We start from the raw sequence: 53951 nt of genomic DNA, 5'->3' as shown, positions 1-53951 counted from the left end.
GCTCGGACTCCGACGCGACGCTGCCCTCGGTGGAGACCCGATCGGCCCGTGCGGGCCTGCTGTCCTCGCTCATGCGCGCCCTCCTGTCGTGCGGAGACGAAGCGGTGCTGGGTCCGCGACGGTGGGGACGCCGATGGATTGTGCCCCCCGACGGGGGAGACGACACCTCGCGTTCAGATGCTCCCGGCCACCGCGGGGAGCAGGCCGAGCGCGGTCAGCAGGCCGTGGTGGTCCCAGAGGGTGCGGACCTCGGTGATCCGCTCGCGGCGGACGGCCACCACGCAGACCGTCAGGAGCTCGACGGGCCGCCCGGTCGGGGCGACGCCGGGCAGCAGCCACGGCACCTCGCGGTCGTGGGTGAAGGACACGACCTCCTCGTCCACGACGCGCCACCGGTCGCCCGTGCGCGACACCCGCCGCGTGGCGAGGTCGGCCGGGAGGTGCGGGATCACGTCCTCCGCGAGGTGGCGGCGCAGGGCGTCCGCGCCCCGGGCCCCCGTCCCGAGCGGCGCGTTCAGCACCGCGACGTCGGCGGCGACCACGGCCAGCGCGGCGTCGAGGTCCCCCGCGCGGACGGCGGTCGCGAACGCGTCACGGGTGCGCTCGACCGCCACCATGAGGTCCTGGACGGCCTTGGTCACCTCCCGATGCTCGCACCCGGGACGCCTCGCCCGCGAGCGATCGCTCCACCCCACCTCCACCCGCGGGGCGATGTCGGGACGCCGCCCCTCGACGAGCGTGGACGCGTCCGGGCCACGGGGGCCCGGCCGACGACGGGAGGCCCGCGATGGGCACGGTGACCGGGGGCGAGGTCGTCCTCGTCCTGGCGGGGGCATGGGTGGCCGGCGAGGTGGCGCTGCAGGTGCGGCAGTGGCGCCGCGGCCGCGGGGGCGGCCGGGCCGAGTGGGGCAGCCTGGTCGTGCTGGTCGCGGCCGGGGTGTTCTCCGGCGTCGCGTCGGCGCCGCTCCGGGACGTCCTCGTGGTGCCGCGGGAGGTGGCGCTCGGGGTCGGGCTCGCGATCGCGGTCGCGGGCGTCGCGCTCCGGTTCTGGTCGATCCTCGTGCTCGGGCGGTTCTTCCGCGGCGTCGTCACCGTCCAGGCCGACCACGAGGTCGTGCGGGCCGGCCCGTACCGCTACCTGCGGCACCCGTCGTACCTCGGAGCGCTCGGGGGTGTCCTGGGCTTCGGGCTGACCGGCGGCAGCGTGGCCGCGGCCGTGGTCGGGACCGCGGTCGTCGGGCTCGGCGTCGCCTACCGGATCGCGGTGGAGGAGCGGGCCCTGCGCGCCGGGCTGGGCGAGGCGTACGAGCGGTACGCGGCGACCACGGGCCGGCTGCTGCCCCGGTGGCGCGCCCGCGACGTCACCGGGGCCGGACGCGGTAGCGCAGGTGCGTGACGCGCCGGTGCCCGTCCTCGCCGGGCGGGGTCTCGAGACGCCGCACGAGCTCCAGCTCGACGTGGCGGGGCGGGAGGTGGTCGAACAGCCTCCGGCCCGGCCCGAGCAGCACCGGGACGACGTGCAGCTCCATCTCGTCGAGCTCGCCCGCGCGCAGCAGCGCCCGGGCCGTGGCGGCGCCGTGGACCATGACGTCGCCGTCCCCGGCGGCGGCCCGGGCCCGCGCGGCCGCGTCGGCGACGTCGGTGGCGTAGACGACGCTGCCCGGCGGCGGGTCGTCCGGGACGTCGTGGGTCAGCACCACGATCGGGACGCCGTCGTGGTGGTCACCGCCCCAACGGCCGGCGAGCTCGTAGGTCCGCCGGCCCGCGAGGACCGCGCGGGTGGCCATCGCCTCCGCGTACACCTCCCCGCTCGGGCCGGGGTCGTTCCGCCGGTCGAGCCAGTCGAACAGCCGGAAGCCGCCGCGGCCCAGGGGGTTCTCGCGGTCGTCGGCGGGACCGGCGACGCAGCCGTCGAGCGAGATCGTCATGTCGAGCCGGATCGCCATCACCGCTCACCGCCCCGGACGCGGTAGCGCAGGAGGACCGAGGCGGGGCCGTCCGCGCTGTCGGTCAGCTCGAGCTCCACGTGGTCACCGGGCAGGTCGTCGAACAGCCGGCGCCCCTGCCCGAGCAGGACGGGCACGATCACCAGGGCCATCTCGTCGAGCACCCCGGCGCGCAGGCAGGCCTGCGCCGCCGACGCGCCGTGCAGCAGGACGTCGCGGTCGCCCGCGGCGTCCCGGGCCGCCGCCGCGGCCTCGCGCACGTCGGTCACGTGGCGGACGTTGCCGGACGCGGGCCGCGGCGTGCGGGTCAGCACGACGATCGGGACGCCGTCGTGGTGGTCGCCGCCCCAGCCGCCGGCGTGGTCGAACGTCCGCCGGCCGGTGAGCACGGCGCCGGTCGTCAGGAGGTCGGCCATGACCGCGGCCGAGACCTCGTCGTCGCTGCGGGCGGTGCTCGGGTGATCGGGGCCCTCGAAGCCCAGGGAGTCGTGGAGCCGTTCCCCGCCGACGCCGAGCCCCCGCTCCGGCCCGTCGTCGGGCCCGGCGACGAACCCGTCGAGGGACATCCACATGCACAGCACGATCCTGCTCATCGGTCTCTCCTCTCCCCTTCCACCTCGGTCAGCGCCGACGCAGCACGGACACGACCGCACCGGTCGGGATGGTCTGGACGGCCTCGAGGGCCCAGGTCGAGCGCGGCAGCGGGCCGTCGAGGAACGGCAGGCCCTCGCCGAGCACGGCGGGCACGCGGGTGATCCGCAGCTCGTCGAGCAGGTCCGCGGCGAGCAGGGCCCGGATGACGCTGACGCTGGAGAGCACGGCGGCCGTGCCGCCCTCCCCGTCGCGGAGCTCCCGCACCGTCGCCCCGAGGTCGCGCACCACGCGCGCGTTCGTCCACGTCGCCTCGTCCAGCGTCCGGGACACGACCACCTTCTCCACCGCGTCGAACCAGCGGGAGAACGCGCGGCTGCGCTCGTCGGCAGCCGGGTCGTCGGCGACCGCGGGCCAGAACCCGTGGAAGCCCTCGTAGTTGGTGCGCCCGAGGATCGCCGTGTCGACGCCGCGGTACCAGCCCGCGAAGCCCGCCGCGCACTGCTCGTGCAGGGCGGTCTCGATCAGCCAGGACATGTCGCCGTCCGGGCCGGCGGCGAAGCCGTCGAGCGAGAGGGTGATGTTGGCGCTGACGGTGCGGCTCACGGCGTCTCCTCGGGTCCGTCCGGGCCGCGCGGCCCGGTCACCCCGACGTCGATCGACGTGGCGGGTCTTGCTCGGGCGGCCCGTCGTGCGGACGGGAGAGCAGGAGGGCGCGGCTCCTCGTGCCCGATCGTCCGTGCGACCCTCACGACAGGTGGTGGATCCCGGGGCGTCCGCGGGCAACCAGCAACGCGTGAGCACCCCCACCGACACCAGCGGCTCCTTCCGGCGCCGCGGTCCCCGCTTCACCGACCGGATCGTCGCCGAGCCCGCCGGCGACGGGCAGTGGCCCGCCGAGCCGGGCCGCTACCGCCTCGTGGTCTCGCTCGCCTGCCCGTGGGCGCACCGCTCGCTGATCGTGCGCCGGCTGATGGGGCTGGAGGACGCGATCTCGCTGGCGATCGTCTCGCCGATCCAGGACGAGCGGAGCTGGAACTTCTCCCTCGACGAGGACGGCCGCGACCCGGTGCTGGGCCACCGGTACCTCGAGGAGGCCTACCTCGCGCGCGACCCGGAGGAGGGCACCGAGAACGGCGTGAGCGTGCCGGCGATCGTCGAGGAGTCGACGGGACTGCTCGTCACCAACGACTACCCGTGGATCACGATCGACCTCGGGGCCGAGTGGGCGAAGTACCAGCGGGCGGGTGCCCCGGTGCTCTACCCCGAGGGGCTGCGCGAGGAGATCGACGCGGTCAACGAGGGCGTCTTCCACGACGTCAACAACGGCGTCTACAAGGCGGGGTTCGCCACGAAGCAGGCGCGCTACGAGGAGGCCTACACCGCGCTGTTCGCCCGCCTCGACGAGCTCGACGAGCGGCTGGCGGCCCGGCGCTACCTCGTGGGCGACCACATCACCGAGGCCGACATCCGGCTGTTCACCACGCTCGTGCGCTTCGACGCCGTCTACCACGGCCACTTCAAGTGCAACCGGCAGAAGCTCGCGGAGTTCGAGCACCTCTGGCCCTACGCCCGCGACCTCTACCAGACCCCCGGGTTCGGGGACACCGTGGACTTCGACCACATCAAGCGGCACTACTACCAGGTGCACGAGAGCATCAACCCGACGCGGATCGTGCCGCTCGGGCCGGAGCCGTCGGCGTGGCTGGAGCCCCACCACCGCGAGGAGCTCGGCGGCTCCCCGTTCGGCCCGGAGGGCACCCCGCCGGAGCCGCTGGACGGCCCGCTGCGCCCGCTGCCGCCGCTGGACATGTGAGGCCGCGTCGTCCCCGCTGGCGTCCCGACGCCGTCGGGGTCCTGCTCGCGACGGCGGCGGCGACGCTCGCCCTGACGCCCGGGCTGCTGCCGCGCGACGGGGTCACCCAGGGCGTCGTGTCCGGGGTGGCGGCGGCCGTCGGCTACGGGCTCGGCGCCGGGCTGTCGGCCCTGCTGTCCGCCGCCGCGTGGCGTCCGGGGCGCCGCCTGTCGGCGGCCGTCCCCGTCGCCGCGGCGGTGGCCTTCGTCCCGGCCGTGGCCGTCGCGGCCGGGTGGCAGCGGGAGGCCGCCGCCCTGACCGGCACGGCGCCGCCGTCGACGGCGTCGTTCCTGCTGGCGGTGCCGGTGACGGCCGTGGTCGCGGCGGTCCCGGTCCTCGCGGGCCGCGGCCTGCGGGGGCTCGCCCGCGGGCTGCGGCGGCGGGGTGTGCCGGCGCCGGGGCTCGCCGTCGCTCTGGTGGTGGTGCTGCTGGTCGGGGCGGCCGGGTGGGCCGCGGTCGGGGCGGCGGAGCGCGCGTCCCGGGCGCGCGACGACGAGCCCGGGCCGGTGGACGGGCCGCCGGCTGCGGCCACGCGCTCCGGGTCGGCGGCGTCGCTGGTCCCGTGGACGACGCTCGGCCGCGACGGGCGCCGCTTCGTCGCGGGCGGTCGCCCACCGGGGCAGCTCGCGGCCGCGAGCGGGCGGCCGGCGCGCGACCCGGTCCGGGTGTACGTGGGGCTCGCGAGCGCGCCGGACCCGCGGGCCCGCGCGGCGCTCGCGGTCGCCGAGCTCGACCGCGCCGGTGGGTTCGACCGCGGCGTGCTGGCCCTCGCCACGCCGACCGGCACAGGGGCCGTCGACCCGCAGGTCCCGGACACCCTGGAGCTGGTCCGCGGCGGCGACGCCGCGACGGTCGCCGTGCAGTACGCGACGCTGCCCAGCGACCTCGACTACGCCCTCGGCGGCACCGGCGGCGTCGAGTCCACGCGGGCGCTGCTCGACGCGGTGCGCGAGCGGCTGGCCACCCGCCCGCCCGAGCGCCGGCCCCGGCTGCTGGTCTACGGGCAGAGCCTGGGCGCGCTCGGGTCGCAGGCCGCGTTCGCCTCCCTCGACGACGTCACCGCCCAGGTCGACGGGGCGCTGTGGGCGGGGCCGCCGCACGCGAGCCCGCTGTGGGCCGGGCTCGTCGCCCGGCGCGACCCGGGGTCGCCGGAGGTCCTGCCGGTGGTCGACGGCGGCCGCACGGTCCGCTTCGCCGGGCGACCCGGGGACCTCGACGGGACCCGCGCCCGGGTGGTCTACCTCCAGCACCCCTCCGACCCCGTGGTGTGGGCCTCGCCCGACCTGTTCTGGCGCCGGCCCTCGTGGCTCGCCGAGCCGCGCGGCGCCGACGTCCCGCCGAGCGTGCGCTGGTGGCCGCTCGTGACCGGCTGGCAGACCGTGGTCGACCTGGCCCGGGCGCAGTCGGTGCCGCCCGACCACGGCCACCGCTACGACGCGCTGCTCGTCGACGGCTGGGCCGCCGTCGCCGCGCCACCGGGCTGGACCGCGGCCGACACCGCCCGGGCGCGCGAGGCCTTCGGCAGGTGAGCGATCCGGGTCGTCATGACGACCCGGACCACTCACATGGCCGGAGGCCATCGTGGGGAGCCTCAGGTGTGAGTGCTCCGAAGAACGTCGCCCAGCACGTGCTCGCCCGCCTCGCCGAGTGGGGCGTGCACCGGTTCTACGGCTATCCCGGCGACGGGATCGGCGGCCTCTTCACCGCCCTGCCCGAGCGCGAGGACGCCGAGTTCGTGCAGGTCCGCCACGAGGAGACCGCCGCGTTCGCCGCCTGCGCGGACGTCAAGTACGGCGGCTCGCCGATCGGCTGCTGCGCGGTGACCGGCGGGCCGGGCGCGGTCCACGCCCTCAACGGCCTCTACGACGCGAAGCTCGACCACCAGCCGGTGGTCGCCCTGCTCGGCCACACCGCCCAGACCGCCCAGGGCGGCGGTTACTACCAGGAGGTCGACCTCGGGGCGCTGTTCTCCGACGTCGCGGGCTACCTCGCCGAGGTCAAGGACGCAAGCCAGGTGCGGCACGTCGTCGACCGCGCCTGCCGCACCGCGCTGGCCGACCGCACGGTCACGGTGATCATCCTGCCCTCCGACGTGCTCGAGCAGGACGCCGTCGTCGAGCCGCCCGACGCCCACGGCTACTACCACACCTCCGCGGTGCCCTCCTCCCACGTCACGACGCCACCCGAGGCCGCGCTCGACGCCGCGGCGGAGGTGCTCAACGCGGGGGAGAAGGTCGCGATCCTCGCCGGTGCGGGCGCGCTGGGGTCGTCGGCGGTGCTCACCGAGGTCGCCAACACCCTCGGCGCCGGGATGGCGACCGCCCTGCTGGGCAAGGGCGTCGTCGACGAGCGCTCGCCGTGGGTCACCGGCGCGATCGGGCTGCTGGGGACGACGGCGTCGTGGCACCTCATGCGCGAGTGCGACACGCTGCTGATCGTCGGCTCGACCATGCCCTACACCGAGTACTACCCGGCGCCGGGGCAGGCCCGGGCGGTGCAGATCGACGTCGACGGCGCGCGCTGCGGTATCCGCTACGACACCGAGGTCAACCTCACCGGCGACGCCGGCGCGACGCTCGCCGCCCTGCTGCCCCGGCTGCGCGGGCACGACCCTTCGTGGCGCGCCCAGGTCGAGCGCTGGACCTCCGCCTGGGACGACTACTCCCGCCAGCGGGCCCACGCCCACACCAGCGCGCTGAACCCCGAGCTCGTGGTGCGCGAGCTGTCCGACCGGCTGCCCGACGACGCCCTGCTCGCCGTCGACTGCGGCACCGCGACGTCCTGGTACGCCCGCGACGTCACGCTGCACGGGTCCCAGTACGGGACGCTGTCGGGGACGCTGCTGTCGATGGGCGGCGGCATGCCCTACGCGATCGCGGCGAAGAACGCCCACCCCGACCGGCCCGTGGTCGCGCTGATCGGTGACGGGGCGATGCAGATGAACGGCGTCAACGAGCTCATCACCGTGGCGCGCTACCGGCACCGGTGGTCCGATCCCCGCTTCGTCGTGCTCGTGCTGAGCAACGACGACCTGTCCTACGTCTCCTGGGAGACCCGCGGGATGCTCGGCGAGGCGCCCGACCCGCAGTCCCAGGCGATCCCGGACGTGCCCTACGCGCAGTGGGCGATGCTGCTGGGCCTCGACGGGATCGAGCTGCGCGAGCGCGAGCACATCGGCGCCGTGTGGGACCGCGCGCTTGCGGCCGACCGGCCGTTCGTGGTCGACGCCAAGGTCGACAAGGACGTCCCCCTGGTGCCGCCGCACGTCACGATCCAGCAGGCCCTCAACACCGCCCGCTCGCAGCTCTCCGGGGACACCGACGTCCTCGACATCATCGCCAACGGCATCAAGGAGACCGTCGGCGCCAAGGCCCGCTCGGTGCTGGGGCTGCCGCCACAGGAGTGATCTGTCCCCGGACGGGGGAAACGTTCCGCCATGGCTGCGCGGGGCAAGGCGTTCATGGCGTCGCTCTCGGGGACGTCGCTGGAGTACTACGACTTCGCCGTCTACGGCACGGCGTCGGCGCTGGTGTTCCCCCAGCTGTTCTTCCCGGGCAACGACCCGCTGACCGGGCTGCTGCTGGCGTTCACGACCTTCGCGGTCGGGTACGTGTCGCGCCCGGTCGGCGGGTTCGTGTTCGGCCGGCTCGGGGACACGCTCGGGCGCAAGCGCGTCCTGGTGACGACGCTGCTGCTCATCGGGGCGGCCACCGTGCTCATCGGCCTGCTGCCCACCTACGCGACGATCGGCGTCACCGCGCCGATCGCGCTGGTGCTCCTGCGGTTCGCGCAGGGCGTCGGGGTCGGCGGCGAGTGGGGGAGCGCGGTGCTGCTCTCCGGCGAGTTCGGCGATCCCCGGCGTCGCGGGTTCTGGTCGTCGGCCGCCCAGATCGGCCCGCCGGCGGGCAACCTGCTCGCCAACGGCGTCTTCGCCGTCCTGGCCGCCGCCCTGACCACCGACCAGCTGCTGTCCTGGGGCTGGCGCGTCGCGTTCCTGCTCTCGGCGCTGCTCGTGGCCTTCGGCCTGTGGATCCGGCTGACGCTCGAGGACACCCCGGTGTTCCGGGCGCTGCAGGAGACGGGCTCGACGTCGGCGACCCCGATCCGCGAGGTGCTGCGCACCCAGCCGCGTGGCCTGGTCGCCGCGATCCTCTCCCGCCTCGGCCCGGACGTCGCCTACTCGCTGCTGACCGTCTTCGTGCTCTCGTACGCGACGCGCAGCGGTGGCTTCGGCCGGGCCGAGGTGCTCTCGGCGGTGCTCGTCGGCTCGGCGCTGCAGCTCGGTCTCGTGCCCGCGTTCGGGGCGCTGTCCGACCGGTGGAACCGGCGGCTGGTCTCGCTCGTCGCGGTCGTCGGCATCGGGGTCTGGGTGTTCGTGCTGTTCCCGGCGGCAGCGTCCGGCTCGTTCGGGCTGCTCCTGCTCGGTGTCGTCGTCGGGCTGGCGCTGCACGCGATGGCGTACGGGCCGCAGGCCGCGTTCATCACCGAGCAGTTCTCCCCGCGGCTGCGCTCCACCGGCTCCTCGCTGGGCTACACCGTCGCGGGCGTCCTCGGCGGCGCGCTGGCGCCGCTGCTGCTGACCTCGCTGCAGGCCGACCTCGGCTGGGCCGCCGCGGCCGTCTACGTCGCGGTCGCCTGCGTGCTCTCGGCCGTCGGGCTCGCCCTGGGCCGCGACCACGACCCCCGCGAGGACGAGGAGCTGGCCGCGGCGGCCCCGGCGGCCCGCACGCAGACCGGCCCGTAGGGTCGCCGCCATGGCGGTCACCGTGGACAACACCGACGACCTGACCCGCGCGCCCGGCGCGTCGGTCACCCCCGACACCAAGCCGAACGACCTCGACATCACCGACCTCGTCGTCGGCGGCGGCACCGAGGCGGGCCCCCGCGACACCGTGCAGGTGCAGTACGAGGGCCGGCTGGTCTCGAACTCCACCGAGTTCGACTCGTCGTGGAGCCGCGGCGGCACGCCGGTCGAGTTCCCGCTCGGCCAGGTCATCGACGGCTTCAAGCTCGGGATCTCGGGCATGCGCGAGGGCGGCCGGCGCGTGCTCGTCGTCCCGCCGCACCAGGGCTACGGCCCGCAGGGCGCGGGCGGCGTCATCCCGCCGAACGCCCACCTCGTCTTCGTCGTCGACCTCGTGAAGGTCAACTGACCCCTCTCCCGACCAGCTCGGCGAGCAGGGCCGCCGCCCGCCGCGCGCCGTCGTCCGCCACGGGGACGGGTCGTGCGGGCCGGGCGAGCAGCTCGGCCACGGCCTCCGCGAGCGCCTCGGGCGTCGCGTCGGCGTACTCCATCCGCCGGCCGGCTCCGAGGCGCGCGAGCCGGTGGGGGACGTGGACCTGCTGCTCGAAGTGGTGGGCCAGCGGCACGTAGACGAACGGCCGGCCCGCGCACGCGAGCTCCATGGTCGTCGTCAGCCCGCCCTGCACGACGGCGACGTCGCACGCGGCCACCTCGCGCTCGAGGTCGGGGACGTGCCCGCGCACCTCGACCCCCGCCGGCACGCGCAGCGACGCCGGGTCGATCCGCGGCCCGGCGACGGCCACCATCCGCAGCCCGGGCACCGCCCGGACGAGCAGGGGACGGGCCGCCGCGACGCGCTCGAGCAGCGCCCGCCCGACGCCCGAGCCGCCGACGGCGACCAGGCACACCCGCTCGTCCGGGCGCCACCCGAGCTCGGCACGCAGCTCCTCCCGGTCCCGCGGCGGGCCGCCCGTCGCGACCCAGCCGCTGAAGGCGAAGTGCTCGCGGGTCCAGTCCCGCACCGTCGGCAGCCCCGGCCCGAGGGGCTCGGTGGCGAGGTCCTCGGGGTCGCCGACGAACACCGACCGGTCGCGCAGCCGCGGGTACCGGGCGACGTGCTCGACCATCTCGGCGTTGTAGTCGGCGGTCAGGACCGCCTCCTCGGCGCCCCCGTCGGGCATCGGCAGCCAGCCCACGACGTCCGTGAGCCACGCGAAGGGCGCCCGCTTGAGCTCCGGGTTCTCGTGCAGGAAGTGGTCGATCTCCCAGCCCTCGTCGGCGACCACGAGGTCGTGCTGCCCGGCCTCCACGACGTCGGCGAACACGTGGAAATTGGCGACGAGGATCTCGTCCATCCGCCGGATCGCGTGGAAGGCGTGCAGGTCGTGCTCGCCGGCCTCGGCCTCGATGTGGGCACTCTCCGACGCCAGCAGCGCGCTCGCGGGGTGCACCCGTTCCCCCGCGCGCGCGAGCACCTCGGTGACCGGGTGCTGGGCGAGCCAGTCGATCTCCAGATCGGGCCGCAGCGCCCTGAGCTCCCGGGCGATCGCGACGTCGCGCCGGGCGTGGCCGAGACCGATCGGCGAGCTGACGAGCAGCACCCGGGGCGAGCGGTGCCACCCCGGTGTCCAGGTCGTGCGTCGGGGACGCCGCCCCGACAGCGAGCGCGCGAAGTCCCGCAGGAGCAGGTTGACCCGCACCGGCTCCCGCACGGGCGGGGCGTGGCCGCCGCCGGGGATCGTCACCAGCGACCCGCCCGTGCGGTCCGCGACGGCGACACCGGCGCCGTACGGGGTGATCCGGTCCTCGTCGCCGTGGACGACCAGGACGGGGCAGCGCACGGCCCGGCAGATCATCTCCGCGTCGGCGTCGGTGAGCTCGTCGACGCCGGGCACGGTGTCGGCCAGCGTCTCCGGGTCGGTCTCCATGCCCCAGCCGACGAGGTCCTCCCACTGCTTGGTCGAGTGGGGCTCGTGGACGACGTTGCTCATGAAGAACTCGACCCAGCCCCGGAAGTCGGCCTTCCAGTAGTGGCGGTTGGCCTTCTCCCAGCCCTCGTGGGTCTCGCGCACCTCGCCGAAGCCGGGCGGCAGCGGCCACGGGAGCGCGGTGCCGATCGCGACGACACCGAGGACGCGGTCGGGGTGCCAGGCGGCGAGCTGCAACGCCCGCCGCGCCCCCAGGGACAGCCCGACCGCGACGGCCCGGGCGGTGCCGGTGGCGTCGAGGACGTCCACGACGTCCGCGACCGCCTCCGGGTCCCGGTAGGCGTCCGCGCCGCGCGGGCGGTCGGACGCGCCGTTGCCGCGCCCCTCGACGGTGATCACCCGGAACTCCCGGGCGAGGAACGGCACCTGGGCCTTCCACTGGCGCATGTGCACGATCGCCCACGAGGTCAGCAGCACGATCGTCGGGGACGCCGGGGGCCCCTCGAACACCTCGTACCCGACGCGGACCCCGTCACGGGTGATCCTGCCGACCTCGTCGGGCTCCCGTGCGCGCATCTCAGGGCCGGATCTCGTACACGTCGTTGAGCGGCGTGCCGGCCACGCGGCGGAACCGGGTGAACCCGGCGTCGGTCGCCACCTGGCGCAGCGCGGCCGGGCCGGCCTGGGCGCCCAGGCTGTAGCCGCCCTCCTGCGACCGGGCCGCCGGGACGCAGCACAGCGTCGAGGCGCCGTAGAACAGGCGGCCGACGGGGTTGAGGTTCGCCGCGACCGAGTCGCCGGCCAGCGGCTCCACCATCAGCCACGTGCCGTCAGGACCGAGCGCCGCGCGGATGCGGCGGGCCGCCCCGAGCGGGTCGCCCATGTCGTGCACGCAGTCGAAGGTGGTGACCAGGTCGTAGCCGGTGCCCGTGAACGTCTGGGCGCTCGCGACCTCGAACGTCGTGCGCTCGGAGACGCCGGCGTCGGCGGCGCGCTTGCGGGCGATCTCGATCGACGGCTCGTGGTAGTCCGAGCCCGCGATGCTCGAGGCGGGGTAGGCCTCCGCCATCAGCACGGTCGTGGCGCCGTGCCCGCACCCGACGTCGGCGACGCGGGCGCCGCGCTCCAGCTTGGCGACGACCCCGTCGAGCGCCGGGAGCCACTCGGCGAGCAGGTGGGCGATGTAGCCCGCGCGGAAGAACGACTCGCACCCGAGGAAGACGTCCTCGTGGTGCTCGTGCCAGCCCACGCCGGCCCCGGACCGGAACGCCTCCGCGATCGTCGGCTCGGCGCGGAGGATCCCGGTGGCCAGGACGAAGGCGCCGGGGACGTAGAGCGGGCCGTCCGGGTCGGTGAGCGCGAAGGCCTGCTCCTCGGACAGCGAGTAGACGCCGTCGTCGTACTGCACGTACCCGCCGGCGGCCTGGCCGGCCAGCCACTCCGCGACGTAGCGCGGGGTGGTGTCGGTCCGTGCCGCGAGCTCCTCGGGCGTCGCCGGCCCCTCGGCCAGGGCCCGGTACAGGCCGAGCCGGTGCCCCAGCACGACGCTGCCGGCGGCGAACGTCGCCCCGACGTCGGCCACGGCCTTCCCGACGAACTCCATCACCTTGTCCATGTCCACCGCCATCGCGCGGCCCTCCTCGGTCACCGGGTTGCCCGGGCCGTCGGCCCGGTCCCGGTCACGGTCGACCCCGCCGTTGCGCGGCCGTTGCGCGCGCACTGCGGCGGCCCGAGCCGCGCGACCAGGTGCTCCCAGCCGTGGGCCTGGGCCGCGACGAGCAGCGGGTCGAGCACCTCCTGCGCCCGGTCGGCCCGCCCGTGGCGGCGCCACGCGTCGGCCACGGCCGTGTAGACGTCGGCGCCGAGCACCCACGCCCCGCCCGGGGGCGCGTCGACCCCGGCCAGCAGCCGGTCGGCCTCGGCCAGCGCCGGGCCGGGCTCCTCGCCGAGGGCGGCGCCCGCCGCCGCGGGCGGCGCGGGGCACCGCACCCGGCAGGCCGTCGCACCGGCGTCGCCGACCACCGCGAGCCCGCGCGCCGCGACCGCCCGGGCCTCGGTGACCTCGCCCCGCTCGAGCAGCGTCGACGCCAGGAGTGAGCACGCGGTCGGCGTCCACCACCGGTGCCCGGTGGCCCCGCTGCGCTCCACCGCGCGCCGGCCCAGCACCACCGCCTCGTCGAGGTCGCCCTCCAGGCGCGCGACCCAGCCGAGGTGGGCGTGGAACCAGACGTCGTGACCCCCGAACCCGCTCTGCGCGGTGGCGGCGATCGCCTCCGCGATGCGCGCGCGGGCCTCCGCCCACCGGCCCGCGGCCAGCGCGGGGAACGAGCCCTCGAACAGCGCCCACTGCAGCAACGTGCGCGACCGCAGCCGGCGGGCGAGCGCCTCCATCTCGTCGACGACCTCGGCGAGGTCGGCGACGGCCCCGAGGTAGGCGTGCGCGGTCTTGAGCCCGTCGAGCCCGGCGAGCAGGGCACGGTCGCCGGCGCCGCGGCCCGCCGCCACCGCCCGGTGGCCCTGGTCGAGCGCCTCGGCGAACCGCAGGTCGTTCGTTGCGAGGACGGCGAGGCGGGCCCGCAGGTCGGCCTCGGCGCCGCGGTCCCCGAGGGTGCTCGCGCGCCGCAGACCGGTGCGCAGGTGGGCGAGGCAGTCGGCGGGCGGGACACCGAGCGCAATGGCCACGTCGCCGCCGAGCTGGCGGCGGACCAGCATCTCCAGCCGCCGGTCACCGGCCTCGTGCGCGGCCTCGGCGGCCCGGCCCAGGTCGCTCCACGCCTCCCGGTGGCGCTCGAGGCCCTCGCGGGCACGGGCCCGCGCGAGCAGCACTCGGCCGGTGATCTCCAGGTCGTCGACGCGCTCGGCCGCGGCGAGGGCGCGGTCGTGCAGCGCGGCCGCGTCGCCCATGGCCCCGCGCTCGGCGGCCGCGTCCCCGGCGAGGAGCAGTGCCCGGGCGGCCCGCGGCCAGTCCTGCGCGGCCGCCGCGTGCTCGCCGGCGGCTTCCGGGGTGGCCGCGAGCAGGTCGGCCGCGCGCCGGTGGTGCCGGCGGCGCAGCGGCGCCGGGGTCGTCGCGTGCAGCACCTCGTGGACGAGGTCGTTGGCGAACTCGTAGCCCGCGTCGGTGGCGACGAGCAGCCGGGCCTCCACGGCCCGCCCGCAGCGCCGGCCCACCTCGGGCACGGGCAGCTCGAGCAGGCCCGCGGCGACCTCGAGATCGACCGTCGCGCCGAGCACGGCCCCGGCGCGCAACAGCTCCTCGACCTCGGGCCCGAGCCGGCGGACCCGGGCGAGCACGGCCGCCTGCAACGTCTCCGGGACCCCGGTCGCGCCCGCGGCCAGCCCGCGCAGCGTCTCGACGACGAACAGCGGGTGCCCGCGGGTGCGCCGGTGGATCGCCGCCCCGAGCTCGGCCCGCCCCGCCCGGTCCGCGAGCGTGGTCACCGCGGCGGCGTCGAGCGGCCCGAGGTCGAGCCGGGTGCCGGCGCCGTCGAGGTGCTCGAGCGCCGCCGCGCCCTCCTCGGCGCGCACGGTCGCCAGCACGAGGACCCGCGCGCCCGCAGCGCGCCGCGCGAGGTAGCCGAGCAGCTCGACGGTGGCGAGGCCGGCGTTGTGCAGGTCGTCGAGCACGAGCAGCAGGGGTGCGTCGGTGGTGACGTCGGCGAGCAGCGCGGCGAGTCCGGCGAACACCTGGCGCGGGTCGGGACGGTCGGGCGGGGAGTCCGCCGCCCCGAAGAGGCCGGCGAGCACGCGGTCCCGCTCGGCCGGCGGCGGGACGGGCGGCGCGGCCACCAACGGGCCGAGCGCGTCGACGACGGGCTGCAGGAACAGCGAGCGCTCGGCGCCGTGGCAGCGCGCCGACGCGACGCGGCCACCGGTGGCCGTCGCGAGCGCGGTGAGCTCCTCGGCGAGCCGGGTCTTGCCGATGCCGGCCTCGCCCGCGATCAGGACGAGCTCGGGGCGTCCGCGGGCCGCGGCCTCCCAGTGCCCGACCAGGGCGGCGAGCTCATCGGCCCGCCCGACGCAGCGCGGCCGCGACGGCGCGCGCACCGGCGGCGCGTCCTCGGGCTCCGGCGGGCGCTCCCGCAGCAGGGCGAGGTGGTCCTCCCGGGTCCGCGGGTCCGGCTCGACGCCGAGCTCGTCGGCGAGGTCGGCGCGCAGCCGGTGGTAGAGCTCGACGGCGCGGGCGGGCTCGCCCGCGAGCCGGTGGGCCCGCATGAGCAGGCGGTGCGCCGGCTCGTCGAACCGGTCGGCGGCCACGGCCTCCCCGGCGACCCGGCGGGCGCGGTCCGCGTCGCCCGTCGCGAGCGCCGCGCGGGCCTCGGTGTGGCGCGCCCGCCGCACGAGGCCGTGCCACTCGTCGCGGGCCGTGGCCACCCACGGTCCGTCGGCCTCGTCGGGCAGCGGCTCGCCGGTGCCCAGCAGCGTCCGGGCGCGGCCCGCGGCGCTGGCCGCCAGGCCCGGCGCCCCGCCCGCGAGCCGCCGCTCGGCCTCGTCGAGCAGGCGCCCGGCCTCGTCGAGGTCGACGGTGACGTCGGGCGGGTCGCCGAGCCGGTAGCCCGCGCGGTCGCCCAGGAGCAGCCCGGGCGCGAGCCGCCCCCGCAGGCGGCTGACGAGCGTCGCCACCCCGGCGGCGGGACGGCGGGGGCCGTCGCCGCGCCACAGCTCCTCGGCCAGCTGCTCGCCGGTGAGCACCGCGGGGCGGCGGGCGGCCAGCAGCGCGAGGAGGCGACGCTCCTTCGGGCTCCCGATGCGCAGCGTCTCGGGCGGGGAGCCCCGCTCGACGCGCAGCGGACCGGCGAGCCGGACCGTGACGCCCATCACCACACTATGCGACGGGCGACCTCACCGCGGCAAATCCGTGCCCGCCCGAACGGAGCACCGTTGCTGACGCTGCGTGGTCAGGGCTCGAACGACATCGGCTGGCCGGTCGCCTCGAGCACCGACATCCACAGGTCGCCGTCGGGGTCCACCTGGTTGCGGTGCGAGGTGATCAGCGGCATCGGGACGTGCACGAACCGGCGTCGCCACCGCACGACGACGGTCTCGGTGCGCCCGGCCATGCCCGCGTGCACCGCGGCGTGGGCCAGGCGCACGCAGTAGACGCTGTCGTAGGCGTTCGCGGGCACGCTGCGGATCGCGTAGCTCGGGTCGAGGTAGCGCACGGTCGGCGGCAGGTCCACCGAGGTCAGGTGCTCGGTGAGCCGCTCCTTGAGGAAGAGCCCGATGTCGCCGAGCTTTGTGTTGCCCGAGGCGTCGGTGGTCTCGCCCTCCTGCTCGAGGAGGTCCTGCCCCGCGCCCTCGGCGACCACCACGACGACCTGGCCGTGGCGGCGCACGTGGTCCTCGACGCGGCGCAGCACCCCGTTCGGCCCGTCGAGCACGAACGGCACCTCGGGGATCAGCACGAAGTCCGCGTCGTTGTTCGACAGCGCCGCGTAGCAGGCGATGAAGCCCGAGTGCCGGCCCATCAGCTTGACGATGCCGACGCCGTTCTCGGCGGCCTGGGACTCGATGAACACCGACGCGATGAACGCCGTGGCCTGCGCGAACGCCGTCTGGAACCCGAAGCTCTGGTCGGTGTAGGGCAGGTCGTTGTCGATCGTCTTCGGGATGCCGATCACCGCGATGTCGAGCCCGCGCGCGTCGATCTCCCGGGTGATGCGCATCGCGCCGCGCATGCTGCCGTCGCCGCCGACGACGAACAGGACGTCGATCCCCCGCTCGACGAGGGTGTCCACCATCTCCTCGGGGTCCTGGTCGCCCCGGGAGCTGCCGAGGATCGTGCCGCCGTCGTTGTTGATGTCGCGGACGGCGTCGAGGTCGAGCTCCACCACGCGCTCGCGGTGCTGCGACGTCAGGCCGGCGAAGCCGTTGCGGAAGCCGTAGATGTGCGCGACCCGGTAGTGCTCGGTGAGCTCCTGGACGATCCCGCGGATGACGTCGTTGAGCCCGGGGCAGAGCCCGCCGCAGGTCACGATGCCGACGCTCGTCGCGTCCGGGTCGAAGTAGATCCGTCGCCGCGGGCCGGCCGCCTCGAGGCTGGGCAGCGCCTCGATCGGCACGCCGCGGGAGAGCAGCACCGACACCGTGTCGTCGACGAGCACGCGGTCGTCCTCGTGCACGTAGTGGGGTGAGGTGCGCTTGGACGCCAGCACCTCGGCGAACGGGGAGTCGTACCGGCAGTCACCGAGACTGCGCACGCGCAGGTCGTCGAGCTCGAGCGTCACGGCGGACCCTCCAGGGTCGTCGGGTCTCCTCGACCGGTTCGCGACGCTGCGGGTGGCCGGCTACGGCATCGGTCACGATAACCGAGCGTGCGGCCGCGCCCACCCCTACAGCGCGCCTGCTCCCAGATCATCCACCCGCCGGAGGACACCCCATGGCCGAGGACATCGTCGTCACGCGCACCGTCGAGGCGCCGCCCGAGAGGGTGTGGGACCTCGTCGGGGACCCGGCGCGGATCGGCGCCATCTCGCCGGAGTGCCACCGCGTCGACTGGCTCGGCGGGGCCACCGGGCCGGCGCCGGGGGCCAAGTTCAAGGGCCACAACCGCAAGGGCCTGATGCGCTGGTCGACGACGGGGACGGTCGTCGACTACGCGCCGCAGCGCGAGATCACCTGGGACGTCGACCTGCTCGGCCAGCCGGTGGCGCGCTGGGGCTTCCGCCTCACGCCCGCGGACGGCGGGCACACCCGCGTCGAGCAGTTCTGGCACGACCGCCGCAGCCCGCTCGCCAACGTCGTCGGGCGCGCCCGGGCCTGGGACGTCCCGGCGGCCAACCGCCGCGGCATGGAGCAGACCCTGGACGCGGTGCGGCGCAAGGCCGAGCAGGGATAGATCAGTCGAGCGCGGCCACGCCCGCGAAGCCGGAGAGCTGGAGCACCCGCCGGGTCAGCGAGCCCGGCGGGACGTCCACGGCCAGGTCGATCTGCAGCACCTCGAGCCGTGCGGCCAGTGCGAACAGCACGCGCAGCCCCGCCGAGTCGAGGTACTGCAGGCCGCCGAGCCCGAGCGTCACCGAGGTCGTCTCGTTCGGGATCGCGGCGCTGAGCTGCTCCTCGACGGTCTCGGCGTTCTCGAGGTCGACCTCCCCGGCGATGTCGATCCGCACGGTGGACCCGTCGGGGTGGACGACGACGTTCGCGGTGGTCACGACCCCTCCTGCGCGAGGTGGCGGGTGAAGGTGACGGTGGTGCCGCCGGCTCCCGCCACCACGTCCACGTGGTCGCTGCAGCGCTGGATCAGCGACGTCCCCCGCCCGCGGTTGTGCCCGCGGGCCGAGCGCCAGCGCCCGTTGTCGCGCACCACGGTGACCACGGCGCCGTCCCGCAGCTCCATCTGCAGCGACAGCGTGCCGCCCGCCGGCCCGTACGCGTGCTCGATGACGTTGGAGCACGCCTCCCCGACGGCGACGAGGACGTCGGCGGCGTCGTCGGGCGACGCCCCGACCGCGCCGAGCCAGCGCCGCACCGCCGAGCGGATGTCGGCGAGCGTGCGCGGGACGGCCGGCACGACGATGTTCAGCGGTACGACGTCCGGCGTGCCGAGACGGCGCACCACGAGCATGGCCACGTCGTCGCCGACGGCGGTGGCGCCGACCAGGTCGTGCAGCACCCGTGCGCACACCGCGTCCCCGTCGTCGACGGTGACCGCGCCGCACAGCGCGTCCAGCCCGGCGTCGAGCGGCTGGCCCCGGCGCTCGACGAGACCGTCGGTGTAGAGGAAGAGCAGCGACCCCGCGGGCAGGTCGATCACCGTCGTGCGCCGCGGCGGGCCCACCGAGACGCCCACGGGCAGGTCGACGGGCACGTTGAGCAGCGCCGCCCCCTCGTCGGGCACGGCGAGCAGCGGCGGGAGGTGCCCGGCCGTCGAGAGCGACACGCGGTCGAGCGAGGGCTCGACGATCGCGTAGAGGACCGTGGCCATGACGCCGTCCTCGAAGTGCTGGACGTTGCCGTCGAGGCGTTCGAGGACCTCGGCCGGGTCGTCCTCCTCGAGCGCGAACGCGCGCAGGGCGCTGCGCAGCCGGCCCATGATCACGGCCGCCTGCAGGCCGCGCCCGACCACGTCGCCGATGACGATGCCGATGCGGCCCGACGGGAGGGTGAAGACGTCGTACCAGTCGCCGCCCAGGCCGCCGGCCTCGCCGGGGATGTAGCGGGCCGCGAACTCGATGCCGCTGACCCGCGGCAGCGCGCCGGGCATGAGGCTGCGCTGCAGTGCGGAGGCGGCGGCGCGGTCGAGGTCGGACAGGTGGGTGCGCGTGACGAGCGCGATCCGGTCCGCGGCGGTCTGGAGCAGCTCGGCGTCGTCGTTCGTGAACAGGCGGGGCCGCAGCGTCCCGACGTGCAGCACGCCCAGCACCCCACCCTCGGCGACCAGCGGCACCCCCACCAGCGAGCGGACGTCCTTCTCGCGCAGGATCGGGTTGAGGACGTTCGAGTGGTCGACCTCGTCGACGAACACCGCACGGCGCTCCGCGGCGATGCGCCCGGCGAAGCCCTTCCCCACGGGGATGCGGACCCCCTGGCGCACCTCCTCCTCGATCCCGCGCGCGGCGGTGGCCACGAGGTTGGCGCCCGACGGGTCCAGCAGCAGCACCGCCGCGGTGTCCGCCTCCAGGAGCAGGCACACGCGGTCGAGGAGCTCGGTGAGCAGCTCCTCGAGGCCCAGGTGCGCCAGCGCGGTGTCGGTGATCTGCTCGATCCGGCGCAGCCGGTCCTCGTCCGTGACGGGACTGGCGGCCATGCGCCACACAGTAGGTGCCGCCCCCGGCCCGGGGAACGGGGCCGTGAGGGGGAGGGTGTCGGCCTCCCGGGCTAGCGTGGCGGGCGTGCGACTGGCGACGTGGAACGTGAACTCGGCCAAGGCCCGCGAGCCCCGCCTGCTCGGGTGGCTCGACGAGCGCGCGCCGGACGTGGTCTGCCTGCAGGAGACCAAGCTGTCCGACGAGGCGTTCGCCGAGAGCTTCGGCGCCCCGCTCGCCGAGCGCGGCTACGCGGTCGCCCACCACGGCGAGGGTCGCTGGAACGGCGTCGCGCTCCTGTCCCGCGTCGGGCTCGACGACGTCGAGGAGGGGCTGCCAAGCGGGCCGGGCTACCCGCACCAGGAGGCCCGCGCGGTCACCGCGACCTGCGGGGGCCTGCGCGTGACGTCGGTGTACGTGCCCAACGGTCGCGACCCGGCCGACCCGCACTACGCCTACAAGCTCGAGTGGCTCGCGGCGCTGCGCGAGCGGGTCGAGGCCGCCGGCGCCGACAGCTCGGTGGTCGCCGGCGACTTCAACATCGCCCCGGCCGACCCCGACGTCTACTCCGTCGAGGCGTTCGCGGAGTCGACCCACGTCACCCCGCCGGAGCGCGAGGCCCTCGCGGCCCTGCTCAAGACCGGGCTGCACGACGTCACGCGCGAGCGGTGGCCCGACGAGCGGGTGTTCACCTACTGGGACTACCGGGGTGGCGCCTTCCACCAGGACCGCGGCATGCGCATCGACCTCGTGCTCGCCGGCGAGCCGGTGGCCCGGCGCCGGGCCGCGGTGTGGGTCGACCGCCAGGCCCGCAAGGGCACCGGCCCGTCCGACCACGCGCCGGTGATCCTCGACCTCGACGATGCCCCCGACGGCGACCTCGGCCCGGTCGTCCCCCCACCGTCGCTCGGCGCGAAGAAGGCCCCGCGCAAGAAGTCCTGACTCAGCTCGGGGTCCGCGCCGGCGTCCGGGCCCACTGCTCGAGGGTGGTCGGGGTCGTCGTCGCCGCGCTGCGTCCCGTGCGGCTCTGCGCGTCGCCGCGGTTGAACGCGGCGAACATCGCGAGCTGCTCCTCGACGACGTCGGCGGGCAGGCCCGCCCCGACCAGCGCCGCCCGCACCTCGCCGTCGGGTGCGCGCTCGTAGCGCGACGGGATCCCGAGCACCTCCCCGAGCCGCGCGGTCGCGTCGCGCATCGTGAGGTCCTCGGGGCCGTGCAGCTCGCGCACGCCGGAGGCGGCCGTGTCCAGCAGGGCGCCGGCCGCCGCGTCGCCGATGTCGGCGGTGGCGAGCATCGGGAGCGCGACGTCGGGGTCGATCGTGTCGCGGTAGACGCCCGTCGCCCGCATCTGGGGGAGCACGGGGAGGAACGACTCGAAGAACACGCCGGGGCGCAGCACCGTCACCGCCGCGTCGAGCGCCGCGAGCCGCTGCTCCTGCTCGTACAGCGTCTCGAGGAAGCCGGTGCCGTGCTCGACGTCGGCGCCCAGCGCGCTCAGCGCCACCACCCGCGGCACCCCGGCGTCGCCGAGCGCCGCGGCGATCGCCGTCCCGACCTGCTCCTGCTGCGGGCGATAGCCGGCGGCGGCCAGGTCGAGGGGCATGAGGACGTAGGCCGCCTCGGCGCCGCGGAAGGCCTCGGCCAGGAACGATCGGTCGGTGATGTCACCGACGACCGGCTCCGCGCCGTGCCCGACGGCGTCGGCCAGCCGGGCGGCGTCACGCCCGACGGCCCGCGTCGGCTCCCCGGCCGCGCGCAGCCGGCGGACGACCCGGCCGCCGGTGTTCCCGCCGGCTCCCAGAACAGTGATCATGATGGCGTCTCCTCGACGTGGCTCGATCGGCTGCGTCCGAGCCTGCGGCCGGGGATCCGGACGAACCATCGTCGTGACGCCGGGCTTCTTGCCCGATCGTCCACCGTGGCGGAGGGTGGCTGCCGTGACCGTGCTCCAGCCGCCGTGGACTCCTCGGGACGCCGTCGGCGAGGCGTTGCACTTCCTGCGGATGAGCGGGACGTTCTACTGCTCGTCCGACCTGCGCGCCCCCTGGGGCCTGATGCTGCCCGCGGGCCCGAGCTGCCTGTGGTTCCACGTCGTCACGTCGGGCTCGGCGACGGTCGTGGTGGGCGACGACGAGGTGACGCTCTCGACGTCCGACGTGGTGCTGCTCCCGCGCGGGGAGGGGCACGAGCTGCGCTCCACCGATCCGCCGCCCCGGACGCCCTCGCCGAACGTCGTGACGCTCCCGCAGACCCGGTCCGGGGACCGCTACGCCGCGATCACCCACGGCGGCGACGGCGCGCCCACGACCATGATCTGCGGCGCGGTCCGGTTCGAGCACCCGATGGCCGAGCGGCTGGTCGCGCTGATGCCCGACATCGTCCACATCCCGGTCTCGCCCCTGACCGCGCGCCTGCACGACACCCTCCGGCTCATGGCGCTCGAGGTGGAGGAGACCCGCCCCGGCGGCGAGGCCGTGATCACCCGGCTCGCCGACGTGCTCGTCGTCCAGGTGCTGCGGGCCTGGCTCGCCCACGACCCGGCCGCGCGCAGCGGCTGGCTCGGCGCCCTCGCCGACCCCGACATCGGCCGCGCCCTCGCGCTCGTCCACGCCGACCCGGCCCGCGACTGGTCGGTCGCCGGCCTGGCCCGCGAGCTGGCGCTCTCCCGCTCGACCTTCGCGGCCCGCTTCACGGCGCTCGTCGGCGAGCCCGTCATGGCCTACGTGACGCGATGGCGGATGCTCGTCGCCCTCGACCGCCTGCGCACCGAGGACATCACCGTCGCCGCCGTGGCCTCCGCGCTGGGCTACCGCTCCGAGGCCGCCTTCAGCCGCGCCTTCCGCCGCGTCGTCGGCAGCCCGCCCGGCGCCGTCCGCGCCCGGGCGCGGGACGAGGAGACGGTGCTGCTCGGGGCGTGAGCTGGTGCGGGCGCCCCACGGAGTCGAGAGCGGTCCGCTCGAACCGTGTCCTGAGGACACGGGTCGAGCTCCGCCGTTCCGGCCCCGCGGCACGCCCGGAGACGTGACCCTGGCCGCGTGGACCGTGAGCAGCGGGCGGCCGAGGTGGAGGACGCCACCGACGAGCTGCTCGCGCTGCTCCTCGACGAGCTCGGTCCGATCGTGCAGTGGTACCGCGACGAGGTCGCGCGGCGCCTGCGGCTCTCGCCGACCGAGCTGCTCTGCCTCGACGTCTGCCGGCGGTGGGGGCCGATCTCCAGCGGGCGGATCGGCGAGCGGCTCGGGCTGACGCGCAGCGCCGTCGCGAAGCTGCTGCGTCGGCTGGAGACCGAGGGGCACGTCGTCCGCGAGATCGGGCGGGACCACGAGCAGGCCATCGAGGTGCGGCTGAGGCCGCACGCGCGGCGCGACCAGGTCCTGGAGGACCTGCGGGAGGACCTGCGGCGATCGGTGCGGGAGGTCGTCGCGGACCAGGAGCTCCGGGCCGCCCGGCACGCCCTCGCCGCGGGGGTGCTCGCCGGCCTCGGTCAGGCGGTGTTCCGCCACGCGCGGGTCCTCGCGGACGCGGCGATCGAACGCCGTCTCCGCACCGAGCGACGAGCGCGGCGCGAGGCCGAGGAGTCGCCGATCCCGTGGTGGGCCCGCTAGGTGGCGCTCATCGGGCCCGCGGCGGTGACGTGCACGGCGGCGGCGCCGAGCTCGTCGGAGGCGTCGAGGTCGACGTCGGCGCTGATGGCCCAGTCGTGGTCGCCCTCGGGGTCGTCGAGGACCTGGCGGACGTGCCAGACGCGGCCGTCCACCGTCACGCGGAAGAACGCCGGCCCGCGGGCGTCGGGGCCGGCGGCGAGCTCGTCGTACTCGGCGAAGTAGCCCTCGATCGCGTCGGTCCAGAACGCGGCGTCCGGTCCGTCCTCGGACAGGTCCGCCAGGTCGGCGGGGGAGCGGCGGGCGAACAGCTCGACGCGGCGGAACATCTCGTTGCGCACCAGCACCCGGAACGCGCGCTCGTTGCGGGTCACCGGCGGCGGGCCCTGGTCGACCGGCCGCGCGTCCGTCCCCGCGGCGTCCAGCTCGGTGGGGTTGGCGAGGTTCTCCCACTCGTCGAGCAGCGACGAGTCGGTCTGGCGCACCAGCTCGCCGAGCCAGGCGACGAGGTCGTCGAGGTCCTCGGTGCGCGCCGCCTCGGGGATCGTCTGGCGCAGCGCGCGGAAGGCGTCGGTGAGGTAGCGCAGGACGAGGCCCTCGGAGCGGGCGATCTTGTAGTACGAGACGTATTCGGTGAACGTCATCGCGCGCTCGTAGAGGTCGCGGACCACCGACTTCGGCGCGAGCTCGTGGTCGGCCACCCACGGGTGCCCGGAGCGGTAGGACTCGTAGGCGGCGCCGAGGAGCTCCGCCAGCGGCCGGGGCCACGAGACGTCCTCGAGGAGCTCCATGCGCTCCTCGTACTCGATGCCCTCGGCCTTCATGGCCTGCACGGCCTCGCCGCGCGCCTGGTTCTCCTGGGCGCGCAGCACCTGCTTGGGGTCGTCGAGGGTCGACTCGACCACCGAGACCATGTCGAGCGCGTAGGTCGGCGACTCCTTGTCCAGCAGGTCGAAGGCGGCGAGCGCGAACGGCGAGAGCGGCTGGTTGAGAGCGAAGTCGACCTGGAGGTCGTCGACGAGCCGGACGTCGGGGCCGGCCGGGGTCTCGATCCGCTCGATGACGTCGGCCTCGATCAGCCCGCGGTAGAGCGCGATCGCGCGCAGGATCAGCCGGCGCTGCGTGGGGCGGTCCGCGTGGTTGTCCTCGAGCAGGTGGCGCATGGCCGGGAAGAAGGGCTGGCTGCGCTGGGCGACCTGCAGCAGCATCGCCGTCGACACCCGGAACTGGCTGGTCAGCGGCTCGGGCTGGGCCTCGATCAGCTTCTCCAGCGTCTTCTCCGACCACGACACGAAGCCCTCGGGCGGCTTGACGCGCACGACCCGGCGCTGCTTCTTGACGTCGTCGCCGGCCTTCGCGAGGCGCTTGGCGTTCTCCACCTCGTGCTCGGGGGCCTGGGCCACGACGTACCCGGCGACGTCGTGCCCGGCACGCCCGGCCCGTCCGGCGACCTGGTGGAACTCGCGGGCGCGCAGGTGGCGCACCCGCTGCCCGTCGAACTTCGTCAGCGCGGTGAACAGCACCGTGCGGATCGGCACGTTGATGCCGACGCCGAGCGTGTCGGTGCCGCAGATCAGCTTGAGCAGCCCGGCCTGGGCGAGCGTCTCCACCAGGCGCCGGTACTTGGGCAGCATGCCGGCGTGGTGCACGCCGATGCCGTGGCGCACCAGGCGCGAGAGCGTCCGGCCGAAGCCGGCGGTGAAGCGGAAGCCGCCGATCAGCTCGGCGATCTGCTCCTTCTCGGCCTTCGACGACACGTTGAGGCTCATCAGCGCCTGGGCCTGCTCGACGGCGGCGGCCTGCGTCGTGTGCACGACGTACACCGGCGCCTGCTGGCCCGAGAGCAGCTCGGTGATCGTCTCGTGCAGCGGCGTGCGGGCGTAGCGGAACGACAGCGGCACCGGGCGCTCGGTGTGGGCCACGACGGCGGTCTCGCGGCCGGTGCGGCGCGTCAGGTCCTCGGCGAAGAACGAGACGTCGCCGAGCGTCGCCGACATCAGCAGGAACTGCGCCTGCGGCAGCTCGAGCAACGGGACCTGCCAGGCCCAGCCGCGCTCGGCGTCGGCGTAGTAGTGGAACTCGTCGATGACGACCTGGCCGATCGGGGCGTCGGCGCCCTCGCGCAGCGCCCAGTTGGCCAGCACCTCGGCGGTGCAGCAGATGACCGGCGCCTCCGGGTTCACGGCCGCGTCGCCGGTGAGCATGCCGACCGACGCGTAGCCCAGCTGCGCACCGAGCGCGAAGAACTTCTCCGACACGAGCGCCTTGATCGGCGCGGTGTACACGGTGCGCTCGCCGCGCGAGAGGGCGGCGACGTGCGCGCCGAGCGCGACCAACGACTTCCCCGAGCCGGTGGGCGTCGAGAGGATGACGTTGGAGCCCGAGACCAGCTCGATGAGCGCCTCGGACTGCGCGGGGTAGAGGTCCAGGCCCCGCTCGGACGCCCAGGAGGCGAACCCCTCGTAGAGCTCGTCGGGATCCGCGCCGGGCGCGGCGAGGAGCGCTGTCGAGGTGCTGGTCACCTCTCCATTGTCGGCGATCGCCTGCGGTCCGTCCGGAGGCCCGCGGGTTACGATGCGTCACCGCTCGTGGCGGCCATCGTTGGGCTGCTCGGCGGCAGGAGGGATCAGGGTGTGACGGAGAGTGGCGGGGTCCAGGCGCCCCTCGGCCGGCGGGCGGCGACGAAGGCCCGCACGCGGGAGTCGCTGCTCGACGCGGCCCGCCGCGTCTTCGCCGAGCGCGGGTACGGGCCGGCCTCCGTGGAGGAGATCGCGCGGACGGCCGGGGTGTCGGTCGGCTCGGTCTACGTCCACTTCGCCAGCAAGGAGGCGCTGTTCACCGCGCTGGTCGAGGCGCAGACGTCCGCCGACGCGGCCGCGAAGGCGGCGATCGTCCACGACGACCCGGACGAGACCTTCGCGGCCCTGGACCGCCTCGTCGCCGACGTCGCCGACTCGCGCGAGGAGGCGCTGCTCGACGCCGAGGTGTGGCTCTACGCGGTCCGCCACCCCGAGTTCGCGGGTCGGCTCGCCGAGCACGAGGTGCGGCTGGCCCGGCTGGCCGGCGAGCAGCTCTCGCGCGACTGGGACGACCTCGACCCGGCGGTGCGTGACGCGGTGCGCGACGACGAGCTCGTCGTCGCGGCGGCCGCGCTGTACCACGGGATGATCCGGCTGCGACGCGTCCTCGGCGAGGACGCCGTCCCGTCGGACCTCTACAGCCGCGTGCTGCGGCTCATCCTGCGGCTGCCCCCCGGTCGAACCGATCCGTCACCGGGTACAGCAGCGCCGTGACCTCCCGGAACCTGACCTGGATCCCGCGCCTGCTCGGCCTGGCCACGGCCGGCTACAGCGTGGCGATCATCGCCGACCCGTCCCTGTTCGCGAAGCCCACCGGCCTGCAGGCCGACGGCGCCCCGCTGCCCACCGCCACCGCCGTCGGCGTGCGCGCGATCGGCGGGCGCGACCTCGCCTCGGGCCTGGCGATGGCCCTGGCGCCGGCGGGGAAGGCGCTGCGCACGGCCATCGCCGTGCGGGTGGGCGCGGACGTCGCCGACCTCGTGGTGCTCGGCACGACGCTGCCCGACCCGACGGCCCGGACCAAGGCAGCCGGCGTCGCGGCGGCGTGGGGCACGCTGTGCGGGCTGAGCTACCTCGCGGCCGGCGACTGATCGGCCGGCACCTCGGCGGGCCGCAGGTGGTAGACACCGGCGCCCGGGGTGAGCGGGTGCAGGTCGTAGACGTGGACGACCTTCGGGCCGTCGTGGAGGTGGGTGTGGGTCACCACGGGCAACGGCGCGCCGTGCCGCGCCTCGCGGACCTCCACCCGCCCGTCGAGCGGGCCCCCGACGTAGAGCAGCACCGCGTCGTCGTCGGTCATGGCGGCCTCCTCGGGACGGGTGGGCGGGCGGTGCAGCGGGCGGTGCGTCGGGACCAGGGTAGGGATCGACGGCGTCCGGCGCTGCGTCTCTTCGGAGGCAAGCGGTGACGAGCAGTGACGGCGGCGGTGACGGCGTCCGCAACTGGACGGCACCGGGCACGGCGCCGCTGGTCCCCGAGATCACGCTGCTGCTGGCCGACGACATCCACCGCACGTGGTCGGCGCTCGACGAGGAGGCGCCGCCGTTCTGGGCCTTCGCCTGGGTCGGCGGCCAGGCCCTGGCGCGCCACGTCCTCGACCACCCGGAGATCGTGCGCGGCCGCCGCGTCCTCGACCTCGCGTCGGGGTCCGGGCTCGTGGCGATCGCCGCCGCCCGCGCCGGGGCGAGCGCCGTCGTCGCGTCCGACACCGACGCCCGCGCCCGCGCCGCGGTGGGGCTGAACGCGCAGGCCAACGGCGTCGAGGTCGAGGTCGTCGGGGACGTGCTCCACGGCGAGGTGGACCTCGACGTCGACGTCGTCCTGGCGGGCGACGTGTTCTACGAGCAGCCGATGGCCCGCCACGTCGAGCGCTTCTGCGACGAGGCGTCGGGGGCGGGCGTCGACGTGGTCGTCGGCGACCCGGGGCGCGAGTACCTGCCGCGCCGTCGCTGCACCGCCCTGGAGAGCTACGAGGTGACCGGCACCCTCGACCTCGAGGGCGGCGCGACCACCCGCACCACGGTCTACCGGTTCACCTGAGGTCTCTCCCTCCTGTAGAAACCGTCCCGTCTGACGGTCACGGGGCTCGGGAGGTCGCTGGTGCGTGCGGTGCAGGTCGTCCGGCTGGACGGGCCGGGGGCGGTCGAGGTCAACGAGGTCGACGAGCCGAAGGCCGGTGGTGACCAGGTCCTCATCGACGTCGAGGCCGCCGGGGTGGTGTTCCCGGACCTGCTGCTGACCCGCGGCGAGTACCAGATGAAGCCCGAGCTGCCGTTCGTGCTCGGCAACGAGGTCGCCGGCACGATCCGCGAGGCGCCGGAGGGCTCGGGGTTCTCGGCCGGCGACCGGGTCGCGGCCCTGCCGGTCGTCGGCGGGTTCGCGGCGACGGTGGCGTGCTCGACCGAGACCGTGTTCGGGCTGCCCGACGAGGTGTCGTTCGACGTCGCGGCCGGGTTGCCGATGAACTACCTGACCGCGCACTTCGTGCTGGAGACCCGCGCGCGGCTCGAGGCCGGGGAGACCGTCCTGGTGCACGGCGCGGCCGGCGGCGTGGGCATCGCCTGCATCCAGTTCGCCAAGGCCCGCGGGGCGACCGTCATCGCCGTCGTCTCCTCCGACGGCAAGGGCGAGGTGGCGACGGCGGCCGGGGCGGACCACGCGATCGCGGTCGAGGGGTTCAAGGACGCGGCGAAGGAGCTCACCGGCGGGAAGGGCGTCGACGTCGTGGTCGACCCCGTCGGCGGCGACCGGTTCACCGACTCGCTGCGCAGCCTCGGCGACGACGGCCGGCTCGCGGTCGTCGGGTTCACCGCCGGCGAGATCCCCACGGTCAAGGTCAACCGGCTGCTGCTCAACAACACCTCGGTGGTCGGCGCCGGGTGGGGCGCCTACGCGTCGAAGCGGCCCGGCTTCATGCACCGCCAGTGGGAGGCGATCCGCGACGACGTCGCCGCCGGGCGGCTCGCCCCGCCGATCAGCGCGACCTACCCGCTGTCCGAGGCCGCGTCGGCGATCGGCGAGCTCGCCGAGCGGCGCGTCACCGGCAAGGTCGTCATCCACCCGCGGGAGAGCTGAGTGGACCTCGCGCACACCCGCAGCGGCACCGGGGAGCCGGTGCTGCTCCTGCACGGGATCACCCACCGCCGCCAGGGGTGGGACCTCGTCGTGCCGCTGCTGGAGGGCGAGCGCGAGCTCTGGGCGCTCGACATGCCCGACCACGGCGAGTCCCCGGAGCTGCCCGGCGACTACGCCGGCGACATCGCTCCGCTCGCCGACGCCGTCGAGGCCTTCAGCCGCACCCACGGGCTGGAGCGCCCGCACGTCGTCGGGAACTCCATGGGCGGGCTCGTCGCGCTGGAGCTCGCCGCGCGCGGGACGGTCCGGTCGGCGACGGCGCTGTCGCCGGCGGGGTTCTGGTCCGCGGCCGAGCGGGCGTACGCGAAGGCCGTGCTCGGCGGGGCGCATGCGCTGCTGTCGGTCATCCCCTCGCAGCGCCTCGAGCGGATGCTCGGGGTGCCGCTGCTGCGCACCGCCGTGGTCGGTCTGCTGCTGGCCCACCCGTCGCGCATCGACCCGGTGCAGATCACCGGCGACCTGCAGGGGCTGAGCCACCCCGGGGCGTCGTTCGCGACGATGCTGGACCACCTGGACACCTGGGTGCCGCCGGCGCGGGCGTCCGTCCCGACGACCATCGGCTGGGGCTCGCGCGACCTGCTGCTGCCGCGCTGGCAGTCGTCGCGACTGCGCCGTGCCCTGCCCGACGCCGCGGTCTACATCCTGCCCGGCTGCGGGCACGTGCCGATGGGCGACGACCCGGCGCTCGTCGCCGACCTCATCCTCGCCTCGACGCGCCCGCGTCCCTGACCGCCGGGGTGCCCACGCTCGTCCTCGTCCGGGGCCTGCCGGCGTCGGGCAAGACGACGCGGGCGCGGGCGCTGGTGGCGTCGCGGCGGCCGGGCTCGATCCTGCGGGTCAACCGCGACGACCTGCGCCGCAGCATGGTCGACCCGTCCTACTCGGCGCCGGTCGACGCCGTGGAGCGCCGGATCTCGGACGCGGAGTGGCGGCTCGTGCGGGGGGCGCTTCTCGACGGCGTCGACGTCGTCGTGGACGCCACCAACCTGCGCTCCTCGGTCGCCCGGCGCTGGCTCGCGCTCGCTGAGGCGTGCGGGGCGGCGTGGCGGGTGGAGGACGTGCCCGCCGACGGCCCGGTCGACCTCGAGGAGTGCGTGCGTCGCGACGCGGCCCGCCCGCCGGTGGAGCGGGTGGGGGAGGAGGTGCTGCGCGACCTGCACGCACGCTTCGTCGACGCGGAGACCGGCCGGCTCGCGCCGCTGGACCCGCCGGCCCGGCTCTCGTCGGCCGGTGGGGCGCCGTACCGGCCGGTGCCGGGGACGCCGTCGGCGGTGGTGGTGGTGGTGGAGGGGATGCGGGGCGCGACCACCCTCGTCGAGGGACTCGTCGCCACCGGCCACCGGGTGATCGCCTGCTCCGCGCGCCCCGAGGAGGAGCGGGTCGCCGTGGCGGACCTCCTCGCCCGGGAGCTGGACGTGCCCCTCGAGGCGGTGCTGCTGCGACCGCCGGGCCGGCGCGGCGGCGACGCCGCGGCCCTGCTCGGGCTGTTCGACGAGCACGTCCGCGATCGGTACACCGTCGTCGGTGTCGTCGAGTCGCGCCCGGTGCCCGCCCGTGCGTGGCGGCGGACGGGCCTGCCCGTCATCGGCGTCGTCGACGGCGAGGCGTGACGTCCCCGCACGCGACGCATGGTCGTGCCAGCATGGGTCCGTGGCCCACGAGAACGAGTGGTACTACTGCCTCAAGCACCACCGGGTCGAGCCGTGGGACGGCTGCCGCGCGGCGGACCGTCTCGGGCCGTACCCGGACAAGGAGACCGCCGAGCACGCCCTGGAGATCGCGCGGCAGCGCAACGAGGCGGCGGACAAGTACGACGAGAGCTAGCCGACGCGTGCTGGCTAGCGGTACCAGCGGCGGTGGGCGGTGCGCGCGACGTCGGTGACGGTCGCGACGAGCGCGGCCTGCTCGGCGCGCAGGCGCGCGGCCGGCAGCGAGATCGCCAGCGCGGCGCTGACGCGGCCGTTGGGGTCGGCGATGGGGGCGCAGACGCACGCGAACCCGGGGGCGTACTCCTCGCGGTCGAGCGCGTAGCCGTCGCGGCGCACGCGGGCGAGCTCGGCGTCGTAGGCGGCCGGCGAGGTGATCGTCCAGGGCGTGTAGGCCGTCCACTGCGACGGGTCGAGCCGGGCGCGGCGCCCGGGGGCGTGGGCGACGAGCACCTTGCTGGCCGCGAGGGCGTGGGCCATCGACGGCGGGATGCGGGCCGGCAGCTCCGGGACGAGGCCGAGCCCCTGGTGGCCGCGGACGTCGAGCACGTCGATGAGGTCGTCGTCGGCCCACTCGACGAGGTACGCCCAGGCCCGGGCGCGGCGGTAGAGCTCGCTGACGGCGTCGGAGAGCACCTCGGGGAGCCCGCGCGCCTGCGGCGCACGCACCGGACCGGGTCGCAGGCGGTAGCCGCCGGCGCGGGTGCGCTCGACCTGGCCGGACGCGAGCAGGCCCCTCACCACCGGGAGCACGCCGGTGTGCGAGCGGCCCAGGTGCCCGCCCAGCGCCGCGAGGTCGACGCCCTCGGGGTGCGCCGCGAGCATGCGCAGGACACGCAGTGTCCCCGGCGCGACGACACCGACCGGCGCGGTGCGCGGCGGCCGGTGGGGCAGATCGCCCGTCCGGGGGAGCGGTAGCTCGACGGTCACGTCGAGTGATCCTAGGAAGCCGCCGCTCCCGCCCGGAAGGCGCCTGCTCTGAGAAGGCTCTGAGGTCTAGTCGGCCTCGAGCTGCGTCCCGCAGGACGGGCAGCGGGTCGGCGGGTCCTCGTCGGCGAGCCGGCCGCACTCCGGGCAGACGCGGTGCATCCAGCACGCCGGGTCGCCCCCGGCGTCGTCGGGCAGCTCGGCCGGTGACGTCACGGTGCCGATCGTCCCACGTCGTACGGTCTCGGCGTGATCCTGGCGAAGGTCCCGGACCCGCGGCTGGTGACCGTCCGCCGCGGCGGCACGCTCACCGACGAGGACCACCACCGGCTGGCCCTCTGGGCCGCGACGTGCGCCGAGCACGTGCTCGGACTCTTCGAGGCGGTGCGGCCGGATGACCCGCGACCGCGGGAGGCGATCGAGCACGCCCGGGCCTGGACGCGCGGCGAGGTCGCGATGATGGTCGCGCGGGCCGCGGGCGGCCACGCGATGGGGGCCGCGCGGGACCTGCGGGGCGCCCCGCGGTTCGCCGCCTACGCCGCCGGCCAGGCCGCGGTCGTCGCGCACGTCGCATCCCACGACCTCGGCGCCGCCGCCTACGCGATCAAGGCCGTCCGGGCGTCCGAGGGCGAGGCCGCGGGACGGCGGGAGTGCGCGTGGCAGCGCGAGCAGCTGCCGGACGCGGTGCGGGAACTCGTCCTCGACGACCAGCGGAACCGCAACGCCTTGTGCTGGTCGGTGTTCGACTGCTGACCGCAGAAAAGGGAGCAGAAAGGGGAAAAGCCCCGGCCGTCGACCTCGTGCGAGGTTCGTGACCAGGGCTTTCCGGGGTGGGCGATACTGGGATTGAACCAGTGACCCCTACCGTGTCAAGGTAGTGCTCTCCCACTGAGCTAATCGCCCGAGGCGCAGGCGGGAATCGAACCCGCGTACAGGGCTTTGCAGGCCCTTGCCTAAGCCACTCGGCCACTGCGCCAGGCTTCCGGAGGTCGTCCGGCCCGCCGTGGCGACATACCAGCCGAGGAGCCTCCCGAGCGGACGACGGGACTCGAACCCGCGACCCTCACCTTGGCAAGGTGATGCGCTACCAACTGCGCTACGTCCGCGTGTGGCCGGCGGGTTCCGGATCACGATTCCCGCCGTTGCCGACGAACAGAACACTACTGCATCGTGCGTCCCGCGTTCCTCGCGGGGGGGGGGTGCCCCGTCAGCTCGGGTCGCTGGAGAGCAGCAGCCCGAGGGCGTGCTCGAGGTCCAGCCAGTCGTCCTCCGCGCCCGGCGCGACGATCTCGTGGGTGCGGGCCAGGAACTCCGACACCTCACGGCTCGCGGCGCGGAAGGTGGCGTGTCCCGAGGGGGAGCTGAGCTCGATCTCGATCGACTCGCCGTCGTGGTCGGAGGGCCGGATCCGGACGTCACCGGCCCCCGACGCCCCGAGGAGTCCCTCGGTGAGCAGGTCCCGCGAGAACACCCACTCCACCCAACCGGCGCGGCCGGTCCGGAAGGCCGCCTGCACGGCGTAGGGGTCGCGCGTGTCGTAACGCATCTCGACCTGGACGGGCACGGGCGGGTTCGGCGGACCGACGAGATCGAAGACCGCCGTCGAGCGGATCGTCGTGTGGTCGTTGAGCATGAGGCTGCCTTTCGCACGCTGCTGTCGTCGGGGGAAACGACTGGCGGACGACCCTGTGACGCCGGTTCACCCGGCTCACGCATGCATCACACCGTACGAGCACTCCGTGACTCTCGTACCCGGTTCGGTTCCGTAACGAACCACCCTCCCCGGCCGGGCGTTCGGGCGTGCCCCGTCAGCACTAGCCTGAGCGACGTCTGACCCGGACACGGACGCCGAAGGGGAGGGTCGACCAGTGACCGACGCGTCGCGAGGAGTCCCGGGGGCGGCTCCGGAGCGTGACGACCACGGTGCTGGCCAGGTGACCGACGTCACATTGCTCGAACAGATCGGCGAGCGCAGCGCGGACGCCCTCGCGCAGCTCTACGACCGCTTCGGCCGCCCGGCCTACTCGCTCGCGCGTCGCATCTGTGTGGACGAGGCGTTGGCGGAGGACGTGGTGCAGGAGGCGTTCCTCGTGGTGTGGAGGGACCCGGGGCGGTTCGACCCGGCCCGCGGGTCGGTGTCGAGCTGGCTGCTCACGCTGGTCCACCACCGGGCCGTCGACGCGGTCCGCCGCGAGGCGACACGGCGGAAACGGACGGTGGCGCCGAGCGCCGACGGCGAGGAGTGGGGCATCCCGGCGGGTCCGGGGGCCGACCAGGCGGCCCTCGGGGCGGTGGTCGCCGGGAAGGTGCGCGACGCGCTCGCCGAGCTGCCCGCCGAGCAGCGCGAGGCGATGGCCCTGGCGTACTTCGGCGGCTACACGCAGCGCGAGGTGGCGAGCCTCGTCGGGGTCCCGCTGGGGACCGTCAAGTCCCGGATGTTCGCCGGGGCGCAGAAGCTCCGGGCCCTGCTGGGCCCGCACGTCCGGGTGGAGGGGGAGGGCCGATGAGCGACCACGCCGCCCCCGCCACCCACACCGGCGCCCACGACGCCCTCGCCGTCGGGTGGGCGCTGCACACGCTGGACGGCGCCGAGGAGACCGACTTCGCCGCGCACCTCGAGACCTGTCCGGTCTGCCGGAGCACGGTGGACGAGACGCTCGAGACCCTCGGGGCGGTCGCCGAGGCCGTGGTGCCGGTCGACCCGCCACCGGCGCTGCGGCAGCGACTGCTGGACGCGGTGGCGGAGGAGGCCGCGCCGGCACCCGCTGCCGACACGACCGTCGTCCCCCTCGCGCCCCGGCGCCGCCGGGCGACGCGGTGGATCGCCGCCGCGGCCGCCGTCCTCGTCGTGGCCGCGATCGGCGGGCTCACCGCGGTGAACCAGTCGCTGCGCGACGAGCGCGACGCCGCGCAGGCGAGCGCCAGCGCCCAGGCGCAGCGCGAGGCGGCGATCACCGACGTGCTGCGCGACGCCGGGACGCCGGGGGTGCCGCACGCCGTCCTCGCGACGCCGCAGGGCGGCCTGGTCGGGGTCGTCGTCGACGACGGCTCCGGCAGCCGGGTCCTGTCCACGGGGCTCCCGGCCAACCCGAGTGACGAGACCTACGTCCTCTGGGGGCTCGAGGACGGCACTCCGCGGGCACTCGGGACGTTCGACGTGGCAGGGCAGGGTCCGGACGTCCTGTCCGTACCCTCGTCCGCGGGGGCGGTCCCTTATGTCGGGTTCGCGGTCTCCTTGGAGCCCGGGCGCACGGCGCCCGCCTCGCCGACCCGAGTCGTCGCGAGTGGACAGGTGGGACGTTGAGCGAACCGGCCGAGCAGTCGACGGCGACCGCCGAGCAGCCTGCCGACCTCCCGGCGGCACCTCGCCGCCGGACGCTGGGGACGCGGCTGCGCCACTTCCGGGCGCGGGTCCGCGGCAACCCGCGGGCGAACACCGCCTGGCGCCTCGGCATCGGGATCGTCGGCACGCTCGTGCTGGCGCTGGGCATCATCGCCATCCCGTACCCGGGCCCCGGGTGGCTGATCGTCTTCGCGGGCCTCGGCATCCTCGCCACCGAGTTCACCTGGGCGGGCCGGCTGCTCCGCTTCGCCCGGCGCCACTACGACCGCTGGATGGCGTGGGTGAACCGCCAGAACATCGTGGTCAAGGTACTGCTGGGTCTGCTCACCTGCGCGGTCGTGCTCGCCACCCTCTGGCTGCTCGGCGCGTTCTACCTCGTGGCCAAGCTCGTCGGACTCGGCGCCTGGACCTGGCTGCAGAGCCCCATCGCCTGATGGTCTAGGCTCGTCTGCGCGACGGGCGATTAGCTCAGGGGGAGAGCGCTTCGTTCACACCGAAGAGGTCACTGGTTCGATCCCAGTATCGCCCACCAGCAAAGGCCCTGGTCACAGCCCCGCACGGCGCTGAGGCCAGGGCCTTCGTCGTGTCCGCCGCGTGCCGTGACCGAGGGGGGCGACGGTGAACGACGGGAACGGTGGGCGCCGTGATGGTCGGGTCATCGCGCTGCTCGGGCTGCTGGTCGCGATCGTGGCCGCCGCCGCGGCGGTCCTGGTCATCCCCAGCGACAACTTCCAGTCGTTGATGGCCAGCAGCTTCGATCAGGAGGTCAACACCCAGCAGGACCTCGACCGGTTCGTCACCACCATCGTCGCTCGCCAGGACAGCCCGTTCCTCGAACGGGTACTCGGGCGACGTGTCGAGCTCGAGACAAGCTTCGATGGCCGGCTGGGGGCCTTCCGTGTCAACGCCCCCGACGTCACCGGGGACCCGGTCCTCGACCGGACGGGGCCCCTGCCCGACTTCCGGATACCGACCACGCAGTGCCCCGGGAGCGAAGGGCGGCTGGTGCCGCTCTACGTCTTCCTGCGGGGCGACGTCGACAGCGGGCGGTTCGCCTGGTTCCCGGGTCGGTCGAGGGCGGCGCTGAACGGATTCTGGGACGTGGATCGCGTTCGGTCCCAGACGGACGGCAGCTTCTGCACCGTCGACCTCCGCCTGCACGCCGACTAGCGGGCGGCGTCGTCACGGCCGGACGTTCTCCAGGTCCTCCAGCAGGCTCGGGTGGGTCGGGTGGGTCGGGTGCCAGCCCAGGGCGTCACGGGTGTGCGCGCTGGACGCCGGCTGGTCCATGGCGAAGATCGGGCCGAACGGACCGAAGGTCTCCTCCGGCACGGAGTCGACGGGCAGGCCGAGACGCCGGCCGACGACGGCGGCGATGGCGCGGACGGCGTCGCCCTCGTCGGCGACGGCGTGCCAGGCGGTCCCGGCCGGGGCCGTCTCGAGCGCGAGGCGGAACAGCACCGCCGCGTCGCGGGCGTGGACGGCGGGCCAGCGCTGGGTGCCGTCGCCCGGGTAGCCGGCGACGCCGGTGCGGCGCGCGGCGTCGGTGAGGAGGCCGGCGAAGCCGCCACGGCCCTCCTCGTGGACGGTCCGCGGCATGCGCACGGCCGTGGCCCGCAGGCCCGGGGTGGTCAGGAGCGTGGTCACCGTCCGGCCACGCCCGCCGACGGGTCCGTCGGTGGGGAGCGGGTCGGCCTCGGTGGACGCGCGGCCCGGGACCCACGGCGTCCCCGAGACGACGACGAGCGGGCGGTCGGTCCCGGCGAGCTCCTCGCCGAGGGTGGCGAGGGCGGCGGTCTCCTCGGCGACGCCCCGCGCGAGCGCCTCGGGCGTGCCGTAGTCGCGGCCGAACGCCAGGCCGATCACGCCGTCCGTCCGTGCCGCCCCGGCCCGCAGGACGTCGAGGTCGGCCAGCCCGCCGGGCAGCGCCTCGGCGCCCGCCTTCTCCAGGGCCCGCGCCGACTCCTCCGAGCGCGCCAGGGCGAGCACCGAGTGGCCGTGGTCGAGCAGTTCGGCGACGACGGGGGTGCCGATGGTTCCGGTGCCGCCGGTGACGAAGACGCGCATGGGGAGCTCCTCGCGAGGTGATGAGACCGTGTCTCATCAACGTAGCACCGATGACGAGACTCTGTCTCATCACTACGATGGTGGCGTGGGTCGCTGGGAGCCGAACGCGCGGATGCGGCTGGTGCGCGCCGCCGTCGACCTGAGCGCCGAGCAGGGCTACGACGCCACGACCGTCGCCCAGATCGCCGAGCGGGCGGGGCTGACGAAGGCGACGTTCTTCCGTCACTTCCCCGACAAGCGCGAGGTGCTCTTCGCGGGCCAGGAGGAGCACAGTGCGCTGCTCGCGGCCGGGATCGGCGCCGCGCCGGACGGGGCCTCACCGCTCGACGCGGTGAGCGCCGGGCTGGACACCCTCGCCGCGTCGTTCACCCCCGAGCAGCGGGAGTTCGGGCCGCGCCTCGCCGAGGCCGTCCGCGGCAGCACCGAGCTGCAGGAACGCGGCGCGCTCAAGGACGTCCGCCTCGCGTCCGCGATGGGCACCGCGCTGCGCGAGCGCGGCGTCCCCGAGCCCGCCGCGCACCTGGCGGCCGAGCTCGGCGTCCTCGCGGTGAAGCAGGGTTACGCCCGGTGGTGCGACGGCGCGGGCGACGACGACGGCGGGCTCGCCGAGCAGATGCGGGCCGCCCTCGCGGAGCTGCGCGAGGCGACCGTCGCCCTGGGCCCGTAGACACCGCCGCCGGGGCGGGGTTCGATCCCGAGGGCATGAGCACCCCGTCGCCGACCGCGTGGTCGACGACGGCGGTCGCCCCCGACCAGGCCTTCGACTACTGGCGCGACGTCATCTGCGACGCCTTCGTCCAGCTCTCCGCCCGGCCCGGGCGCGAGGGACCCTTCACGGGCGCCATCGAGCACGGGGCCGTCGACGACGTCGCGCTCTCCACCGTCACCGCCGACGCGCAGCGGGTCGACCGCACCCGCGCGCTCATCGCCCGCAGCCAGGAGGACTACCTGCTGGCCAGCATCCAGGTCGCGGGTTACGGCGAGGTCCGTCAGGACGGGCGGGTGGCGGGGCTGCACGTCGGGTCGATGGCCTTCTACGACAGCACCCGGCCCTACACCCTCGACTTCGGCGACCGCTTCCGGCAGCTGGTCATCCAGGTGCCGCGCTCGGCGCTGCCCCACGGGCGCGTGCGGGACGCGACGGCCGTCGCGCTCGTCCCGACGGGGCCGACCCGGCTGGTGTCCGACTTCTTCGTCGGCCTCGCCCGCGAGGCCGAGCAGGGCCGGGCGGAGCCGGCGCTGGTGCCGCACGCGCTCGGGCTCCTCGAGTTCGCGCTGGGCGTCGCGAGCTCCTCCGCCGCGCCGCCGGGGGAGGCGGCCCTCCGCGAGCGGATCCGGCGCGCCGTCGCGCGCGCCGCGACCGAGCCCGGGGTGAGTGCCGACGACGTCGCCGCCGCCTGCCACGTCTCCCGCCGCACGTTGTTCCGCCTGCTGGCCGCCGACGGCGTCACCTTCGCCGAGCTGCTGCGTGCCGAACGCGTCCGGCGGGCGCGGGCGATGCTGCGGGACCAGCCGCGGCTGCCCGTCGCGGTCGTCGCCGCGCGGTGCGGCTTCGGCGGGGAGGCGCAGCTCCACCGCACCTTCCGCGCCGCCACGGGCGTCACGCCGGGGGAGTTCCGCGCGCGGTAGGCACGCATCGCGAGGCCCGGTGGCACGGGCCGTCAGTCCGGCGCCGCTCCAGGCGCCGAGCCTCGTCGGGACGACCGTCGCTGACGAGGAGGACCCCATGGCGCACGTGGTAAGGGCGGCCGCGGTGCAGGCCGAGCCCCGCTGGCTGGACCTCGACGCCGGTGTCGAGCACATGATCGGCTACATCGCCGACGCGGCGTCCCGGGGCGCCCAGCTCGTCGCCTTCCCCGAGACGTTCATCCCCGGCTACCCCTGGTGGATCTGGCTCGACGCCCCGGCGATGGGGATGCAGTACGTGCCGCGCTACGCGGAGAACTCCATGACCCGCGACGGCGAGCACATGCGCCGCATCGCGGACGCCGCCGGACGGCACGGCATCCACGTCGTGTTCGGCTTCAGCGAGCGGGCCGGCGGGAGCCTCTACATGTCGCAGGCCCTGATCGCCGACGACGGCCGGGTCATCAGCGTGCGGCGCAAGCTCAAGCCCACGCACGTCGAGCGCTCGGTGTTCGGCGAGGGCGACGGCAGCGACCTCCAGGTGCACGACACCCCGCTGGGCCGCGTCGGCGCGCTGAACTGCTGGGAGCACTTCCAGCCGCTGACGAAGTACGCGATGTACTCGCTCGGCGAGCAGATCCACGTCGGCGCGTGGCCGAGCTTCTCGCTGTACCGCGGCGGGGCCCGGGCACTGGGGCCGGAGGTCAACAACGCCGCGAGCCTCGTCTACGCCGTCGAGGGCCAGACGTTCGTCGTCGCCCCATGCGCGGTCGTCGGGCAGGCCGGGCACGACCTCTACTGCGACACGGAGACCAAGCGCCAGCTGCTGATGCAGGGCGGCGGGTTCGCCCGCATCTTCGGTCCCGAGGGCACGCCGCTCGGCGAGGACCTGCCCGAGACCGAGGAGGGCATGGTGATCGCCGACCTCGACTTCTCGATGATCGCCATCGCCAAGTCGGCCGCCGACCCCGTGGGGCACTACTCGCGTCCCGACGTCATGCGGCTGCTCATCAACCGCGCGCCCAACCCCGTCGTCGTCGACCGCAGCGTGCCCGCCGCGCCCGCGTTCGTCGACGCCGACGAGCTCGCGCAGGCCGTCGCGGACTGATCGTCGCCGTCGGCCAGGATGGCGGCGTGACGGACCTCTTCGGCACGCCGACGCCCGGCCCGGGCCGCGACCCCGGACCGATCGGCAAGGTCGTCCTCGTCCTGCTGTGGGCCGCGCTCGGCGTCATGCCGATCGTCCTCTCCTACGGCGACCTGCAACTGGCGACGGGCGCCGTCGGCACGCCGGGGACGCTCACCGTCGAGCAGTGCACCGACCTGGGGGAGGGGCGCTACGACTGCAGCGGCCGGTTCACCCCCGCCGACGGCAGCCCGGCCGTCGCCGTCGACGCCTCCCCGGACTCCTCCGCCGGCGACGTGACGCCCGCGCAGCTGACCCCCGAGGGCGACCGCGCCGTCAAGAACGGGACCGCCGGCGTCCTCGCGGCCCTGACCCTGCCCGCCCTGGGCGTGATGGTCCTGGCGTTCCTGCCCGCCATCGCGCTGTGGGGTTTCGGGAGCCGGCGCAGCAAGCGCCCGGCCGTGCTCGTCGGCGTCGGGGTGGCGGTAGTCGGGGCGATCGGCGTCGTCGTCGGCCTGGTCGCCGCCTACGCGTGATGGCGGCCTCGCTCGGTGCGTTCGTGCTCGGGACGCCGGATCCCCGCCGCCTGGCCGGCTTCTACGCGCAGCTCCTGGGGTGGGTGGAGGTCGAGGGAGCCGACCCGTCGTTCGTCCGCCTCCGCGCCCCCGAGCGTGAACGGCCCGGCCTGAGCTTCCAGCTCGAGCCCGACCACGAGCCGCCGGTCTGGCCCCCGCGGCCGGGGACGCAGCAGATCCAGGGCCACGTCGACGTGCTCGTCGACGACCTGGAGACCGAGGTCGCGCGGGCGCTCGCCCTGGGCGCCACCCGCGAGGAGCATCAACCGGGCGACGGCGTCGTGGTCCTGCGCGACCCCGACGGTCACCCCTTCTGTCTGTTCCTCGAGGGGAGCTGAGCGGTCCGACGTGGCGGTGGTGATCACTGCGCCGCGCGGTCAGAGACCGCCCCGGAGCGACGACCAGTCGGCCGCCATGATCGGCTTGGCGAGCAGCCCAGGGATCGCGGTCGAGCCCACATGGACCATGTTGCTGCTCAGGTGCTGCCCGAGCAGCTCGCGCGCACCTCGCTCGCGAAGTCCAGCGCCCGCCGCTGCGAGGGCGGGTCACGATCGACCAGCCGCACCTGCTCGAACGACCACGCAAGAAGGCCCTCGCCCGCACCGCAGGTCTCGTGCACCACGGACGACCGAAGCGCTCGACGCTCGAGGGGTCAAGATCATTTAACGGCCCGCTGGGGTCGACCTTCGGAGACCGTCGGCACGCGGTCGGTCGGTGTCCGCCCGGACCGTTTGCTCAGGTATTTGCACTGCCTGCGCCGACGGGCCCGTCGTTGTCGGGGGTCCGCTCTAGCATCGAACACATGAGCGAACGCGGGGTCGGGGTGGTGGAGCGGGCGCTGCTCGACCGGGCCCGCGACGCCGAGGTCGCCCGGCGCCGCGACTACTACGCACGTCTGGAGCTGGTGGCCGAGCTGGACCGGGCGGCGGTGGCCGAGGCGACCGGGGACCGCGGCACGGTGCGGTTGTTGCAGGCGCAGTGGAACGTCGATCACGGCGAGGCCAAGCGGCTGCTCGACGAGGCGGGCGACCTGCTGCCGCGCCGGTCGTTGCAGGGTGAGCGGCTGCCGGCTCGGTTCCCGTGCACTTCTGCCGCGGTGGCGGCGGGCGCGATCGGGCCGGGTCACGTGGTGGTGATCCGCCGGACCATGGCGCGCCTCGAACGCATCAGTGACCTCTCGGTCGAGGACTGGGTGGAGGCGGATCGGTTCCTGGCCGAGAAGGCCCGCCAGATGTCCCCGGCCGGGCTCACCGCGCTGGCCAAGGCGCTGGTCGCCCACCTCGATCCGGACGGGGAGGCGCCGCCGGAGGGGGAGGAGCGCTGCGACGAGCTGCACGTGGTGCGCCGCCGCGACGGTCGGCTGGATTTCAAGGGCAGCCTGCACGACCCGGCCGATGCCGAGGTGTTCCTGGGGACCATCGACCCGCTGGCGGAGAAGCTGGGCCCGGAGGACACCCGCAGCCTCGAGCGGCGCCGTGCGGATGCGTTGAAGGAGGTCGTCGAGAACGCCGACCCGGCCGACAGGGACGCGGCGGACGACTCGGCAGCCGACAGGGACGCGGCAGACGACGACGCGGGCGAGTTCGTGTTGATCCCCGAGTCGCGCCACCCCGAGCCCCGCCGCCCCGAGCCGGCGGCCAAGCCGACCAGGCCCTCAGGGCCGTCGAGGTCGGGTCGGGTGTTGCTGACGCTGACGATGGACCACCGGTGGCTACAGCAGGCGGTGGGGCACGGGGTGCTGGACTCCGGGGCACTGGTCCATGCGCAGACGGTGCGGCGGCTGGCCTGCGACGCCGGGGTCATCCCGATGGTGTTGGGGTCACGCTCCGAGCCGCTGGATGTGGGCCGCCGGCAGCGCACCGCCCCCGAGGCGATCCGCCGGGCGCTGCACCTGCGTGACGGGGGTTGCGCGTTCCCGGGTTGCACCCGCCCGCCGCGGCGTTGCCAGGCCCATCACGTCGATCACTGGCTCGACGGTGGGGACACGTGTGTGGAAAACATGTGCCTGTTGTGCAGGTTCCACCACCAGCTGGTCCACCACGGCCACTGGACCATCACCATGATCGACGGCCGGCCCTGGTTCACCCCGCCGGACTGGATCGACCCCGACCGACAACCAAGGCCCGGCGGACGCGCCCGCTCGCCCGTCGCGGCGAGCGCCTGGCCACCGTCGGACGGAGGGAATCGGACGGCCGGGTTGCCGTGTCCCGGAGCGTCGCCCGCCCGCGGCTCCCAGTAAGCTCTCCGGGCCGCGGTCGAACAGACGGCCGCTTCGTGGATCGGGGCGCCCGCGCGAAGCGCCGTGCTCGCCAGGTCCCCTCGCACGTGAACCCCTGCCGGCACCCCGGCAGGGCCGATCCGTGCGCCCGGGACCGCCGGCGACGACGCGTGACGGTGCTGCCCCGACGTCGTCGCGACCGTCGAAGGTGGGAGAGCGCGTGCACCCCGGTCAGGTCGAGCAGCTGGTCGTCGCCCTGCGGGGCGCGGCGCGGACCCTCCTCGACCGTCGGACCATCCGAGATCTGCAACAGACGCTCTCGGAGATCGTCTCGGCGGCCGTCGAGACCGTCCCGGGAGCGGTCGCGGGCGGCATCTCGGTGACCGAGGACGGGATCGTCGACAGTCGCAACCCCACGAGCCGCGGGATCTCCGAGCTCGACCGCCTGCAGAGCGAGCTGCACGAGGGGCCGTGCGTCACCGCGCTCGAGTCGCCCGCCGGGGACGGCGTCGTCATCGCCGACGACCTCGCCGGGGCGGACGCCGAGCGCTGGCCCCGGTTCGCGCCCGCCGCCGTCGCCGCCGGGTACCGCTCGGTGCTCTCGACCCAGCTCGTCACCAACGGCTCGTCGCGCGCCGCCCTGAACCTCTACGCCACCGACCCCGGCGTCTTCGATCTCGAGGCCCGCGTGACCGCCGGCCTGTTCGCCGCCCAGGCGGCGATGCTCCTCTACGGCAGCGAGCAGGTCGTCCACCTGGGGCGCGCCGTCGACAGCCGCGACGTCATCGGCCAGGCCAAGGGCGTGCTCATGGAGCGCTTCTCCGTCGACGAGACCGAGGCGTTCCGGATGCTCGTCGAGTCGTCGCAGGGCACCAACCTCAAGCTCGTCGACGTGGCCCGCTGGCTCGTCGGCGAGGTCACCCGCCGCGGCAGTGCCCGGCTCGAGTCCGGCCAGGAGACCTGAGTCGACGGTCGGCCCGCGCCTACGCGGCGGCCTGACGGCGGGCACGCCGGGACGGCCGCGTACCGTGCCCGCCATGCCGGGCTTGACGTGGCCGCCGCGCGACACCGACCGCAACCGCTTCCTGGCCCGCGTGCAGATCGTGGTCTACGCGGTGGTCACCGCGTACTTCGGACTGTTCGCGCTCGTCTCGGGCGCGTTCGTCCCGTGGGCGATCTTCACGGTCGCGCTGGCCGCGACCGTGGTGACGGGTGTGGCCCTGCTGCTCATGCGGGCGCAGCGGCGGGCCGCGCAGCCGGCCGGGCCCGCCGCCGAGCGCTGAGGGTCGTCAGGCCGAGGGCCCGGAGGCGACCGTCTCCCAGCGGCGCGACAGGTCGTCGAGGTGGGCGAGCAGCTGCGTCATCTCCGCGTGCTCGGCCATCAGCTCGCCCTCGAGGGCGAGCACCCGCTGGTGCACCCGGTGCAGGGCCTCGCGTCCCTGGTCGGTCAGGCCCAGGAGCTTGCGACGGCCGTCGGCGGGTGCCTGGGTGCGCTCGATCAGGCCGCGTTCCTCCAGCCGGCGACAGACGTCGGCCATGGTCGACCGGTCCAGCGCCACCGTGTTCGCCAGCGAGCCCTGGTCGAGGCGCGGGTGCGCCTCGACCGTGACCAGCACGGCGTACTGCGGTCCCGTCAGCACCGGGTCGACGCGGCGTGCCCAGGCGGCGGTGTAGGCCTGGTGCAACCGGCGGGCCAGATAACCCGGTGCTCGACGGATGGCGTCCGGGGTGGTCGGACCACCGTTCCTCGCGTCCCCCTCGCTTGACATTCATCCACTGTGACACAACCGAGTGACACACAACGCATCTCCGGCCACGGTCGGTGTGCTGAGCGGTCGTCCTCTTCGGTCACCGGGCGTTCGGTTGGTTCCTCCAGCCGTGTGGATCCGTCCGGGCGCCGAGGTGGGGCACGTGGCAGGCTCGCGCTCCGTGGACGACGAGGACGCCATCGCGGAGTGGACCCGCGCCCAGGAGCGGGTGATCGCCCTCGTCGCCGGGCTCCCGCCCGAGCGCGCGGCGATCACCGTGCCGTCCTGCCCGGACTGGACGGTGCGCGACCTGCTCTCGCACATGGTCGGCCTCGGCGCCGACGTGGTGGCCGGCAACGAGCCCGACGACCACAACGAGGCGTGGACCGCGCAGCAGGTGGAGCAGCGCCGGGACCGGGACGTCGACGCGCTGGTGACCGAGTGGCAGGCGCTCACCGGGCCCCTGCGCGCCTGGATGGCCGAGCACGGCACGCGACCGCTGGGTGACGTCACCATCCACGAGCAGGACCTGCGCGGGGCGCTGGGCGAGCCCGGCGGGCAGGACACCCCGGCCATGGCGGCGATGCGGGAACGGTTCGTCGGCCGCCTGGCGTCCCGGCTCGACCCCGGGTTGGCGCCGCTCGCGCTGGTCGGGCAGCGGTGGTCGTGGTGCTCGGCGGGGGACCCGCCCGACGCCGCGGTGGAGATCCGCGCGTCGGACTTCGACCTCGCGCGGGCCCTGGTCACCCGCCGCTCGGCCGCCCAGCTGCGGAGCTGGACCACCCGCGGCGACGTGGAGCCCTACCTCGACGCCTTCGCGATCCTCGGGGCGCTCCCGTCGCGGGACCTCAGCGAATAGCGGGCGGCACCTGGCTCGGGAACAGCAGGCGCACGTCGTCGATCGTCACCAGCCGCAGGTGGATGGCCTGCTCGACGACCGCGATGCGCCAGCCGCGGGTCTTGTCGTTGAGCCTCAGGCCGCGCAGCCAGCGCTGGGCGTGGCGGAACGCCTCGCTCTGGGTCTTCGGGCTCGGGGCCGGGCGACCCTCGGCGCGGTGCCAGTCGGCGATCTGCTCGGCGTCGCCGTGGACGTCGCGGGGGACCGTGCCGGGCCCGGCCGTCGCCGCGGCGATGAGCGTCGGGCCGCAGGCCGCGACGAGCACCGACCACCAGGTCTCCGCCGTGGGCAGCGAGGTGTCGATCGTGCGGCCGCCGGCGAGGCCGCCGCTGGTGCCCGGGCCGGAACCGGCCGCCGGGGCGAAGCGCAGCAGCGCCAGGGTCAGCTCCTGACCGTCGGGGAACCACAGGCCGAGCGAGGAGCGGTCGTCGCGCACCAGCAGGCCGTTGCCGGCCCGGATGCGGTCCTTGCCCGGCACCCCGGGGACGAACAGCGTCAGCAGGCCGCCGTGGCGCTGCCGGTTGATGATCAGGTAGGCGTCGTCGCGCACCTCGATCTCCGCGGCGAGCCGCGACACGCGGTCGTCGGTGACGGGGACGTGCCGCGGCGAGCCCAGGCCGCCGCCGACCCGCCCCGTGGTGTCACCGCGGCCGATCGTGATGCGCTCGCCCCACGGGACGGACTGGGTGCGTTCGGTGCGGACGTCGAGGACGGCGAGCCCACCGGCCGGCAGACGGGGCGTGCCGGCCCCGGGGCCGTGGGACGGGCCGTACGCGGCGGTGCGTGATCGCGTCACGCCACCTCCCGGTCGGTCCGGCTGCTCACCCGCCCCCGCGCCGGCGGGGTCCCGTCGGCGGACGTGAGCCTACGCCGGGAGAGGTGCCCTTCCCGGCGTTCGCCCGAACGCGCTGCACCGCGGACTGCAGGACGGTCTGCACCACCGTCCGGCCGCGGTCGACGACCGCGGTCGGGACCGCCAGCGTTCGCCCTGCCGCCCCCTCTTCCCGGAACCCCCCGACGGAGTCCCGGGAAGCCCCGGCCGGCCCCCGCGCCGGAGCCGGCCGAGGTGGAGGTGGCAGCAGACCCCGCCCGGGCCGGCCGGCTGCCCCCGGCACGGCCGGGCGTGGCCCGGGAGGGAACGGGGCCGCGGCGCGTGCCGCGGGCAGCGGCGGCGGAGGGGACGCCGCCGACGACGGGATCGGGTCGGTCGCCGAGGCGGTGGCGACCGGGTCCGCGGGCGGCCGCGAGAACGCGGCCGTGACGAGCACCCGCCCGACCGGGACGTCGGCCCCGGGCAGCAGGTGCAGGTGGGTGCGCTCGGCGAGCCGCCGGGCGTCGGTCTCGCGGGCGTGCTCGAGGTAGCCGCTGAGCAGCTCGTCGGCGAGCACCTCCAGCGGCCAGCGCGCGGCCACGTCGGCGAGGTCGTCGGGGTGGAGCTCCACCCACAGGTGCGGCGCGGTGACGCGCTGCCCGCGCGGCGTCCACACCAGCGCCTCCTCGGAGGCGAGCCTGCGCGCCGCGGCACGGACGAGACCGTCGCCGTGCACCCACGGGCGCCCGAGCAGGCCGCGCACGGCCCGCCGCGCTCGCTCGCCGGGCGACGGCGGGGTCAGGTCGGTGGTGGGCAGGGCGCCGATCACCGCGTCCGGGCCGGCCGCGGGCGCGCCCCGCGTGCTCCACGAGACGGCGAGCCAGGCGAGCGTCACGGTGCCCGCGACCAGGACGAGCACGAGCAGCGCGAGGACGAACGAGCCCGACGCCCACCACGTGAGCAGCAGCAGGACCAGTGCCGCGGCGCCGGCGACGCGCGGGGTGGTCAGGGGTCCGGTCACCGCGCACCCCCGTCGGCGAGCGTGCCGCCGTCCCGGGCGGGCAGGAGCACCAGCGGGTCAGGCAGGTGCTGCGCGGCGGCCCCGAGGACGGTGCTGCCGCGCGCCGCCTCGCCGAGGCCGCTCGGGCCGATCCAGGACACGACGCCCGTGGCGAGGACGAGCAGCATCAGCGCCAGCGCACCGTGCGCCACGACGCCGAGGAGGCGGTCGGGCAGGCCCGGCCGGTGCCAGCCGCCGCCGGTGCGACGGACCAGCGCCTCCCCGACCCGACGGCCGACGCCCCAGCCGACCAGCGCGCCCACGAGGGCGGCGGCCAGGACGACGGCGTAACGGGAGACGGCGGCGTCGGGGGCGAGGACCAGGGGGACGAGCCAGCGCGCCAGCGCCCCGGTGATCAGTACCCCGGCGACGGCGCCGGCCGCGCGCAGGACGAGCCCGGTGCCGCCGCGGCGCCAGCCGCGCAGCGCGGCGACGAGCACCACCGCGAGCACCACCAGGTCGACGACCGTCACGGCTCCTCCTCGGTCCCGTCCCGGGAGCGTCCACACGTCTCCGGGTGACACCGAGTCAACGCCGCGCGGGACGGCCCGGCGGCGGGACGATCGGGAACTAATTCCCGATGTCGCGAGCAGTGCTCTCGGACGGTGGGCCCTCGAGCGGCACCAGGACCTCGGGCATCGCCGGGCTGTCGACCGGCCCGCCCGCCGTCCGTGCCAGGAAGCCGACGATCCCCGCCGCCCCCCAGTGCCACGACGGCTCGCCGCCGAGCGTCCAGGTCCCCGCCTCGCGGGTGGCGCCCCACCGGCCGTCCGGGGTCGCGACGGCCAGGAGCCAGCTCCGGGCGTCGAGCGCGGCGGCCGCGAACTCCTCCTCACCGGTGACCCGGGCGAGCGTGTCGAGGTACCAGCCGGTGCCCGCGGCGCCGCTGTTGGTGGACGTGTGCACCGTCGGGCTGCCCTCGAACTCCGCCCAGGCCCGCCCCACCGGCTCGTCGAGCGCGACGTCGACGAGCCAGCGCCCGGCCGCCCGGGCCCGCTCGAGGTGGCGGGGATCGCCGAGCAGCGCGTGGGCCTGCAACGACACCCACCCGATCCCCGCCGCGCCCTCCTCCATCCCGGTCGCGCGGCGCGGGTTGTCGGGCGTCAGCGCCTGGTCCCCGGCGCCCATCAGGATCGGCCAGGTGGAGCCCCGCCCGGCGGGCTGCGCGGTGCGGTCGAGGAACCCGAGGGCCGCCTCGGCGTGGCCGCGCCAGCGCTCGTCGCCGGTCCACCGGTACATCCGCAGGAAGACGAAGGCCGCGCCGGCGGTGCCGGAGAGGAAGCCGGTGTTGCGCCGGGGCTCGTCCGCGCGTTCGGGCAGACCGCCGTCCGGGTCGAGGCGGCTCGCGAGGTAGGTGGCCCCGCCGACGGCGTGCGCGGCGAGCGCGCGGTCCCCGGTGCGCTCGGCCAGCAGCGAGAGCCCGTGGACGATGCCGGCCTGGCCCTCGCCCATACCGTGGCGGTAGGAGGGCGGGTCGGTGCTGCCCGGGTGGTCCACCCATGCCCACCGGCACATCTCCGGGCACGGCGTCCCGTCGACGCCCTCGGCGCGGCTGAGCAACCAGCGGGTGGCGGCGCGGGCACCGGCGCGGTAGCGGTCGTCGCCCGTGGCCTCCTCGAGGCGCGAGAGCACCTCGGCGATGCCGGCGGCGCCGTCGTCGAACGAGGTGTACGCCCGGGCGGAGGGCCCGTCGGGGTCGACGTAGTCGGGGAAGCGCCCGCGGGACTGCGCGCCGAGCAGGAAGTCCCCGGCGGCCCGGGCCCCGGCGAGGTGGCGGGCGCGGACGGCCGGGTCGGGGGTCGCCGCGGCCAGCGCGAGCAGCCCGTGCGCGACGCCGGCCGCCCCGACGTCGCGGTCGGTCTGGCGGTGCGGGGCCTGGATCGCGCTGGTCCACGCGCGGGCGCCGGGCGGGCCGTCGGGTCCGAGCGGGTCGGCGACGCCGTCGGCGACGAGGCGGTCGGCGAAGGCGGTGGGCAGGGCGTCCGGACCACCCGCCGGGCCACCCGCCGGACCGCGGCGTTCGGCCGCGGGCGCGGCGGCACACGCTGACAGGACGGCGAGGAGCGCCACCACCAGGATCAGCCTCACCGCGGGACCACCGCCGCGGGCGAGCCGCTGTTGACCGCCGAGCGCACCGGCGAGGGCGCGACGACGCCGAACGTGACGCCGCGGGCCCGCAGCGCGTCGATCGCCCGGGGCAGGTAGTCGAGCTGCTCGGGCGGGCAGCCGATGACGTCGCCGGCGTCGTGGAGCAGGATCATCGCCTGGTCGACCGACTCGGTGAGGACGTAGTCGACGAGGGCGTCGGTGCCCGGGCACTGGAAGTCGCCCGGCTTGCTGGACGCCCACTTCCAGTGCACCCCGCCGGTGAGGCCCAGGCGTGCGAGCGCCGCGTCGCCGCCGGGGGAGGGCTGGCCGAACGGGTAGCGGAAGAGGGTCGGCCGCACCCCGGTGATCTCCGTGAGCAGGTCGTTGGTGCGGCCGATCTGGGACTCGGCCTCCTGGGGCGTGAGGTCCGGGAACCAGGGGTGGTCCCAGCCGTGGTTGGCGACGACGTGCCCCTCGGCGGCCACCCGGCGCACCAGGTCCGGGTGGTCCGCGACGTGCTCGCCCTGCAGGAAGAAGGTGGCGGGCACCCGCTTGGCGGCGAGCACGTCCAGGATGTACGGCGTGACCTGCGGCGACGGTCCGTCGTCGAACGTCAGCGCGACGCGGGGGCCGGGTGCGCTGGAGACCGTCGGCGGCAGGGCCCGGTCGGCCGGGGTGGGGGTGTAGCGGCGGCCGGTGAGCTCCCCGCGGTCCGCCGCGCCGGCGAAGGAGCCGGCGAAGGACAGGACGGCGGTGCCCAGCAGGGCGACGAGGAAGAACAGCAGCGAGCGGACGTTCCGGCGCCGGTCGTCGAACGACACAGTGTCGGCGGCCGGGTCAGCGGCGCAGGCGGGCGCCGCGGCGCACGATCCGCACGAGCAGCATCAGTGTGAACACCACGGTGACGCCCATGAGCACCGCCGCCATCGCGTTGATGCCCGTGGCCGCGGCCAGCGCCAGCCCCGTCGTGCCGCCGCCGACCCCGCTGGTCAGGTAGTAGGAGTGCTCGCCGTACATCCGCGCGTTCGTCCCCTTCCGTTCCGTTACCAGGCCTGGCGGTGCGCGTTGAGGCAGCGGACCGCCGCCACCACCGCGCACAGCTCGAGGAAGAAGCCGTAGACGTCCTCGACCAGCACCACCGCGACGAGCGCCACGTCACGGAACCCGCGGTCGGGGACGCGCCACATCGAGGTGACCCGCTCCAGCCACATGACACCGAGCGGGACGAGCCCGATCAGCGCGTAGCGGAACGGCACCTCGTAGATGATCATCAGCGCGAGCATCGCCACGAACAGCACGCGGAAGAACACGCTGAAGCCGAAGAGCACGTAGGACAGGACGTCCTGGCGCGTCGCGGGCGACCAGCCCCGCTTGAGGCACTCGTCCATCCCGCCGCGCCCCCAGCGCAGCCGCTGGCGCCACACCGCGCGGAACGTGCTCGGCGGCGTGGTGTACACGTGCGCGCCCTTCGCGGCGGCCACCCGCCAGCCCCGCGACTTGAGCTCGAGGGTCAGCGCGTAGTCCTCGATGAGCGACGCGCCGTCCCAGGGGGAGCCGTCGCGGTCCGCGGCGACCTGCTCGAGGGCGTGGTTGCGGTACATCGCCGCGGCGCCGCTGGCCACCGAGACCCGCCAGCCGCGCAGGTCGCGCAGGTCGTCGTAGCGGGCGTACTCCAGGCGCTGCAGCCGCCAGGCCAGCCCGCGCCCCGGCGTCGCCCAGTAGCGCGCGCAGACGGCGCCGAGGACGGCGTTGCCGCGCATCGCGGCGGCCATCGCGGCGACGGTGTCGGGCCGTAGCACCGTGTCGGCGTCCATGGTCAGCACGAGGTCGGCGTCGCGGGCGGTCTCGCGCCAGCCGTGGTTGAGCGCGCCGGCCTTCTTGTCCGGGTTGTCGTCCATCTCGAGGACGGTCACCGGGTAGCGGCGCGCGATCTCGGCGGTGCGGTCGCTGCAGTTGTTGGCGACCACCACGACGCCGGTGATCCGCAGTTCGTCGGGGACCTCCTGCGCGAGCAGGCCCTCCACCGTCGCCGCGATCCCCGCCTCCTCGTCGTGCGCGGGCACGAGGACCGTGACGGTGGTGACCGCCGTGGCGCCCCGGGCGGGCCGCGCCGGGGCGGGCCGTGCGGGGGCGGCGACGGCCGTGCGCAGCCGCACCGTGGGGACGTCCGGGTCGCCGGAGCGGCGGGCGGGACGGCGGCGGGTCGAGGGGGGAGTCGAGGGGGAGACGGCCGTGCTGCTCGCCACGCCACCTCCTCGTGCGTCGACCCACGGTCAGCACCCCACTCACCCGATCGGTGGGCTGCTCTTCGGGCATACCGTACACAGCGGAGAATTCGTTACACCATCGTGAGACTCCGGATATCGCGCCCGACGCCGGAGCGTCACTCACCGCCCACCACGTGGCCGCCCACGAGCACCCGGGTGACGGCCAGGTCGGCGTCCAGGAGGACGACGTCGGCAGGGCCGTCCGGCGTGATCCGGCCGAGGTCGGGGCGGCCGAGGAGCCGCGCCGGGGTGGCCGTGGCGGCGGTCACCGCGTCGAGGAGGTCGACCCCCGCCGCGACCGCGGTCCGGACGCCGCGGACGAGCGGGGCGGCGGCGCCGGCGAGCCCGCCGGCGGTGTTCCGGACGACGCCGTCGGCCAGCGTCACGGGCACGCCCGCCAGGCGGGAGGGGCCGTCGGGCATGCCGGCCGCGGCCAGGGCGTCGGTGACGAGCGCCCAGCGACCGGCCGCCGCGCCCGCGGCGAGCCGCACCATCTCACCGGCGACGTGGTGGCCGTCGCCGATGATCGTGACGACCACCTCCGGGCGGGTCAGCGCGACCGCGGCGAGCCCCGGCGCGCGGTGGTCGAGACCGCTCATGGCGTTGTGGAGGTGGGTGACGGCGCGGATCCCGCGGTCGACGGCGCGGTGGGCCTGCCCGGCGTCGGCGTCGCTGTGCCCGGCGGAGACCACCACGCCGCGGTCACGGAGGAGGCCGACGAGCGCGCCGGCGCCGGGGAGCTCCGGGGCGAGGGTGACGACGTCGACCCGGCCGGTGTCGAGCAGGCGGGCGAGCAGCGCGGGGTCGGGGTCGCGACGGTGCTCGGGCGGGTGCGTCCCGAGCCGCGCGGGGGAGAGGAACGGCCCCTCGAGGTGGGCGCCGAGCAGGTGGGCGCCCCCCGGCCGGCCGCGGGCGGCGTCGAGCACGGCCAGCGCCGCCGCCGTGCGGTCCGGGTCGTCGGTGAGCAGCGACGGGCAGACCGCGGTGGTGCCGTCGCGCGCGACGGCGGCGCGGAAGGCGGCGACCTCGTCGACCCCGGCGCGCGCGAGGTCGACCCCGGCGTACCCGTGGCAGAGCAGGTCGACGAACCCGGGGACGGCGACCAGGTCGCCGCGCGCCGGCGGCAGGCCCACCGCGGTCACCCGGCCGTCGGCGACCTCGACGTCGCCGGGGCGCCAGGCCCCGTCGACCACCGCCGCGGAGACGCCGAGCCGCACGCCGGTCAGTGTGCCGCCGGCGCGGACCCGTGTCCCGGGGACACGGTTCGACTCAGAAGCTCGTGGTCTCCAGGCCGCCGGCGGCGGCGAACCCGACCATCCACAGGAAGCACATCACCAGCCCGGCCGCGCCGAGCACCAGGCCGGCCACCGCGAGGCCGCGACCGCCCGCCAGCGCGGACCGGCCGTACCCGACGATCGACAGCACCAGCCCGACCGGCGCCACCACCCACGCGACGACGCCGATGAACGGCACCAGCGAGAGCAGCGCGCCGCAGAGGGCGACGACGAACCCGGCGGTCGCGGGCCCGTTCGAGCGCCGGGCGACGGGGTGGGTCGGCGAGGTCACGGCCGTTCCTCGCCGTCCGGGGACCGCGCGTTACCGGCGCTCCTAGGCTGGACCGCGTGGCCGGGATCGAGATCGTGCGGTTCGTCGTCTCGGCCGGGCACGCGTACGAGGGCCGCCCGGGCGACGGGCCGCGGCCGGTGCCCACGGAGACCCCCGAGGCCATCGAGGTCCGCGCCGGGTACGGCGTCGTCGGCGATCGCTACGCCGGGCGCCCCGCGCACCGCGCGGCCGCGGTGACGCTGCTGGCCGCCGAGGCGCTCGAGGCCGTCGCCGACGAGCTGGGCGTCGCGCCGTTCGACCCGGTGGCCGCGCGGCGCACGGTCGTCACCCGCGGGCTCGAGGTCGAAGCGCTGCGCGGGCGGGAGTTCACGATCGACACCGGCGACGGGCCGGTCCGCCTGGGCGGCGGGCGCCCGGCGGCGCCGTGCGCGTGGATGGACGTCGTCCTCGCGCCGGGTGCCCACGCGGCCCTGCGCGGGCGGGCCGGGGTGCGGTGCGCGGCGCTGTCGTCCGGGACGCTGCGGCTCGGGCCCGCCACGGTGACCGTCGACGACGACCTCGTCCTGGATCCGGCCCGCGCCGGTCTCCCGCACCGGCGCCGTCCCCTCCGGACGTCCGGGGACGAGCCGCCCTCAACCGGGCGCGCCGACGGTGGGATCGGTCTCGACCGCGGGTACGGCGGCACCGCGCCGGGCACGGTCGTGCGGTGAGCGCCGAGACGGGGACCGGAGCGGCCAGCACCACCGAGGGCACGCGGACCATCGGTCGCGCCCGGACGCTGCTGCTGGCGGTCGTCTGCGG

The 53951-nt window shown here is 75.6% G+C and carries 63 protein-coding genes and 4 tRNA genes (2 of these 67 cut by a window edge); 34 read left to right on the top strand and 33 right to left on the bottom strand.

The features are described 5' to 3' along the window. Positions 1-73 carry the beginning of a phosphoenolpyruvate carboxylase gene (gene ppc / locus ABD994_RS05030; protein WP_345411340.1) on the bottom strand. Its footprint begins 2711 nt before the window's first position, so 73 of the gene's 2784 nt are visible here — the first part of the coding sequence; its start codon is at positions 71-73; its stop codon lies off the left edge, out of view. 100 nt (positions 74-173) lie between these two features. Continuing rightward, on the bottom strand, positions 174-641 hold the full coding sequence (locus ABD994_RS05025) for an ester cyclase (RefSeq protein ID WP_345411339.1): 468 nt from the start codon (positions 639-641) through the stop codon (positions 174-176). 146 nt (positions 642-787) lie between these two features. Between ABD994_RS05025 and ABD994_RS05020 the strand changes: the two genes are divergently transcribed. Next, positions 788-1396 (top strand): methyltransferase family protein, encoded by a 609-nt coding sequence (locus ABD994_RS05020; protein ID WP_345411336.1) that lies wholly within the window; start codon positions 788-790, stop codon positions 1394-1396. Here ABD994_RS05020 and ABD994_RS05015 read toward each other — a convergent pair. Genes ABD994_RS05015 through ABD994_RS05005 form a run of 3 tightly spaced genes read right to left on the bottom strand, consistent with a single transcriptional unit; the run spans position 1362 to position 3143 of the window. Continuing rightward, the gene (locus tag ABD994_RS05015) at positions 1362-1946 is read right to left on the bottom strand and encodes a dihydrofolate reductase family protein (protein ID WP_345411334.1); all 585 of its coding nucleotides are present in this window, start codon (positions 1944-1946) and stop codon (positions 1362-1364) included. The two genes, ABD994_RS05020 and ABD994_RS05015, sit on opposite strands and share 35 nt — an antisense overlap. After that, on the bottom strand, positions 1946-2539 hold the full coding sequence (locus tag ABD994_RS05010; RefSeq protein WP_345411332.1) for a dihydrofolate reductase family protein: 594 nt from the start codon (positions 2537-2539) through the stop codon (positions 1946-1948). Before ABD994_RS05010 ends, ABD994_RS05015 begins: the two co-directional genes overlap by 1 nt. A gap of 28 nt (positions 2540-2567) precedes the next feature. Continuing rightward, entirely contained in the window at positions 2568-3143 is a 576-nt protein-coding gene (locus ABD994_RS05005; RefSeq protein WP_345411329.1) for a dihydrofolate reductase family protein, read from the bottom strand. Positions 3144-3333: 190 nt separating this feature from the next. Between ABD994_RS05005 and ABD994_RS05000 the strand changes: the two genes are divergently transcribed. The 5 genes from ABD994_RS05000 (at position 3334) to ABD994_RS04980 (ending at position 9545) form a co-directional block, all read left to right on the top strand. Next, complete coding sequence (locus ABD994_RS05000) at positions 3334-4353, top strand: glutathione S-transferase family protein (RefSeq protein ID WP_345411328.1); 1020 nt, start codon at positions 3334-3336, stop codon at positions 4351-4353. After that, complete coding sequence (locus ABD994_RS04995; RefSeq protein ID WP_345411326.1) at positions 4350-5921, top strand: alpha/beta-hydrolase family protein; 1572 nt, start codon at positions 4350-4352, stop codon at positions 5919-5921. The genes ABD994_RS05000 and ABD994_RS04995 overlap by 4 nt, the downstream gene beginning before the upstream one ends. Before the next feature lie 68 nt (positions 5922-5989). Then, positions 5990-7798 carry a thiamine pyrophosphate-requiring protein gene (locus tag ABD994_RS04990; RefSeq protein WP_345411324.1) on the top strand — a complete coding sequence of 603 codons (1809 nt, stop codon included), beginning with the start codon at positions 5990-5992 and terminating at the stop codon, positions 7796-7798. Between the two features lie 30 nt (positions 7799-7828). Beyond that, positions 7829-9136, top strand: coding sequence for an MFS transporter (locus ABD994_RS04985; RefSeq protein ID WP_345411323.1), 1308 nt, complete (start codon positions 7829-7831; stop codon positions 9134-9136). A 10-nt stretch (positions 9137-9146) separates the two neighbouring features. Beyond that, a complete protein-coding gene (locus ABD994_RS04980; RefSeq protein WP_345411322.1) occupies positions 9147-9545 on the top strand; it encodes an FKBP-type peptidyl-prolyl cis-trans isomerase in 399 nt (132 codons plus the stop codon). On the opposite strand, the gene ABD994_RS04975 is transcribed toward ABD994_RS04980, so the two are convergent. The 4 genes from ABD994_RS04975 to ABD994_RS04960 form a co-directional block, all read right to left on the bottom strand. After that, positions 9538-11640: an alpha/beta hydrolase gene (locus tag ABD994_RS04975; protein ID WP_345411321.1), complete on the bottom strand. Its 2103-nt coding sequence runs from the start codon at positions 11638-11640 to the stop codon at positions 9538-9540. The two genes, ABD994_RS04980 and ABD994_RS04975, sit on opposite strands and share 8 nt — an antisense overlap. A gap of 1 nt (position 11641) precedes the next feature. Further along, positions 11642-12691 carry a methyltransferase domain-containing protein gene (locus tag ABD994_RS04970; protein ID WP_345411320.1) on the bottom strand — a complete coding sequence of 350 codons (1050 nt, stop codon included), beginning with the start codon at positions 12689-12691 and terminating at the stop codon, positions 11642-11644. 17 nt (positions 12692-12708) lie between these two features. Further along, positions 12709-15879, bottom strand: coding sequence for an ATP-binding protein (locus tag ABD994_RS04965; protein WP_345411319.1), 3171 nt, complete (start codon positions 15877-15879; stop codon positions 12709-12711). Positions 15880-15959: 80 nt separating this feature from the next. Then, a complete protein-coding gene (locus ABD994_RS04960) occupies positions 15960-17288 on the bottom strand; it encodes an ATP-dependent 6-phosphofructokinase (protein WP_345411318.1) in 1329 nt (442 codons plus the stop codon). A 152-nt stretch (positions 17289-17440) separates the two neighbouring features. Here ABD994_RS04960 and ABD994_RS04955 point away from each other — a divergent pair, with 152 nt between their 5' ends. Next, complete coding sequence (locus ABD994_RS04955; protein WP_345411317.1) at positions 17441-17899, top strand: SRPBCC family protein; 459 nt, start codon at positions 17441-17443, stop codon at positions 17897-17899. Position 17900: 1 nt separating this feature from the next. Here ABD994_RS04955 and ABD994_RS04950 read toward each other — a convergent pair whose 3' ends face one another. Together ABD994_RS04950 and ABD994_RS04945 are read right to left on the bottom strand one after the other, a co-directional pair. Beyond that, on the bottom strand, positions 17901-18215 hold the full coding sequence (locus ABD994_RS04950) for an STAS domain-containing protein (protein ID WP_345411316.1): 315 nt from the start codon (positions 18213-18215) through the stop codon (positions 17901-17903). Further along, the gene (locus tag ABD994_RS04945) at positions 18212-19810 is read right to left on the bottom strand and encodes an ATP-binding SpoIIE family protein phosphatase (RefSeq protein WP_345411315.1); all 1599 of its coding nucleotides are present in this window, start codon (positions 19808-19810) and stop codon (positions 18212-18214) included. Before ABD994_RS04945 ends, ABD994_RS04950 begins: the two co-directional genes overlap by 4 nt. Positions 19811-19895: 85 nt before the next feature. Here ABD994_RS04945 and ABD994_RS04940 point away from each other — a divergent pair, with 85 nt between their 5' ends. Further along, complete coding sequence (locus tag ABD994_RS04940; RefSeq protein ID WP_425550016.1) at positions 19896-20750, top strand: exodeoxyribonuclease III; 855 nt, start codon at positions 19896-19898, stop codon at positions 20748-20750. Between the two features lies 1 nt (position 20751). Here ABD994_RS04940 and ABD994_RS04935 read toward each other — a convergent pair whose 3' ends face one another. Further along, entirely contained in the window at positions 20752-21621 is an 870-nt protein-coding gene (locus ABD994_RS04935) for an NmrA family NAD(P)-binding protein (protein ID WP_345411313.1), read from the bottom strand. 115 nt (positions 21622-21736) lie between these two features. Here ABD994_RS04935 and ABD994_RS04930 point away from each other — a divergent pair, with 115 nt between their 5' ends. Continuing rightward, positions 21737-22726, top strand: a complete 990-nt coding sequence (locus ABD994_RS04930; protein ID WP_345411312.1) for an AraC family transcriptional regulator — start codon at positions 21737-21739, stop codon at positions 22724-22726. Between the two features lie 117 nt (positions 22727-22843). Beyond that, positions 22844-23413 carry a MarR family transcriptional regulator gene (locus tag ABD994_RS04925; RefSeq protein ID WP_345411310.1) on the top strand — a complete coding sequence of 190 codons (570 nt, stop codon included), beginning with the start codon at positions 22844-22846 and terminating at the stop codon, positions 23411-23413. On the opposite strand, the gene ABD994_RS04920 is transcribed toward ABD994_RS04925, so the two are convergent. Then, positions 23410-25932, bottom strand: coding sequence for a DEAD/DEAH box helicase (locus ABD994_RS04920; RefSeq protein WP_345411309.1), 2523 nt, complete (start codon positions 25930-25932; stop codon positions 23410-23412). The two genes, ABD994_RS04925 and ABD994_RS04920, sit on opposite strands and share 4 nt — an antisense overlap. Before the next feature lie 111 nt (positions 25933-26043). On the opposite strand from ABD994_RS04920, the gene ABD994_RS04915 reads away from it, so the two are divergent. Together ABD994_RS04915 and ABD994_RS04910 are read left to right on the top strand one after the other, a co-directional pair. Then, positions 26044-26703, top strand: coding sequence for a TetR/AcrR family transcriptional regulator (locus ABD994_RS04915; RefSeq protein ID WP_345411308.1), 660 nt, complete (start codon positions 26044-26046; stop codon positions 26701-26703). Next, a complete protein-coding gene (locus tag ABD994_RS04910) occupies positions 26700-27080 on the top strand; it encodes a hypothetical protein (RefSeq protein ID WP_345411307.1) in 381 nt (126 codons plus the stop codon). Before ABD994_RS04915 ends, ABD994_RS04910 begins: the two co-directional genes overlap by 4 nt. Here the strand turns inward: ABD994_RS04910 and ABD994_RS04905 are convergent. Continuing rightward, positions 27059-27289 carry a hypothetical protein gene (locus ABD994_RS04905; RefSeq protein ID WP_345411306.1) on the bottom strand — a complete coding sequence of 77 codons (231 nt, stop codon included), beginning with the start codon at positions 27287-27289 and terminating at the stop codon, positions 27059-27061. The two genes, ABD994_RS04910 and ABD994_RS04905, sit on opposite strands and share 22 nt — an antisense overlap. 104 nt (positions 27290-27393) lie before the next feature. Between ABD994_RS04905 and ABD994_RS04900 the strand changes: the two genes are divergently transcribed. The 5 genes from ABD994_RS04900 to ABD994_RS04880 are packed head-to-tail and all read left to right on the top strand — an operon-like array spanning position 27394 to position 30948. Then, positions 27394-28029 carry a class I SAM-dependent methyltransferase gene (locus tag ABD994_RS04900; protein WP_345411305.1) on the top strand — a complete coding sequence of 212 codons (636 nt, stop codon included), beginning with the start codon at positions 27394-27396 and terminating at the stop codon, positions 28027-28029. 60 nt (positions 28030-28089) lie between these two features. Next, entirely contained in the window at positions 28090-29064 is a 975-nt protein-coding gene (locus ABD994_RS04895; protein WP_345411304.1) for an NADPH:quinone oxidoreductase family protein, read from the top strand. Next, positions 29065-29853, top strand: coding sequence for an alpha/beta fold hydrolase (locus ABD994_RS04890; protein WP_345411303.1), 789 nt, complete (start codon positions 29065-29067; stop codon positions 29851-29853). It abuts the gene before it with no gap. A gap of 8 nt (positions 29854-29861) precedes the next feature. After that, entirely contained in the window at positions 29862-30734 is an 873-nt protein-coding gene (locus ABD994_RS04885) for an AAA family ATPase (protein WP_345411302.1), read from the top strand. A 40-nt stretch (positions 30735-30774) separates the two neighbouring features. Continuing rightward, entirely contained in the window at positions 30775-30948 is a 174-nt protein-coding gene (locus ABD994_RS04880; RefSeq protein WP_345411301.1) for a hypothetical protein, read from the top strand. Positions 30949-30962: 14 nt separating this feature from the next. Here ABD994_RS04880 and ABD994_RS04875 read toward each other — a convergent pair whose 3' ends face one another. Together ABD994_RS04875 and ABD994_RS04870 are read right to left on the bottom strand one after the other, a co-directional pair. Beyond that, entirely contained in the window at positions 30963-31760 is a 798-nt protein-coding gene (locus ABD994_RS04875) for an IclR family transcriptional regulator (RefSeq protein WP_345411300.1), read from the bottom strand. Between the two features lie 66 nt (positions 31761-31826). Next, positions 31827-31973 (bottom strand): hypothetical protein, encoded by a 147-nt coding sequence (locus ABD994_RS04870; protein WP_345411299.1) that lies wholly within the window; start codon positions 31971-31973, stop codon positions 31827-31829. Positions 31974-32006: 33 nt separating this feature from the next. Between ABD994_RS04870 and ABD994_RS04865 the strand changes: the two genes are divergently transcribed. Further along, positions 32007-32510, top strand: coding sequence for a putative immunity protein (locus ABD994_RS04865; protein WP_345411298.1), 504 nt, complete (start codon positions 32007-32009; stop codon positions 32508-32510). A gap of 78 nt (positions 32511-32588) precedes the next feature. Here ABD994_RS04865 and ABD994_RS04860 read toward each other — a convergent pair. The 4 genes from ABD994_RS04860 to ABD994_RS04845 form a co-directional block, all read right to left on the bottom strand. Beyond that, positions 32589-32660: transfer RNA gene (locus ABD994_RS04860), tRNA-Val, on the bottom strand. Between the two features lies 1 nt (position 32661). After that, positions 32662-32733: transfer RNA gene (locus ABD994_RS04855), tRNA-Cys, on the bottom strand. A gap of 57 nt (positions 32734-32790) precedes the next feature. Next, positions 32791-32863: transfer RNA gene (locus tag ABD994_RS04850), tRNA-Gly, on the bottom strand. A gap of 101 nt (positions 32864-32964) precedes the next feature. After that, a complete protein-coding gene (locus tag ABD994_RS04845) occupies positions 32965-33390 on the bottom strand; it encodes an SsgA family sporulation/cell division regulator (RefSeq protein WP_345411297.1) in 426 nt (141 codons plus the stop codon). A gap of 301 nt (positions 33391-33691) precedes the next feature. On the opposite strand from ABD994_RS04845, the gene ABD994_RS04840 reads away from it, so the two are divergent. From ABD994_RS04840 to ABD994_RS04820, 5 genes are all read left to right on the top strand, one after another. Next, positions 33692-34264, top strand: coding sequence for a sigma-70 family RNA polymerase sigma factor (locus tag ABD994_RS04840; protein WP_345411296.1), 573 nt, complete (start codon positions 33692-33694; stop codon positions 34262-34264). Next, the gene (locus ABD994_RS04835) at positions 34261-35061 is read left to right on the top strand and encodes an anti-sigma factor (RefSeq protein WP_345411295.1); all 801 of its coding nucleotides are present in this window, start codon (positions 34261-34263) and stop codon (positions 35059-35061) included. Before ABD994_RS04840 ends, ABD994_RS04835 begins: the two co-directional genes overlap by 4 nt. Beyond that, positions 35058-35534, top strand: coding sequence for a TIGR02611 family protein (locus tag ABD994_RS04830; RefSeq protein ID WP_345411294.1), 477 nt, complete (start codon positions 35058-35060; stop codon positions 35532-35534). Before ABD994_RS04835 ends, ABD994_RS04830 begins: the two co-directional genes overlap by 4 nt. Positions 35535-35557: 23 nt before the next feature. Next, positions 35558-35632, top strand: a tRNA-Val gene (locus ABD994_RS04825). Positions 35633-35718: 86 nt separating this feature from the next. After that, a complete protein-coding gene (locus ABD994_RS04820) occupies positions 35719-36270 on the top strand; it encodes a hypothetical protein (RefSeq protein ID WP_345411293.1) in 552 nt (183 codons plus the stop codon). 12 nt (positions 36271-36282) lie between these two features. Here ABD994_RS04820 and ABD994_RS04815 read toward each other — a convergent pair whose 3' ends face one another. Beyond that, entirely contained in the window at positions 36283-37167 is an 885-nt protein-coding gene (locus ABD994_RS04815; protein WP_345411292.1) for an NAD-dependent epimerase/dehydratase family protein, read from the bottom strand. A gap of 85 nt (positions 37168-37252) precedes the next feature. Here ABD994_RS04815 and ABD994_RS04810 point away from each other — a divergent pair, with 85 nt between their 5' ends. The 5 genes from ABD994_RS04810 to ABD994_RS04790 all read left to right on the top strand — a co-directional run bounded on the left by ABD994_RS04810 (position 37253) and on the right by ABD994_RS04790 (position 40832). Continuing rightward, positions 37253-37834: a TetR/AcrR family transcriptional regulator gene (locus ABD994_RS04810; RefSeq protein ID WP_345411291.1), complete on the top strand. Its 582-nt coding sequence runs from the start codon at positions 37253-37255 to the stop codon at positions 37832-37834. A 35-nt stretch (positions 37835-37869) separates the two neighbouring features. Beyond that, entirely contained in the window at positions 37870-38796 is a 927-nt protein-coding gene (locus ABD994_RS04805; protein WP_345411290.1) for an AraC-like ligand-binding domain-containing protein, read from the top strand. 97 nt (positions 38797-38893) lie between these two features. Continuing rightward, positions 38894-39901 (top strand): carbon-nitrogen hydrolase family protein, encoded by a 1008-nt coding sequence (locus tag ABD994_RS04800; protein ID WP_345411289.1) that lies wholly within the window; start codon positions 38894-38896, stop codon positions 39899-39901. Between the two features lie 26 nt (positions 39902-39927). Next, positions 39928-40455, top strand: coding sequence for a hypothetical protein (locus tag ABD994_RS04795; RefSeq protein ID WP_345411288.1), 528 nt, complete (start codon positions 39928-39930; stop codon positions 40453-40455). After that, positions 40455-40832, top strand: coding sequence for a VOC family protein (locus ABD994_RS04790; protein ID WP_345411287.1), 378 nt, complete (start codon positions 40455-40457; stop codon positions 40830-40832). Before ABD994_RS04795 ends, ABD994_RS04790 begins: the two co-directional genes overlap by 1 nt. A 39-nt stretch (positions 40833-40871) precedes the next feature. Here the strand turns inward: ABD994_RS04790 and ABD994_RS31640 are convergent, their stop codons facing one another. Beyond that, positions 40872-40961 (bottom strand): hypothetical protein, encoded by a 90-nt coding sequence (locus ABD994_RS31640; protein ID WP_425550015.1) that lies wholly within the window; start codon positions 40959-40961, stop codon positions 40872-40874. Positions 40962-40969: 8 nt separating this feature from the next. Further along, entirely contained in the window at positions 40970-41113 is a 144-nt protein-coding gene (locus ABD994_RS04785) for a hypothetical protein (protein WP_345411286.1), read from the bottom strand. 207 nt (positions 41114-41320) lie between these two features. On the opposite strand from ABD994_RS04785, the gene ABD994_RS04780 reads away from it, so the two are divergent. The 3 genes from ABD994_RS04780 (at position 41321) to ABD994_RS04770 (ending at position 43995) form a co-directional block, all read left to right on the top strand. Next, positions 41321-42733: an HNH endonuclease signature motif containing protein gene (locus tag ABD994_RS04780; protein WP_345411285.1), complete on the top strand. Its 1413-nt coding sequence runs from the start codon at positions 41321-41323 to the stop codon at positions 42731-42733. Positions 42734-42932: 199 nt separating this feature from the next. Next, positions 42933-43676: a GAF and ANTAR domain-containing protein gene (locus tag ABD994_RS04775; RefSeq protein WP_345411284.1), complete on the top strand. Its 744-nt coding sequence runs from the start codon at positions 42933-42935 to the stop codon at positions 43674-43676. 73 nt (positions 43677-43749) lie between these two features. Continuing rightward, a complete protein-coding gene (locus tag ABD994_RS04770; RefSeq protein WP_345411283.1) occupies positions 43750-43995 on the top strand; it encodes a hypothetical protein in 246 nt (81 codons plus the stop codon). Positions 43996-44001: 6 nt separating this feature from the next. Here ABD994_RS04770 and ABD994_RS04765 read toward each other — a convergent pair whose 3' ends face one another. Beyond that, a complete protein-coding gene (locus ABD994_RS04765; RefSeq protein ID WP_345411282.1) occupies positions 44002-44481 on the bottom strand; it encodes a MarR family winged helix-turn-helix transcriptional regulator in 480 nt (159 codons plus the stop codon). Positions 44482-44641: 160 nt separating this feature from the next. Between ABD994_RS04765 and ABD994_RS04760 the strand changes: the two genes are divergently transcribed. Beyond that, entirely contained in the window at positions 44642-45319 is a 678-nt protein-coding gene (locus tag ABD994_RS04760; RefSeq protein ID WP_345411281.1) for a maleylpyruvate isomerase family mycothiol-dependent enzyme, read from the top strand. Here the strand turns inward: ABD994_RS04760 and ABD994_RS04755 are convergent. The 9 genes from ABD994_RS04755 to ABD994_RS04715 all read right to left on the bottom strand — a co-directional run bounded on the left by ABD994_RS04755 (position 45309) and on the right by ABD994_RS04715 (position 53150). Next, entirely contained in the window at positions 45309-46154 is an 846-nt protein-coding gene (locus ABD994_RS04755; RefSeq protein ID WP_345411280.1) for a hypothetical protein, read from the bottom strand. The genes ABD994_RS04760 and ABD994_RS04755 overlap by 11 nt on opposite strands. Positions 46155-46179: 25 nt before the next feature. Next, on the bottom strand, positions 46180-47190 hold the full coding sequence (locus ABD994_RS04750; protein WP_345411279.1) for a hypothetical protein: 1011 nt from the start codon (positions 47188-47190) through the stop codon (positions 46180-46182). Beyond that, complete coding sequence (locus tag ABD994_RS04745; RefSeq protein WP_345411278.1) at positions 47187-47702, bottom strand: CvpA family protein; 516 nt, start codon at positions 47700-47702, stop codon at positions 47187-47189. Before ABD994_RS04745 ends, ABD994_RS04750 begins: the two co-directional genes overlap by 4 nt. A gap of 97 nt (positions 47703-47799) precedes the next feature. Then, on the bottom strand, positions 47800-49317 hold the full coding sequence (locus tag ABD994_RS04740) for a lanthionine synthetase LanC family protein (protein WP_345411277.1): 1518 nt from the start codon (positions 49315-49317) through the stop codon (positions 47800-47802). Beyond that, complete coding sequence (locus ABD994_RS04735) at positions 49314-50138, bottom strand: polysaccharide deacetylase family protein (RefSeq protein ID WP_345411276.1); 825 nt, start codon at positions 50136-50138, stop codon at positions 49314-49316. The genes ABD994_RS04740 and ABD994_RS04735 overlap by 4 nt, the downstream gene beginning before the upstream one ends. Positions 50139-50154: 16 nt before the next feature. Beyond that, a complete protein-coding gene (locus ABD994_RS04730; protein ID WP_345411275.1) occupies positions 50155-50334 on the bottom strand; it encodes a hypothetical protein in 180 nt (59 codons plus the stop codon). Between the two features lie 26 nt (positions 50335-50360). Continuing rightward, entirely contained in the window at positions 50361-51563 is a 1203-nt protein-coding gene (locus ABD994_RS04725) for a glycosyltransferase family 2 protein (RefSeq protein WP_345411274.1), read from the bottom strand. A gap of 137 nt (positions 51564-51700) precedes the next feature. Continuing rightward, complete coding sequence (locus ABD994_RS04720; RefSeq protein WP_345411273.1) at positions 51701-52801, bottom strand: N-acetylglucosamine-6-phosphate deacetylase; 1101 nt, start codon at positions 52799-52801, stop codon at positions 51701-51703. A 52-nt stretch (positions 52802-52853) separates the two neighbouring features. Then, on the bottom strand, positions 52854-53150 hold the full coding sequence (locus tag ABD994_RS04715) for a hypothetical protein (RefSeq protein WP_345411272.1): 297 nt from the start codon (positions 53148-53150) through the stop codon (positions 52854-52856). A gap of 56 nt (positions 53151-53206) precedes the next feature. Between ABD994_RS04715 and ABD994_RS04710 the strand changes: the two genes are divergently transcribed. Continuing rightward, positions 53207-53860 carry a molybdenum cofactor biosysynthesis protein gene (locus ABD994_RS04710; protein WP_345411271.1) on the top strand — a complete coding sequence of 218 codons (654 nt, stop codon included), beginning with the start codon at positions 53207-53209 and terminating at the stop codon, positions 53858-53860. Beyond that, on the top strand, positions 53857-53951 hold the beginning of the coding sequence (locus ABD994_RS04705; protein ID WP_345411270.1) for an MFS transporter. It continues 1105 nt past the right edge of the window; the window shows 95 of its 1200 coding nt (coding positions 1-95); it begins with the start codon at positions 53857-53859; its stop codon lies off the right edge, out of view. Before ABD994_RS04710 ends, ABD994_RS04705 begins: the two co-directional genes overlap by 4 nt.

It is taken from the genome of Actinomycetospora chlora, from assembly GCF_039542135.1.
GTDB classification, from domain to species: Bacteria; Actinomycetota; Actinomycetes; order Mycobacteriales; family Pseudonocardiaceae; genus Actinomycetospora; species Actinomycetospora chlora.
Note: the sequence above shows the minus strand (reverse complement) of the source record. Positions and strands in the feature narration are given on the sequence as shown.

What these genes read in the sequence shown, in the direction of transcription:
- ABD994_RS05020 (WP_345411336.1), top strand. Translation starts at nt 788, where the DNA reads ATGGGCACGGTGACCGGGGGCGAGGTCGTCCTCGTCCTGGCGGGGGCA.
- ABD994_RS05015 (WP_345411334.1), bottom strand. Translation starts at nt 1,946, where the DNA reads ATGGCGATCCGGCTCGACATGACGATCTCGCTCGACGGCTGCGTCGCC.
- ABD994_RS05010 (WP_345411332.1), bottom strand. Translation starts at nt 2,539, where the DNA reads ATGAGCAGGATCGTGCTGTGCATGTGGATGTCCCTCGACGGGTTCGTC.
- ABD994_RS04985 (WP_345411323.1), top strand. Translation starts at nt 7,829, where the DNA reads ATGGCTGCGCGGGGCAAGGCGTTCATGGCGTCGCTCTCGGGGACGTCG.
- ABD994_RS04980 (WP_345411322.1), top strand. Translation starts at nt 9,147, where the DNA reads ATGGCGGTCACCGTGGACAACACCGACGACCTGACCCGCGCGCCCGGC.
- ABD994_RS04975 (WP_345411321.1), bottom strand. Translation starts at nt 11,640, where the DNA reads ATGCGCGCACGGGAGCCCGACGAGGTCGGCAGGATCACCCGTGACGGG.
- ABD994_RS04970 (WP_345411320.1), bottom strand. Translation starts at nt 12,691, where the DNA reads ATGGCGGTGGACATGGACAAGGTGATGGAGTTCGTCGGGAAGGCCGTG.
- ABD994_RS04965 (WP_345411319.1), bottom strand. Translation starts at nt 15,879, where the DNA reads ATGGGCGTCACGGTCCGGCTCGCCGGTCCGCTGCGCGTCGAGCGGGGC.
- ABD994_RS04955 (WP_345411317.1), top strand. Translation starts at nt 17,441, where the DNA reads ATGGCCGAGGACATCGTCGTCACGCGCACCGTCGAGGCGCCGCCCGAG.
- ABD994_RS04945 (WP_345411315.1), bottom strand. Translation starts at nt 19,810, where the DNA reads ATGGCCGCCAGTCCCGTCACGGACGAGGACCGGCTGCGCCGGATCGAG.
- ABD994_RS04935 (WP_345411313.1), bottom strand. Translation starts at nt 21,621, where the DNA reads ATGATCACTGTTCTGGGAGCCGGCGGGAACACCGGCGGCCGGGTCGTC.
- ABD994_RS04905 (WP_345411306.1), bottom strand. Translation starts at nt 27,289, where the DNA reads ATGACCGACGACGACGCGGTGCTGCTCTACGTCGGGGGCCCGCTCGAC.
- ABD994_RS04845 (WP_345411297.1), bottom strand. Translation starts at nt 33,390, where the DNA reads ATGCTCAACGACCACACGACGATCCGCTCGACGGCGGTCTTCGATCTC.
- ABD994_RS04835 (WP_345411295.1), top strand. Translation starts at nt 34,261, where the DNA reads ATGAGCGACCACGCCGCCCCCGCCACCCACACCGGCGCCCACGACGCC.
- ABD994_RS04815 (WP_345411292.1), bottom strand. Translation starts at nt 37,167, where the DNA reads ATGCGCGTCTTCGTCACCGGCGGCACCGGAACCATCGGCACCCCCGTC.
- ABD994_RS04805 (WP_345411290.1), top strand. Translation starts at nt 37,870, where the DNA reads ATGAGCACCCCGTCGCCGACCGCGTGGTCGACGACGGCGGTCGCCCCC.
- ABD994_RS04800 (WP_345411289.1), top strand. Translation starts at nt 38,894, where the DNA reads ATGGCGCACGTGGTAAGGGCGGCCGCGGTGCAGGCCGAGCCCCGCTGG.
- ABD994_RS04790 (WP_345411287.1), top strand. Translation starts at nt 40,455, where the DNA reads ATGGCGGCCTCGCTCGGTGCGTTCGTGCTCGGGACGCCGGATCCCCGC.
- ABD994_RS31640 (WP_425550015.1), bottom strand. Translation starts at nt 40,961, where the DNA reads ATGGTCCATGTGGGCTCGACCGCGATCCCTGGGCTGCTCGCCAAGCCG.
- ABD994_RS04770 (WP_345411283.1), top strand. Translation starts at nt 43,750, where the DNA reads ATGCCGGGCTTGACGTGGCCGCCGCGCGACACCGACCGCAACCGCTTC.
- ABD994_RS04765 (WP_345411282.1), bottom strand. Translation starts at nt 44,481, where the DNA reads ATGTCAAGCGAGGGGGACGCGAGGAACGGTGGTCCGACCACCCCGGAC.
- ABD994_RS04730 (WP_345411275.1), bottom strand. Translation starts at nt 50,334, where the DNA reads ATGTACGGCGAGCACTCCTACTACCTGACCAGCGGGGTCGGCGGCGGC.